General features: G+C 64.5%; 51 protein-coding genes and 1 tRNA gene (1 of these 52 cut by a window edge). 25 read left to right on the top strand and 27 right to left on the bottom strand.

All coding sequences use genetic code 11. The features are described from left to right. The first annotated feature begins 44 nt into the window (after positions 1–44). Positions 45–1,199 (top strand): acyltransferase family protein, encoded by a 1,155-nt coding sequence (locus RAM80_RS14570; protein WP_416427180.1) that lies wholly within the window; start codon positions 45–47, stop codon positions 1,197–1,199. Between the two features lie 28 nt (positions 1,200–1,227). Beyond that, positions 1,228–2,172 carry an NAD-dependent epimerase/dehydratase family protein gene (locus RAM80_RS14565; RefSeq protein ID WP_416427179.1) on the top strand — a complete coding sequence of 315 codons (945 nt, stop codon included), beginning with the start codon at positions 1,228–1,230 and terminating at the stop codon, positions 2,170–2,172. A 54-nt stretch (positions 2,173–2,226) separates the two neighbouring features. Here RAM80_RS14565 and RAM80_RS14560 read toward each other — a convergent pair. The 5 genes from RAM80_RS14560 to rpsU all read right to left on the bottom strand — a co-directional run bounded on the left by RAM80_RS14560 (position 2,227) and on the right by rpsU (position 10,716). Then, positions 2,227–2,303: transfer RNA gene (locus RAM80_RS14560), tRNA-Ile, on the bottom strand. A gap of 15 nt (positions 2,304–2,318) precedes the next feature. After that, the gene (locus tag RAM80_RS14555) at positions 2,319–6,053 is read right to left on the bottom strand and encodes a bifunctional diguanylate cyclase/phosphodiesterase (RefSeq protein WP_416427178.1); all 3,735 of its coding nucleotides are present in this window, start codon (positions 6,051–6,053) and stop codon (positions 2,319–2,321) included. 165 nt (positions 6,054–6,218) lie between these two features. Beyond that, positions 6,219–8,066, bottom strand: coding sequence for an RNA polymerase sigma factor RpoD (rpoD, locus tag RAM80_RS14550; protein WP_416427177.1), 1,848 nt, complete (start codon positions 8,064–8,066; stop codon positions 6,219–6,221). Between the two features lie 67 nt (positions 8,067–8,133). Then, positions 8,134–10,116: a DNA primase gene (dnaG, locus tag RAM80_RS14545; protein ID WP_416427176.1), complete on the bottom strand. Its 1,983-nt coding sequence runs from the start codon at positions 10,114–10,116 to the stop codon at positions 8,134–8,136. Between the two features lie 384 nt (positions 10,117–10,500). After that, the gene (gene rpsU, locus RAM80_RS14540) at positions 10,501–10,716 is read right to left on the bottom strand and encodes a 30S ribosomal protein S21 (RefSeq protein WP_002551877.1); all 216 of its coding nucleotides are present in this window, start codon (positions 10,714–10,716) and stop codon (positions 10,501–10,503) included. A 201-nt stretch (positions 10,717–10,917) separates the two neighbouring features. Between rpsU and tsaD the strand changes: the two genes are divergently transcribed. Beyond that, the gene (gene tsaD, locus RAM80_RS14535) at positions 10,918–11,943 is read left to right on the top strand and encodes a tRNA (adenosine(37)-N6)-threonylcarbamoyltransferase complex transferase subunit TsaD (RefSeq protein ID WP_416427175.1); all 1,026 of its coding nucleotides are present in this window, start codon (positions 10,918–10,920) and stop codon (positions 11,941–11,943) included. A gap of 12 nt (positions 11,944–11,955) precedes the next feature. Here the strand turns inward: tsaD and plsY are convergent, their stop codons facing one another. Further along, positions 11,956–12,525, bottom strand: coding sequence for a glycerol-3-phosphate 1-O-acyltransferase PlsY (gene plsY / locus RAM80_RS14530; protein ID WP_416427174.1), 570 nt, complete (start codon positions 12,523–12,525; stop codon positions 11,956–11,958). 75 nt (positions 12,526–12,600) lie between these two features. Between plsY and folB the strand changes: the two genes are divergently transcribed. Then, positions 12,601–12,954: a dihydroneopterin aldolase gene (folB, locus tag RAM80_RS14525; RefSeq protein ID WP_416427173.1), complete on the top strand. Its 354-nt coding sequence runs from the start codon at positions 12,601–12,603 to the stop codon at positions 12,952–12,954. Continuing rightward, positions 12,945–13,454 carry a 2-amino-4-hydroxy-6-hydroxymethyldihydropteridine diphosphokinase gene (folK, locus tag RAM80_RS14520; RefSeq protein WP_416427172.1) on the top strand — a complete coding sequence of 170 codons (510 nt, stop codon included), beginning with the start codon at positions 12,945–12,947 and terminating at the stop codon, positions 13,452–13,454. The genes folB and folK overlap by 10 nt, the downstream gene beginning before the upstream one ends. Positions 13,455–13,542: 88 nt before the next feature. Here the strand turns inward: folK and RAM80_RS14515 are convergent, their stop codons facing one another. The 11 genes from RAM80_RS14515 to RAM80_RS14465 all read right to left on the bottom strand — a co-directional run bounded on the left by RAM80_RS14515 (position 13,543) and on the right by RAM80_RS14465 (position 27,536). Further along, positions 13,543–14,634, bottom strand: coding sequence for a multifunctional CCA tRNA nucleotidyl transferase/2'3'-cyclic phosphodiesterase/2'nucleotidase/phosphatase (locus tag RAM80_RS14515; protein ID WP_416427171.1), 1,092 nt, complete (start codon positions 14,632–14,634; stop codon positions 13,543–13,545). Positions 14,635–14,700: 66 nt separating this feature from the next. After that, positions 14,701–16,263 (bottom strand): SpoVR family protein, encoded by a 1,563-nt coding sequence (locus tag RAM80_RS14510; RefSeq protein WP_416427170.1) that lies wholly within the window; start codon positions 16,261–16,263, stop codon positions 14,701–14,703. Continuing rightward, entirely contained in the window at positions 16,260–17,534 is a 1,275-nt protein-coding gene (locus RAM80_RS14505) for a YeaH/YhbH family protein (protein WP_416427169.1), read from the bottom strand. Before RAM80_RS14505 ends, RAM80_RS14510 begins: the two co-directional genes overlap by 4 nt. Positions 17,535–17,658: 124 nt before the next feature. Further along, the gene (locus tag RAM80_RS14500) at positions 17,659–19,581 is read right to left on the bottom strand and encodes a PrkA family serine protein kinase (RefSeq protein ID WP_158153224.1); all 1,923 of its coding nucleotides are present in this window, start codon (positions 19,579–19,581) and stop codon (positions 17,659–17,661) included. A 279-nt stretch (positions 19,582–19,860) separates the two neighbouring features. Continuing rightward, positions 19,861–20,190, bottom strand: coding sequence for a thiosulfate sulfurtransferase GlpE (glpE, locus tag RAM80_RS14495; protein WP_416427168.1), 330 nt, complete (start codon positions 20,188–20,190; stop codon positions 19,861–19,863). Positions 20,191–20,316: 126 nt separating this feature from the next. Beyond that, positions 20,317–21,165, bottom strand: a complete 849-nt coding sequence (locus RAM80_RS14490; protein WP_416427167.1) for a symmetrical bis(5'-nucleosyl)-tetraphosphatase — start codon at positions 21,163–21,165, stop codon at positions 20,317–20,319. Next, on the bottom strand, positions 21,165–21,545 hold the full coding sequence (apaG, locus tag RAM80_RS14485) for a Co2+/Mg2+ efflux protein ApaG (RefSeq protein WP_416427166.1): 381 nt from the start codon (positions 21,543–21,545) through the stop codon (positions 21,165–21,167). Before apaG ends, RAM80_RS14490 begins: the two co-directional genes overlap by 1 nt. A gap of 106 nt (positions 21,546–21,651) precedes the next feature. Further along, entirely contained in the window at positions 21,652–22,458 is an 807-nt protein-coding gene (rsmA, locus tag RAM80_RS14480) for a 16S rRNA (adenine(1518)-N(6)/adenine(1519)-N(6))-dimethyltransferase RsmA (protein ID WP_416427165.1), read from the bottom strand. Next, on the bottom strand, positions 22,455–23,444 hold the full coding sequence (pdxA, locus tag RAM80_RS14475; RefSeq protein ID WP_416427164.1) for a 4-hydroxythreonine-4-phosphate dehydrogenase PdxA: 990 nt from the start codon (positions 23,442–23,444) through the stop codon (positions 22,455–22,457). The genes rsmA and pdxA overlap by 4 nt, the downstream gene beginning before the upstream one ends. Further along, entirely contained in the window at positions 23,441–24,769 is a 1,329-nt protein-coding gene (locus RAM80_RS14470; protein ID WP_416427163.1) for a peptidylprolyl isomerase, read from the bottom strand. The genes pdxA and RAM80_RS14470 overlap by 4 nt, the downstream gene beginning before the upstream one ends. Then, the gene (locus RAM80_RS14465; RefSeq protein ID WP_416427162.1) at positions 24,750–27,536 is read right to left on the bottom strand and encodes an LPS-assembly protein LptD; all 2,787 of its coding nucleotides are present in this window, start codon (positions 27,534–27,536) and stop codon (positions 24,750–24,752) included. The genes RAM80_RS14470 and RAM80_RS14465 overlap by 20 nt, the downstream gene beginning before the upstream one ends. 129 nt (positions 27,537–27,665) lie before the next feature. Between RAM80_RS14465 and RAM80_RS14460 the strand changes: the two genes are divergently transcribed. From RAM80_RS14460 to RAM80_RS14450, 3 genes are read left to right on the top strand one after another with little or no spacing between them, the layout of a single operon-like run. Further along, on the top strand, positions 27,666–28,691 hold the full coding sequence (locus RAM80_RS14460) for an aminoglycoside phosphotransferase family protein (RefSeq protein WP_416427161.1): 1,026 nt from the start codon (positions 27,666–27,668) through the stop codon (positions 28,689–28,691). Further along, on the top strand, positions 28,688–29,356 hold the full coding sequence (gene murU, locus RAM80_RS14455; protein WP_416427160.1) for an N-acetylmuramate alpha-1-phosphate uridylyltransferase MurU: 669 nt from the start codon (positions 28,688–28,690) through the stop codon (positions 29,354–29,356). Before RAM80_RS14460 ends, murU begins: the two co-directional genes overlap by 4 nt. A 1-nt stretch (position 29,357) precedes the next feature. Beyond that, positions 29,358–30,125 (top strand): TerB family tellurite resistance protein, encoded by a 768-nt coding sequence (locus RAM80_RS14450; RefSeq protein ID WP_416427159.1) that lies wholly within the window; start codon positions 29,358–29,360, stop codon positions 30,123–30,125. 106 nt (positions 30,126–30,231) lie between these two features. Here the strand turns inward: RAM80_RS14450 and RAM80_RS14445 are convergent, their stop codons facing one another. Beyond that, entirely contained in the window at positions 30,232–31,212 is a 981-nt protein-coding gene (locus tag RAM80_RS14445; RefSeq protein WP_416427158.1) for an alpha/beta hydrolase family protein, read from the bottom strand. 92 nt (positions 31,213–31,304) lie between these two features. On the opposite strand from RAM80_RS14445, the gene RAM80_RS14440 reads away from it, so the two are divergent. The 14 genes from RAM80_RS14440 to RAM80_RS14375 all read left to right on the top strand — a co-directional run bounded on the left by RAM80_RS14440 (position 31,305) and on the right by RAM80_RS14375 (position 46,660). Then, complete coding sequence (locus tag RAM80_RS14440) at positions 31,305–33,698, top strand: PAS domain S-box protein (RefSeq protein WP_416427157.1); 2,394 nt, start codon at positions 31,305–31,307, stop codon at positions 33,696–33,698. Then, a complete protein-coding gene (locus RAM80_RS14435; RefSeq protein WP_416427156.1) occupies positions 33,695–34,324 on the top strand; it encodes a response regulator in 630 nt (209 codons plus the stop codon). The genes RAM80_RS14440 and RAM80_RS14435 overlap by 4 nt, the downstream gene beginning before the upstream one ends. 261 nt (positions 34,325–34,585) lie before the next feature. Then, on the top strand, positions 34,586–35,695 hold the full coding sequence (locus tag RAM80_RS14430; RefSeq protein WP_416427155.1) for an ABC transporter ATP-binding protein: 1,110 nt from the start codon (positions 34,586–34,588) through the stop codon (positions 35,693–35,695). A gap of 51 nt (positions 35,696–35,746) precedes the next feature. Next, positions 35,747–36,781: an ABC transporter substrate-binding protein gene (locus RAM80_RS14425; RefSeq protein ID WP_416427154.1), complete on the top strand. Its 1,035-nt coding sequence runs from the start codon at positions 35,747–35,749 to the stop codon at positions 36,779–36,781. Positions 36,782–36,847: 66 nt separating this feature from the next. Further along, on the top strand, positions 36,848–38,095 hold the full coding sequence (locus tag RAM80_RS14420; protein WP_416427153.1) for an ABC transporter permease: 1,248 nt from the start codon (positions 36,848–36,850) through the stop codon (positions 38,093–38,095). A gap of 13 nt (positions 38,096–38,108) precedes the next feature. After that, a complete protein-coding gene (locus RAM80_RS14415) occupies positions 38,109–38,933 on the top strand; it encodes an ABC transporter permease (protein WP_416427152.1) in 825 nt (274 codons plus the stop codon). A 92-nt stretch (positions 38,934–39,025) separates the two neighbouring features. Continuing rightward, positions 39,026–40,174 carry an iron-containing alcohol dehydrogenase gene (locus RAM80_RS14410; protein WP_416427151.1) on the top strand — a complete coding sequence of 383 codons (1,149 nt, stop codon included), beginning with the start codon at positions 39,026–39,028 and terminating at the stop codon, positions 40,172–40,174. Between the two features lie 152 nt (positions 40,175–40,326). Beyond that, positions 40,327–41,001, top strand: coding sequence for a ribulose-phosphate 3-epimerase (rpe, locus tag RAM80_RS14405; RefSeq protein ID WP_416427150.1), 675 nt, complete (start codon positions 40,327–40,329; stop codon positions 40,999–41,001). Beyond that, positions 40,998–41,813, top strand: coding sequence for a phosphoglycolate phosphatase (locus tag RAM80_RS14400; protein WP_416427149.1), 816 nt, complete (start codon positions 40,998–41,000; stop codon positions 41,811–41,813). The genes rpe and RAM80_RS14400 overlap by 4 nt, the downstream gene beginning before the upstream one ends. A gap of 72 nt (positions 41,814–41,885) precedes the next feature. Continuing rightward, a complete protein-coding gene (gene trpE / locus RAM80_RS14395; protein ID WP_416427148.1) occupies positions 41,886–43,376 on the top strand; it encodes an anthranilate synthase component I in 1,491 nt (496 codons plus the stop codon). Positions 43,377–43,387: 11 nt separating this feature from the next. After that, positions 43,388–43,987, top strand: a complete 600-nt coding sequence (locus RAM80_RS14390) for an aminodeoxychorismate/anthranilate synthase component II (RefSeq protein ID WP_416427147.1) — start codon at positions 43,388–43,390, stop codon at positions 43,985–43,987. Positions 43,988–43,996: 9 nt separating this feature from the next. Then, a complete protein-coding gene (trpD, locus tag RAM80_RS14385) occupies positions 43,997–45,046 on the top strand; it encodes an anthranilate phosphoribosyltransferase (protein ID WP_416427146.1) in 1,050 nt (349 codons plus the stop codon). After that, positions 45,043–45,846, top strand: a complete 804-nt coding sequence (trpC, locus tag RAM80_RS14380; protein WP_416427145.1) for an indole-3-glycerol phosphate synthase TrpC — start codon at positions 45,043–45,045, stop codon at positions 45,844–45,846. Before trpD ends, trpC begins: the two co-directional genes overlap by 4 nt. Positions 45,847–45,949: 103 nt before the next feature. After that, complete coding sequence (locus tag RAM80_RS14375) at positions 45,950–46,660, top strand: lipoate--protein ligase family protein (RefSeq protein WP_416427144.1); 711 nt, start codon at positions 45,950–45,952, stop codon at positions 46,658–46,660. Here RAM80_RS14375 and crp read toward each other — a convergent pair. Further along, positions 46,657–47,295 (bottom strand): cAMP-activated global transcriptional regulator CRP, encoded by a 639-nt coding sequence (crp, locus tag RAM80_RS14370; RefSeq protein WP_416427143.1) that lies wholly within the window; start codon positions 47,293–47,295, stop codon positions 46,657–46,659. The genes RAM80_RS14375 and crp overlap by 4 nt on opposite strands. A 209-nt stretch (positions 47,296–47,504) precedes the next feature. Here crp and RAM80_RS14365 point away from each other — a divergent pair, with 209 nt between their 5' ends. After that, positions 47,505–47,927, top strand: coding sequence for an OsmC family protein (locus tag RAM80_RS14365; RefSeq protein WP_416427142.1), 423 nt, complete (start codon positions 47,505–47,507; stop codon positions 47,925–47,927). A 40-nt stretch (positions 47,928–47,967) separates the two neighbouring features. On the opposite strand, the gene coq7 is transcribed toward RAM80_RS14365, so the two are convergent. The 6 genes from coq7 to hemJ form a co-directional block, all read right to left on the bottom strand. Continuing rightward, on the bottom strand, positions 47,968–48,615 hold the full coding sequence (gene coq7, locus RAM80_RS14360; RefSeq protein WP_416427141.1) for a 2-polyprenyl-3-methyl-6-methoxy-1,4-benzoquinone monooxygenase: 648 nt from the start codon (positions 48,613–48,615) through the stop codon (positions 47,968–47,970). A 115-nt stretch (positions 48,616–48,730) separates the two neighbouring features. Beyond that, complete coding sequence (locus tag RAM80_RS14355; protein ID WP_027980374.1) at positions 48,731–49,069, bottom strand: histidine triad nucleotide-binding protein; 339 nt, start codon at positions 49,067–49,069, stop codon at positions 48,731–48,733. A gap of 45 nt (positions 49,070–49,114) precedes the next feature. Next, positions 49,115–49,888 (bottom strand): SDR family NAD(P)-dependent oxidoreductase, encoded by a 774-nt coding sequence (locus RAM80_RS14350; protein ID WP_416427140.1) that lies wholly within the window; start codon positions 49,886–49,888, stop codon positions 49,115–49,117. 112 nt (positions 49,889–50,000) lie between these two features. Next, positions 50,001–50,792 carry a DUF805 domain-containing protein gene (locus RAM80_RS14345; RefSeq protein WP_416427139.1) on the bottom strand — a complete coding sequence of 264 codons (792 nt, stop codon included), beginning with the start codon at positions 50,790–50,792 and terminating at the stop codon, positions 50,001–50,003. 33 nt (positions 50,793–50,825) lie between these two features. After that, complete coding sequence (locus RAM80_RS14340; protein WP_416427138.1) at positions 50,826–51,785, bottom strand: NAD(P)H-dependent flavin oxidoreductase; 960 nt, start codon at positions 51,783–51,785, stop codon at positions 50,826–50,828. A gap of 29 nt (positions 51,786–51,814) precedes the next feature. Further along, positions 51,815–52,240 (bottom strand): protoporphyrinogen oxidase HemJ, encoded by a 426-nt coding sequence (hemJ, locus tag RAM80_RS14335; RefSeq protein WP_416427137.1) that lies wholly within the window; start codon positions 52,238–52,240, stop codon positions 51,815–51,817. Between the two features lie 139 nt (positions 52,241–52,379). Between hemJ and argC the strand changes: the two genes are divergently transcribed. Together argC and erpA are read left to right on the top strand one after the other, a co-directional pair. Beyond that, positions 52,380–53,414, top strand: a complete 1,035-nt coding sequence (gene argC / locus RAM80_RS14330; RefSeq protein ID WP_416427136.1) for an N-acetyl-gamma-glutamyl-phosphate reductase — start codon at positions 52,380–52,382, stop codon at positions 53,412–53,414. 102 nt (positions 53,415–53,516) lie between these two features. Then, positions 53,517–53,867, top strand: coding sequence for an iron-sulfur cluster insertion protein ErpA (gene erpA / locus RAM80_RS14325; protein ID WP_416427135.1), 351 nt, complete (start codon positions 53,517–53,519; stop codon positions 53,865–53,867). 58 nt (positions 53,868–53,925) lie between these two features. On the opposite strand, the gene RAM80_RS14320 is transcribed toward erpA, so the two are convergent. Both RAM80_RS14320 and RAM80_RS14315 read right to left on the bottom strand, forming a co-directional pair. Continuing rightward, complete coding sequence (locus tag RAM80_RS14320; protein WP_416427134.1) at positions 53,926–55,017, bottom strand: anhydro-N-acetylmuramic acid kinase; 1,092 nt, start codon at positions 55,015–55,017, stop codon at positions 53,926–53,928. Between the two features lie 3 nt (positions 55,018–55,020). Beyond that, on the bottom strand, positions 55,021–56,361 hold the 3' portion of the coding sequence (locus RAM80_RS14315) for an OapA family protein (RefSeq protein WP_416427133.1). Its footprint extends 102 nt past the window's final position; 1,341 of the gene's 1,443 nt are visible here — the last part of the coding sequence; its start codon lies beyond the right edge, outside the window; its stop codon occupies positions 55,021–55,023.

Raw genomic sequence — 56,361 nt, 5'->3', positions numbered from 1 at the left:
TGAGCGGCTACGCTTGGCTTGCAGGTTCCACATGGGGCGCAGCCATGCAAGGCGCAAACAGGTTCCAGGCGCTGGACAGCTTTCGCGGCCTGTTCGCGCTGGCGGTGGTGACGTACCACATCGGCTTGCCGGGCAGCTTCACCGAGCTGGCGTTTTTCCGCAACGCCGACCTGTTCGTGGAGTTTTTCTTCGTGCTTAGCGGCTTTGTGCTGGCCCACGCCTACGGCAGCAAGGAGCGCGTGGACTTCAGCCGTTTCTTCATCACGCGCTCGTTGCGCCTGTTCCCGCTGCACTGGGTGATGCTGCTAGTGTTCATTGCGCTGGAGGTGGGCAAGGCGATTGCCTGGCGCAAGGGGCTCGCGTTCAACTCGAAGCCGTTCAGCGGGGCCACCGCGCTCTCGGAAATACTGCCCAACGCCCTGCTGGTCCAGTCGTGGACCGGCTTTACCGAAGCGCTGTCGTTCAACTATCCGGCCTGGAGCATCAGCGTCGAGTACTACATGTACATGGTGTTCCTGGCGGCGTTGTTGCTGCGTGGCAGCGCGCGGCTGTGGGGCTGGGCAGCCATCGCCGCGCTGGCCGCACTGGCGCTGTACCTGGAACTGGGCGGGCTGACGCCAAAGGCCCTGCGTGGGCTGTTGTGCTTCTTCGGAGGGGCGTTGGCCTACATGGCCTACCGCCGGCTGAGCACGCGGATCCGCGCCGGTTTCGCCTGCTTCACCGGCCTTGAGCTGCTGTCCGTGGCCTTGGTGGTGGCGTTACTCATCTCCAGCCTGGACAACAAAATGCCGCTGGCCCGCGTGCTGTTCTGCGCGGTGGTGGTTGTCTATGCGTTTGACGGTGGTGCCGTTTCCCGACTGTTGCAGGGCCGGGTCTTTCATTTGATCGGCAAGGTTTCCTACTCCATCTACATGACCCACGCGGCAGTGTGGTTCTGCGTGGTGTCCTGCTTCATGGTGCTGCAGAAGCTCACCGGCACGCCGTTCGCACCGTCCATTGGCCCCAAGCGCTACGTGGACACCGGCAGCGTGTTGCTCAACAACCTGCTGGCAGTGGCGGTGCTGCTGATGGTGGTAGGGCTGGCCATGCTCACCTATCGCTACGTGGAGCTGAAGGGCCAGCAACTGGGCGCTCGGTTGGCGCAGCGGGCCCCCAGCAAGGGCGCTACCGAGGTGGGCGTGCAGGAACGAGGAGCATGATATTCAATCAACAGGTTTCAGGAGCGCCATGAACATACTCGTCACGGGGGCCACCGGCTTCCTCGGCCAGGCGGTCTGCGAGGCCTTGGCAGCGCAGCACGACAACCAGGTGCTGGGCACCAGCCGTTCGGCGGGCGCAGGGCCCGTGCCGCTGGTTGCCGTGGGTGATATCGCCGCTGCAACCGACTGGTCCGGCGCCTTGCAGGGCATCGAGGTGGTGGTGCACATCGCCGCGCGCCTCAACTTGCAGGGCGACACCAGTCCCGACCCGTTGGCCGAATACCGCCGCACCAACCTCGAAGGCACCCTGGCCCTGGCGCGCCAGGCGCTGGCAGCCGGCGTGCGAAGGCTGATCTTCATCAGTTCGGTAGGGGTCAATGGCTCCTTCACCACCGGCACGCCCTTTGACGAAACCTCGGTACCGGTGCCGGACGGCGACTACGCCATTTCCAAGTTCGAAGCCGAGGAGGGCCTGCGGGCGCTGGCGCAGGGCACGACCATGGACGTGGTCATCATCCGCCCGCCGCTGATCTACGCCGCCCACGCCCGGCGCAACTTCCCGCGGCTGTTGAAGCTGGTGGACTCCGGCCTGCCGCTGCCGTTCGCGGCGGTGGACAACCGCCGCAGCATGGTGGCCCTGGAGAACCTGGTGGACTTCATCGTGCTGTGCACCCGCCACCCGGCGGCGGGCAACCAGCTGTTCCTGATCTCCGATGGCGAGGACGCCTCCACGGCGCAGATCGTCCGCTACCTGGCGGCCAGCATGGGCCGCTCGCCCCGGCTGGTGCCGGTGCCCGATGGGCTGATGCGGTGGGGGGCCAGGCTGGCGGGCAAGCAGAACATGTACACCACCTTGTGCGCGTCGCTGCAGGTGGATTCGGGCAAGGCGCGGCGGTTGCTGGGGTGGGTGCCGCCGTTGACGCTGGAGCAGGCGCTGCACAAGACGGGCAGGGCGTATAAGCAGCTGGGCTGAAAAGCGTTGGCCTGAAACGCAAAAAGCCGCGCAGATGCGCGGCTTTTTCGTAGATGGTGGGCCCAGCAGGACTCGAACCTGCGACCAAGGGATTATGAGTCCCCTGCTCTAACCAACTGAGCTATAGGCCCCCAGTAGGTCGCGGATTATAACGACGGTTTCGCGCCAGTGCCATCCGAAAAGTCGCAAAGACGCATACGAAGAAACCGCCCGGCGAATTCGTCGGCGTTCAGGGGCAGGCTGTAGATGAAGCCCTGGATCTGCTCACAGCCCTCGCGGGCCAGGAATTGCTGCTGCGCGTCGTTCTCCACGCCCTCGGCGATCACGGTCAGTTGCATGCTGCGGCCCAGGGCAATGATTGCCCGCACGATAGCGGCGTCATGGGGGTCGGCGGGCAGGCCGCGGACGAAGGACTGGTCGATCTTGAGGATGTCCAGGGGCAAGCGCTTGAGGTAGCTGAGCGAGGAATACCCGGTGCCGAAGTCATCGATGGCCAGCTGCACGCCCAGGCGCTTGAGGTCGTGCAGCACCGCCAGGGCTTCCTCGGCCTGGCTCATGATGAAGTTCTCGGTGATCTCCAGTTGCAGGCAGCCGGGGGCCAGGTGGTGCTGGCGCAGCAGCTGGTCGATGCGCTTGAGCAGGTTGGGCTGGCGCAGCTGGCCGCCGGCGAGGTTGACCGACAGCGGCCCGAAGCCGTCGTACAGCTGCTGCCAGGCGTGCAGCTGGCGGCAGGCCTGGTCCAGCACCCAGTCGCCGAGCTGCAGGATCATGCCGTTCTCTTCGGCCAGGGGGATGAAGCGCTCGGGGGGGACGTCACCAAAGGTGGGGTGCGCCCAGCGAATCAGCGCCTCGGCGCCGACCAGGCTGTGGTCGTGCACGCTGAACTTGGGCTGGTAGGCCAGGCTCAGTTCGCCGCGCTCGATGGCCCGGCGCAGTTCATGCTCCAGCGCGACCCGCTCGCTGGCCTGGGCGGTGAGGTCGCGGGTGTAGGACTCGACGCGGTTGCGGCCCTTGGCCTTGGAGCGGTACATGGCGGCGTCGGCGTTCTTGATCAGCGTGGGCACGTCGGTGCCGTCCTGGGGGTAGAGGCTGGTGCCGATGCTGGCGCTGGTGAAGAACTCGTGCTCGCCCGCCTGGAACGGCGCGGCGAAGCAGGCCAGTAGTTTGTTGGCGATGTGCTCGGCATCTGCCGCCTGCTGCAGCCCAGGCAGCAGGATGATGAACTCGTCGCCGCCCAGGCGCGCCACGGTGTCGATGTCGCGCACCTGTTCCTTGAGGCGCTGGGCGATGCCTTTGAGCAGCAGGTCGCCCACCGGGTGGCCGAGGCTGTCGTTGATGTGCTTGAAACGGTCCAGGTCGAGGAACAGCACGGCGCCCTGGCCGCTGACGTCGTGCTCGCGGTTGAGCGAGGCCTGCAGGCGGCTCTCGAACAGGGTGCGGTTGGGCAGGCCGGTGAGCGGGTCGTGGTGGGCCTGGTAGTCGAGGCGGGCCTGGGCGTGCTTGAGGCTGGAAATATCGGCGAACACGGCGACGAAGTGGGTCAGCGCCGAGTCGGGGTTGCGCACGGCGCTGATGGTCAGCCAGCAGGGGTAGAGCTCGCCGTTCTTGCGCCGGTTGTGGATCTCGCCCTGCCAATGGCCCTCGGCGGTCAGGCGGTGCCACATGGCGACGTAGAAGGCGCTGTCGTGCTGGCCCGAGGCGAGCAGGGTAGGGGTGGCGCCCAGGGCTTCGCTTTCGCTGTAGCCGGTGATCTCGGTGAAGGCGCGGTTCACTGCGGTGATGCGCTGGCGGGTGTCGGTGATCAGCACGCCCTCGGCAGTGCTCTCGAACACGGTGGCGGCCAGTTGCAGCTTTTCCTGCATCAGGTGGCGGTCGGTGATGTCGCGGGCGATGGTCAGCATGCACGGCTCGCCGCCGATGGGCAGCGGGCTGGTGGACACCTCGCAGAGGCGAATGGCGCCATCACTGCGGCGCATCAGGCAGCCGAAGTCGCGCACGAAACCGTCGCGTTCAAGTATGTCGAGCAGGCGTTTGCGCTCGTTGAGGTCCACCCACAGGCCCAGGTCCAAGGTGGAGTGGTCGATGGACACATGGTTGGCGTAGCCACTGATGCGGGTGAAGCCTTCGTTCACCTCCAGCAGCACGCCGTCGCGCTGGCGGGTCAGCAGCATGCCATCGGGCGAGGCGTGGAAGGCCTTGGCGAACTTTTCCTCGCTGATCTGCAGCTGCTTCTGGGTTTCCTTCAGCTGGCTGATGTCGCGCACCACCACCACCAGTGCCGGGATGGTGTCCAACTCGAAGGGTTCGGCGGAGATCAAGCCGGTGAACATGTCGCCGTTGCTGCGCCGGAACGGCATTTCCAGGTTGCGGATGCTGCCGGCCTGCAGGCGCTGCAGCAGGCCCGGGCCAGCGCCGTCGATGCCCCAGATGTTCAGGTCGGTGGCGGTGCGCCCCACCACGTCGGTGGCGTACAGGCCGATCTGCTCCTCGAAGGCCTTGTTCACCTCCAGCAGGCAGCCATCGCTGAGGCGCGCGATCACCAGGATGTCGGGGCACTGGCGGAACACCGAGGCGAACTTCTGCTCCGACTGGCGCAGGGCTTCCTCGGTGCGCTTCATCTCGCTGATGTCGATCATCAGGCCGCGCATCACCGGCTGGTGGCCCTGGCGGATCATGCTGACGATATCGCGCACCCACAGGTGGCGGCCGTCCGCCGTGACCACGCGGTAGTCGACCACGTGATCATGGCCGGCCTCGGTCTCGCGGGTGCAGTAGGTCTCGGCCCCGGCGGCATCGGCGGGGTGCAGGATGCTGCGCCAGAAGCCCGGTTTCAGCCAGTCCGTCAGCGGGTAGCCCAGCAGCGCCTCGGCGTGGGGCGATACATAGCTGTAGGTGAAATCGCTGGTGCGCGCCTCCCAGGCAATGGCCGACAGGCTTTCCACCAGCCCGCGGTAATGATATTCGCTGGCGCGCAGCTCCTGTTCCAGGGCTACCCGCCGTGAGATCTCGGAGCTCAGGCGGCGGTTGATGCGGATGACGATGGCCAGCACGGCGAGGATAACCAGCAGCGCGGGCAGGCCGTAGGTGAGGTAGTCGCGCCACAGGGTGCGGTGGTCGATGACCTGGCCCACCCAACGCTCCTGGATCTGGTTGAGTTGCGCCGGGGTCAGGCTGGCCAGGGCCTTGTCGAGAATGCCCACGAGGATTTTCTCGTCCGCCGGCACGCCCATGGCCAACTGGTAGCGGTAGGGCGTCTCGCCGCTGACGTAGATACCCTGCAATTTCAACTGCCGCAGGCTCCAGACGCTGGACGCCAGGTCGCCCACCACGGCGTCCACCTGGCCCGTGGCCAAGGCTTCGAGGGCCGAGCTGACGTTGGGCTGCGGGTCGAGGTTGAGGTCCGGGTGGTGGGTGCGCAACAGTTCGTGGGGGGCGTAGTTCTCCACCACGGCTACCTTCAGCCCGTAGAGATCGGTCAGGTTGCGCGGTTGGGCGCCGTTCTTGCGCGCCAGGATGACGATGGGGAAATCCAGGTAGGGGCGGGTGAACGCCATGTAGGTCTGGCGGTCGGGCGTGGACATCACGCCCGGCAGCAGGTCCACCTGGCCTTTCTGCGCCAGGTGCAGCACTTCGGTCCAGCTGGTGGGTTCGATGGGGGTGAGCTTGACGTCCAGCGCCTGCTGCACCAGGTGGATGTAGTCGGCGGCCAGGCCCTGGTAAAGGCCGCTGGCATCACGAAACTCGAACGGTGGCCACGATGCATCCACGCCCAGGCGCAACTCGGGATGGTCCTTGAGCCAGGCCCGTTCCTGATCGGTCAGGGTCAGGGCATCGGCTGTTGCTGTCCAACACAGCAGGAGCAGCAATAGCAGCACGCGCATGTGGGCCTCGTTGCACCGGGAAAGGTTCTTCGAGTGTAGACGGCAGATGAGCGAGTGCGGAGTTGTGGGAGCTGGCTTGCCAGCGAGCCTTATGGGGGCCAAAAAGCTCGCTGGCAAGCCAGCTCCCACAATGCAAAACCCCCGGCAGGGCCGGGGGTTCTGGTGTTACTCGTCGAGGAAGGAGCGCAGGTGCTCGCTTCTCGTCGGGTGGCGCAGCTTGCGCAGCGCCTTGGCTTCGATCTGACGAATCCGCTCACGGGTTACATCGAACTGCTTGCCGACCTCTTCCAGCGTGTGGTCGGTATTCATGTCGATGCCGAAACGCATGCGCAGCACCTTGGCTTCGCGTGCGGTCAGGCCGCCGAGCACTTCGCGTGTGGCTTCCTTCAGACTTTCCACGGTCGCCACGTCGATCGGCGATTGCATGGTGGAGTCTTCGATGAAGTCGCCCAGATGCGAGTCTTCGTCGTCACCGATCGGGGTTTCCATGGAGATCGGCTCTTTGGCGATCTTCAGCACCTTGCGGATCTTGTCCTCAGGCATTTCCATGCGTTCGCCCAGCTCTTCCGGGGTCGGTTCGCGACCCATTTCCTGCAGCATCTGCCGGGAAATACGGTTGAGCTTGTTGATCGTCTCGATCATGTGCACCGGAATACGGATGGTGCGCGCCTGGTCGGCGATCGAACGGGTAATGGCCTGACGGATCCACCAGGTGGCGTACGTCGAGAACTTGTACCCGCGACGGTATTCGAACTTGTCCACCGCCTTCATCAGGCCGATGTTACCTTCCTGGATCAGGTCGAGGAACTGCAGGCCACGGTTGGTGTACTTCTTGGCGATCGAGATCACCAGACGCAGGTTGGCCTCAACCATCTCTTTCTTCGCGCGGCGGGCCTTGGCCTCACCGATCGACATGCGACGGTTGATGTCCTTGATTTCGACGATGGTCAGACCGGTTTCGGTCTCCAGGTCGACCAGCTTCTGCTGGCAGCGCACGATGTCGGCGTTCAGGCGGCCCAGTGCTTCGGCCCACTTGGTGCTGCGCTTGGCCAGGTCACCGGCCCAGGTCATGTCGACTTCGTTGCTGGGGAACAAGCGCAGGAAGTCGGCACGCGGCATGCGGGCGTCACGCACGCACAGCTGCATGATGGCGCGTTCTTGCTGACGCAGGCGGTCCAGGGCACCACGAACGCGCTCCACCAGCACTTCGAACTGCTTTGGCACCAGCTTGATCGGCATGAACAGCTCGGACAGGGCCAGCATCTCGGCGATGCCTTGCTTGCTGTCGCGACCGTGCTTCTTCAACGCCTTCAGGGTGATGTCCAATTGCTCGGACACGGCACCGAAGCGCTGGGCGGCCACGACTGGGTCCGGACCGCTTTCGGCCTCTTCCTCGTCGTCGCTGCCTTCGCTTTCTTCGTCTTCGTCGTCAGACTCGGCCTTGGCCGGCGCCTTGGTGTCGATCGGCGGCGGGACTTCGGCCGGCGGCGCGATGCCGTCATCCGGGTCGATGTAGCCGCTCAGAACGTCGGACAGGCGGCCACCTTCGCTGGTGACGCGATCGTATTCGCCGAGGATGTAGTCGACCGTGCCAGGGAAGTGCGCGATTGCGCCCATCACTTCACGGATACCTTCCTCGATGCGCTTGGCGATTTCGATTTCGCCTTCGCGGGTCAGAAGCTCTACCGTACCCATTTCGCGCATGTACATGCGCACCGGGTCGGTGGTGCGACCGATGTCGGTCTCCACGGCCGCCAGCGCCGCGGCAGCTTCTTCAGCTGCGGCTTCGTCGGTATCGGCTTCGGCCAACAAAAGGGCATCCGCATCCGGAGCACTCTCGAATACGTTGATCCCCATGTCGTTGATCATGCGGATGATGTCTTCCACCTGCTCCGGATCTGAAATATCCTCTGGCAGGTGGTCGTTGACCTCCGCGTAAGTCAGGTAGCCCTGCTCACGACCGCGGGTGATCAACTCTTTGATGCGAGACTGCTGTTGCGCTTTTCCGGACATAACACCCTATCCACTGAAGGTCTTGGCGGGCAAAAAACAAGCCGAGGATTATACCCGAGCTAGGACCTCACGCGCCAGTTGAGGTCGGGGTTTGTGCGTGAACATTGCGAGTTAACAGCTCGCGCAGCTGATTTTTCTCTTCTGCGCTCAATTCACTTTGACGAGCTTTCCTGAGCAGATGTTCCAGGCAGCGCTCGCGTTGGCGAGCGGACAAGCTAGTAATGGTGTCGAAAAACTGTTGTTCAAGGTTATCGGCATCAATCAGCCACTCTTTCTCGGCCAGTGCGCGCAGCAGCTTGCCCTGCTCGGTGCCGTGCCAACGCGCGATCAACTGTAGAGAGCGTAGCTTAGGATTCTTTTGCAGGGCTTCGAGCAGGGCCACCAACAGTTGGGCGTAGACGTGCTCTTCGTCGGCAAAGTGGCTGGCGTTCTCCACCTTCTCGGCCAGCTGCGGGTGGTGCAGCAGGGTGCGCAGGGCGCTGAGGGTGGGCGGTTCCACCGAAGTCGGTACGCGTGGCGGCACCCGGGGCTCGAAATTGCGCCCGCCCTTGCCCTTCCAGTCCTTGTTGCCTTTCCAGTCTTTCTTGCCGCCGCCCTTGTTGGGTGTCCAGGCCTGCTGCTGTTGCGGCTGGAATTCCTGGGGCGCGTGCTGGGCGTGGAAATCGCTGTAGTCGGGGCTGTAGTCGGGCACCGAGTCGTAGTCGAAGCCCGGGTCGTAGCTGGGTGGCGGTGCCTCGGCCGGGGCGCTCTGGGCCATCTGCTTGACGGCCTCACCACTCAGGCCGGTGATTTCACTGAGGCGGTTGCGCATCAGCTGGCGCAGGTTGGCGCCAGCCACCTTGTCGATCAGCGGCGCTGCCAGGGTGACCATGTGCGCCTTGCCTTCCAGCGAGCGTGGGTCGGCTTCCTCGGTCAGTTGCTGGAAAAAATAGTCGGCCAGCGGCTGGGCGTGCTGGTTGATGCGCGCCTTGAAGGCGTCGGTGCCTTCGGCGCGCACCAGGGTATCCGGGTCCTCGCCCTCGGGCAGGAACAGGAAGCGCGCCTTGCGGCCGTCCTGCAGGCTCGGCAGGGCGGCTTCCAGGGCGCGCCAGGCGGCGTTGCGGCCGGCCTGGTCGCCGTCGAAGCAGAACAGCACGCTGGGCACCACGCGGAACAGGCGCTTGAGGTGTTCCTCGCTGGTGGCCGTGCCCAGGGTCGCCACGGCGTTGCGCAGGCCCTGCTGGGCCAGGGCAATGACGTCCATGTAGCCCTCGACCACGATGATCTCGTCGAGGTTGCGGTTGTGCTTGCGCGCCTCGTACAGGCCGTACAGCTCCTGGCCCTTGTGGAACACCGGGGTTTCCGGGGAGTTCAGGTACTTGGGCTTGTCGTCGCCCAGCACCCGGCCGCCGAAGGCGATCACCCGGCCGCGGCTGTCGCGGATGGGGAACATCACCCGGTCGCGGAAGCGGTCGTAGCGCTTGCCGGAGTCGGCGTTCTCGATCAGTAGGCCGGCGTCGATCATCACCTTCTGCTGCAGGGTGTCGCTGGCCAGGTGCTTGAACAGGTTGTCCCAGCCCGGCGGGGCGAAGCCCAGGCCGAAGTCGCGGGCAATTTCACCCGACAGCCCGCGGCCCTTGAGGTAGTCCACGGCGGCGCGGCGCGCCGGGTGGCCCTTGAGCGCCTGGCGATAGAACTCGGCGGCGGCGGTCAGCAGCGGGTACAGCGGCGAGTCGGTAGGCTGCCGGGGCTTGTGGCCGCGCCCGCCTTCTTCGCGGGGCACCTCCATGCCGGCGGCCTTGGCCAGTTCCTCCACGGCCTGGGGGAAGTCCAGATTGTCGTGGTCCATGATGAAGCCGAGGGCGTTGCCGCCGGCGCCGCAGCCGAAGCAGTAGTAGAACTGCTTGTCGGGGCTGACGGTGAAGGAGGGGGTCTTTTCCTTGTGGAACGGGCAGCAGGCAGAATAATTCTTGCCGGCCTTTTTCATCTGGATGCGCGAAGTCACCACGTCGACGATGTCGGTGCGGTTCAGAAGGTCGTCAATGAAGCCCTGGGGAATCAGCCCGGCCATGGTTCTCTCATCATCAGGCTAGGAAGCATTGCTGGAGTGTAACTGTGCGCCGGTCGTGGTGCCGGTGTCGCCTTCCTGTTTGTTTGTCGGAAACGGCGTCGCATCCGATCAGCCGTGGCTGGTGTCGAAGCGGGACGTTGAAAACAGGAAAAAGGGGGTGTGCTCGTCTGCAGCCCGTGAAGGCTCGTCAGTTCTGACGTGCACGCTGGCGATGAGGCCAGGTCTGACGTTTCAGGCAGGTTTGCTTCGGCGCACAAGGCGACCTCGGCATCCGCTCGGGCCAGGCCAGAACGGGGTGTTGCAACAACGGCTCTTGCAACAGCAACAACTGCCGGCAGCCCGGCTTTGGGCCGGGCGAGGCAGAAGCTTGCGACGCAGTCTGTATTAGTACAGACGAACGGCGCGGCGCTGTTCGCGCTGAACTTTCTTGGCGTGACGCTTAACAGCAGCAGCTGCTTTGCGCTTACGCTCGGAAGTCGGCTTCTCGTAAAATTCGCGGCTACGAACTTCAGCCAGTACACCGGCTTTTTCGCAGGAGCGCTTGAAACGACGCAGAGCTACGTCGAAGGGTTCGTTCTCTTTAACTTTGACGGCTGGCATCTAGAGCTACCTTCATTCATTACCGGGATCGACGTGCCAATGGCAAAAACATGCGCTGAAGTACGTCGGTTTTTAAGGGTTGCGGATGTTAACCCTTACCCGCCCGGAATGCAAAGCCTCTGATCGAAAACCGCTGGCCGGGGCCCTGAGTGGCGACTATCATGCGCGCCTTCGAATTCAGCCTCAACAAGGCCATGACCCATGTTAGTACTGGGATTGGAAACATCCTGCGACGAAACCGGCGTCGCCCTCTATGACAGCGAACGCGGGCTTTTGGCCGACGCGCTGTTCAGCCAGATCGACCTGCACCGTGCCTATGGCGGCGTGGTGCCCGAGCTTGCCTCCCGTGACCACGTGAAGCGCATGCTGCCCTTGATCCGCCAGGTGTTGGCCGAAGCCGACTGCGTGGCCACCGAGATCGACGCCATTGCCTACACCGCCGGCCCGGGCCTGGTGGGCGCGCTGCTGGTGGGGGCGTCCTGCGCCCAGGCGCTGGCGTTCGCCTGGGGTATCCCGGCCCTTGGCGTGCACCACATGGAGGGCCATCTGCTGGCGCCCATGCTGGAGGCGCAACCGCCGGAATTCCCGTTCGTCGCTTTGTTGGTTTCCGGTGGCCACACCCAGCTGGTGCGCGTCGACGGCATTGGCCAGTACGAGCTGCTGGGCGAGACCCTGGACGATGCCGCTGGCGAGGCGTTCGACAAGACCGCGAAGATGATCGGCCTCAATTACCCGGGCGGTCCCGAGATCGCGCGCATGGCCGCCCAGGGCGTGCCCGGCCGGTTCACGTTCCCGCGGCCGATGACCGATCGCCCGGGCCTGACGTTCAGCTTCAGCGGCCTGAAAACCTCGGCCCTGAACACCTGGCAGCACTGTCAGGCAGCTGGGGACGACAGCGATCAGACCCGTAGCGACATCTCGCTGGCGTTCCAGCAGGCGGTGGTGGACACTCTGACCATCAAGTGCCGCCGTGCCCTGAAACAGACCGGCCTCAGCCGCCTGGTGATCGCCGGTGGCGTGAGCGCCAACAAGGCCCTGCGCGAGTCGCTGGACAGCATGCTGGGCGAGTTCAACGGCAAGGTGTTCTACGCGCGTCCGCAGTTCTGCACCGACAACGGCGCGATGATCGCCTACGCCGGTTGCCAGCGCCTGCAGGCCGGCCAGCACGAAAGCCTGGCCATCAGCGTGCAGGCGCGCTGGCCCATGGAACAATTGCCGGCGCTGTAACCCTCGCCGGGCTCAGAAATGCCGTTCGCGGCCGGCCAGCAGGTCGCGCAGGTTGCCGCGGTGGCGCCACACGATCAGCAGGGTCAGCACGCTCATGGGCAGCAGCGCCTGGGGCTCCTGCCAGGCCAGCAATGGCAGGGTCAGGGGCGTGGCGATCAGCGAGGCCAGCGAGCTGGTGCGGGTGAGGTAGAACGTCAGCGCCCAGGCGGCCACCGCCAGCAACGCGGCGGGCGGGTAGAGCGCCAGGATCATGCCGGCGGCAGTGGCGACGCCCTTGCCGCCCTGGAAATGGAAATACAGCGGGAACATGTGGCCGAGCACCGCACACAGGCCGATCCAGGCTTGGGCTTGCAGGTCGAGCCCGGCAAGGCGGGCCACCAGCACGGGCAGCAGGCCCTTGCACAGGTCGCCCAGCAGGGTGAGGATGGCGAGTTTCCTGCCGGCCAGGCGCAGCATGTTGGTGGCCCCGGCGTTGCCGGAGCCGCTCATGCGCGGGTCAGGGTTACCGGTCACGCGGCTAAGCACAATGGCGAAGGACAGCGAGCCGAGCAGGTAGGCGAGAATCGCCAGTAACCAAAACATGCTAACTATTCCGGGCGAGGACGCCCCTGATTCTAACGGCGCATTGCGCCCTTGTCGTGCTGCGGAGAGAAGTGCTTGGACAGAGTGTTTATCGAAGGTCTGGAAGTCGACACCGTGATCGGTGCCTATGACTGGGAGCGTGGCATCCGTCAGTGCCTGCGCCTGGACCTGAGTTTTGCCTGGGACAACCGCCCGGCCGCCGCAGGCGACGACCTGACCCTGGCGCTGGACTATGCCAGTGTTTCCACGCGCATCCAGGCCTTTGCCGAGGCCAGCCAGTTCCAGTTGGTGGAAACCTTCGCCGAACGCCTGGCGCAGGTGCTGATGAGCGAATTCAATATTCCCTGGCTGCACCTGAAACTGACCAAGCCTGGCGCCGTTGCGGCCGCCAAGGGCGTTGGCGTGGAGATCGAGCGCGGATGTCGCTGACGCGGATTTACCTGGGCCTGGGCAGCAACATCGACCGCGAGGCGCACCTGTGCGCCGGCCTCGATGCGCTGGCCGGCTTCCTCCAGGACATGCACTGCTCGGCGGTGTTCGAAAGCCAGCCGGTGGGCATCAAGAGCGGGCCGTTCTTCAACCTGGTGGTCAGCGCGCTGACCGACCTGCCGTTGATCGAGCTGGACCGCCGGCTGAAGTTCATCGAGGCCGACAACGGCCGCTATGCGCCGGAGCGCAAGGGCTTGCCGCTGGACATCGACGTGCTGCTGTACGGCGACCTGGCAGGCAATTTCGACGGCCTGGTGCTGCCACGGGCGGAGATTCTCAAGAACGCTTTCGTGCTGTGGCCGCTGGCGTTGATTGCGCCGGATGTGCTGCACCCGGGCGTGGGCAAGCCCATGGCCCAGGTGTGGGCCGAGGCGCAGATTGACCAGGTGCTGGCACCGGCGCCGTTCGAGTGGCGCGGCCGGCAGTTGACCTGCCTCTGAATTGGCGTCGCCTGTATCGCGACCAAGGTCGGCTCCTACGCCGATTTAGGTAGGAGCCGACCTTGGTCGCGATGCAGGCGATACGGTTTCAAGCCGTGTAGGCCTGCAAGGCCTTCAGGCGTTCGGCTTTCAGCGCCTCGCCCAGCTGTTGCCCGGTATATCCGGCTTCCACCAGCGGTTTCACCGCTACCCCGCGGGCTGCATCCGCTGCGCCGCGTAGGTAATCGGCCTGTGGATAACTTTCGCCGCGGGCGAGCGTCTCCATCTCGCCCACCCTGATGAACTCCTCGAAGCGCTGCGGCCGACGGTACACGTCGAAGCCCTGCAGCAGTTCCAGCAGCTGTGCGGCTTCCAGTTGCAGCGCGCGGCGGCCATCCTCGCCGTACTGGCCTGCTAGCATCGCCAGCTCCTGGCAGTCGCGGGGCACCTTGAAGCGTTCGTTGATGGCCTTGCCCAGGCCACCTGCCAGGCATGCCCAGCGCACGGTCAGTGGTTGTTCGTGGCGGGCAGCCTGTTCCAGGGCGCCCAGGCGTTCAGTTGGCAGGGCGTCCAGTTCCGGCATCAGTTGCTTCAGGGCGCCGCAGTCGTGCAGCACCTGGATAAACACCTGTGGCTGGTTTTCCATTAGCGCCCGGGCGATTTCCTTCCAGCTGCGTTCGGCGGTCAGTGCTTGCAGTTCACCCGATTCGCTCAGCTTGCGCATCAATTCCAGTGTGTCGGCGGCGACGGTGAACCCTGTCTCGGCGTAGCGCGCGGCGAAGCGGGCAACGCGTAGCACGCGCAGGGGATCTTCGGCGAACGCCGGGGAAACGTGGCGTAGAATTCGTCGTTCGAGGTCGGCCTGGCCGTGGTAGGGGTCGACCACATTGCCGTCATCATCCTCGGCCATGGCGTTGATGGTCAGGTCACGGCGGATCAGGTCCTGCTCCAGGGTAACGTCGGGGCTTGCGTGAAACACAAAGCCGCCGTAGCCATGGCCGCTCTTGCGTTCGGTGCGCGCCAGGGCGTATTCCTCGCCCGTTTTCGGGTGCAGGAACACCGGGAAATCCGCGCCCACCGGCCGGTAGCCCAGGGCGTGCATCTGCTCGGCGGTGGCGCCCACCACCACCCAATCGATGTCGGTGACCGGGCGGCCCAGGAGACGGTCGCGCACCGCGCCGCCGACTTTGAAAATCTGCATGAAAAAACCTCCGTAGACCCGACAGGATAACCTGTCTGCCGGGCCCGGGGAGGTCAGATGCCTTGGTTAGAGGTGAACGACAGCGAGGTCAAGGCGTCCGTAGTCACCTTCGCTGTGTTCCGTCTTTGGGGGAACATGGTGGGTCTTCATGACTTGGTCGCCCTGCAGGGTTTCCAGGTGGATGTCGAAGCCCCACAACCGGTGCAGGTGCTTGAGCACCTCGTCGGTGGACTCGCCCAGGGGTTTGCGGTCATGTTGTTGGTGGCGCAGGGTCAGCGAGCGGTCGCCACGGCGGTCGATGCTCCAGATCTGCACGTTGGGTTCGCGGTTGCCCAGGTTGTACTGCGCGGCCAGGGTCTCGCGAATGATGCGGTAGCCGCCCTCGTCGTGGATGGCAGGCACCAACAGGTCATCGCGCTGGTCGTCATCCATGATGCTGAACAGCTTCAGGTCGCGGATGACCTTGGGCGACAGGTACTGCAGGATGAAGCTCTCGTCCTTGAAGCTGGTCATGGCAAACTTGATGGTAGAAAGCCAATCCGTGCCTGCAATTTCCGGGAACCAGCGGCGATCTTCATCCGTTGGTTCTTCGCACATGCGGCGGATGTCGCGGTACATGGCGAAGCCCAGCGCGTAGGGGTTGATGCCGTTGTAGTAGGGGCTGTCGAAGCCGGGCTGGAACACCACGCTGGTGTGCGACTGCAGGAATTCCATCATGAAGCCGTCGGTGACCAGGCCTTCGTCGTACAGGTCGTTCATCAAGGTGTAGTGCCAGAACGTCGCCCAGCCTTCGTTCATCACCTGGGTCTGGCGCTGCGGGTAGAAGTACTGCGCGATCTTGCGCACGATGCGCACCACCTCGCGCTGCCAGGGCTCCAGCAGCGGCGCGTGTTTCTCGATGAAGTAGAGGATGTTCTCCTGGGGTTCGGCCGGGAAGCGGGCGTTGTCACGCTCGCTGTTCTTGTCCGCGCTTTTGGGGATGGTGCGCCACAGATCGTTGATCTGCTTCTGCATGTGCTCCTCGCGGTCCTTCTGCCGCCGCCGCTCTTCCTCGGCGGAGATCGGGTAGGGGCGCTTGTAGCGGTCCACGCCGTAGTTCATCAGGGCGTGGCAGGAGTCCAGCAGGTCTTCCACCGCGTCGATGCCGTGGCGTTCCTCGCACTGCATGATGTACTGCTTGGCGAACACCAGGTAGTCGATGATCGAGCTGGCGTCGGTCCACGTGCGGAACAGGTAGTTGCCCTTGAAGAAGCTGTTGTGGCCATAGCAGGCATGGGCCACCACCAGCGCCTGCATGCAGATGGTGTTTTCCTCCATCAGGTAGGCGATGCACGGGTCGGAGTTGATGACGATCTCGTAGGCCAGGCCCATCTGCCCACGGGTGTAGGATTTTTCCGTGCTGAGGAAGTGCTTGCCGTAGGACCAGTGATGGTAGCCCAGGGGCATGCCTACCGAGGCGTAGGCATCCATCATCTGTTCAGCCGTGATCACCTCGATCTGGTTGGGGTAGGTATCCAGCGCATAACGCTCGGCAATCCGGCTGATTTCCCGGTCGTAGGCCTGGATCAGTTCGAAGGTCCACTCGGAGCCCGTGGACAGGGGTTGGCGTTTCTGCTCTCTGGCGGTCATGTCACTAACCTGCGCTGGAAGAGTTCACGGAAGACCGGGTAGATATCCCCGGCCGATACCAGTTGCTGCTGGGCGAACGTGTCGGCAAAGGCTTCGCCGATGCGTTCGTACTCGAACCACAATGCCTGGTGTTCGCGCGGGGTGATCTCCACGTAAGTGTAGTACTGCACGAACGGCATGATCTGCTTGGTCAGGATCTCGCGGCAGATGGGCGAGTCGTCGTTCCAGTTGTCGCCGTCCGAAGCCTGCGCCGCGTAGATGTTCCATTCATTGGTGGGGTAGCGCTCGGCCATGATCTCCTGCATCAGCTTCAGGGCGCTGGAGACGATGGTGCCGCCGGTTTCCCGGGAATAGAAGAACTCTTCCTCGTCCACCTCGCGGGCGCTGGTGTGATGGCGGATGAACACCACTTCGATCTTGTCGTAGTTCCGCTTGAGGAACAGGTACAGCAGGATGAAGAAGCGCTTGGCGATGTCCTTGGTGGCCTGGGTCATGGACCCCGACACGTCCATCAGGCAGAACATCACCGCCTTGGAGCTGGGGTTGGGGTGCTTGACCAGCAGGTTGTACTTGAGGTCGAAGGTATCAAGGAACGGCACGCGATGGATGCGCGCGCTGAGACGTTCGATTTCCGTCTCCATTTCCTGAATATCGCCGAAGTTGTCCGGCTCTTCCCGTCGCAGCCGCTCCAGTTCTGCCTTGGCCTCGCGCAGCTTGGCACGGCTGCTGCCCGACAGGGCGATGCGCCGGGCATGGGCCGAACGCAGGGTACGGATGATGTTGATGCGCGATGGGTTGCCTTCGTTGCTGATGCCCGCGCGCACGGTCTTGTAGGTGTCCGTGCCGCTGAGGTTGCGTTTCACCAGGTTGGGCAGTTCGAGGTCTTCGAACATGAACTCCAGGAACTCTTCCTGGGTGATCTGGAACACGAACTCATCCATGCCTTCGCCGGAATTGCCCGCCTTGCCGGGGCCCTTGCCACCGCCGCCGCCCCCCTGGGGCCGGGCGATGTGCTCGCCGGCGGTGAATTCCTTGTTGCCGGGGTGCACGACGGTCTGCTTGCCGCCGCGGCCATGGTGCAGCACCGGCTCGTCGATGTCGCGGCCGGGGATGCTGATCTGTTCGCCGTGTTCCATGTCGGTGATGGAGCGACGGCTGACCGCCTCTTCCACCGCCTTCTTGATGTGGTCACGGTAGCGCCGCAGGAAACGCTGGCGGTTCACCGTGCTCTTGTTCTTGCCATTCAGGCGTCGGTCGATCACGTAGCTCATAGGCCCTCCGGGCAGCTGCAAGCCTTAAGCTGCAAGCCGCAAGTCAAAAGCTACAGGCCGCGACCTCGGGGCACCGGCGCGGTGGCGGTGCCCCAAGGCGTGCAGCTTGAAGCTTACCGCTGCTTCACTGCGACTTTCTGACCCGCAGGTACCACTCGGAGAGCAGCCGTACCTGTTTGTCGGTGTACCCGCGTTCGACCATTCGCGTAACGAAGTCGTTGTGTTTTTGCTGGTCCTCCTTGCTGGCCTTGGCGTTGAAGCTGATGACGGGCAGCAGGTCCTCGGTGTTGGAGAACATTTTCTTCTCGATGACCACCCGCAGCTTCTCGTAGCTGAGCCAGGTGGGGTTCTTGCCGTTGTTGTTGGCCCGGGCGCGCAGCACGAAGTTGACGATCTCGTTGCGGAAATCCTTCGGGTTGCTGATGCCGGCCGGCTTCTCGATTTTCTCCAGTTCTTCGTTGAGGGCCACGCGGTTGAGGATTTCGCCGGTTTCCGGGTCGCGGTATTCCTGGTCTTGAATCCAGAAGTCGGCGTACAGCACGTAGCGGTCGAAGATGTTCTGGCCGTATTCGCTGTAGGACTCCAGGTAAGCGGTCTGGATTTCCTTGCCGATGAACTCGATGTAGCGCGGCGCCAGGTATTCCTTCAGGTAGCGCAGGTAGCGTTCGCGCACCTCCGCCGGGAATTGCTCCTGCTCGATCTGCTGTTCCAGCACGTACAGCAGGTGCACCGGGTTGGCGGCGATTTCATGCGGGTCGAAGTTGAACACCTTGGACAGGATCTTGAACGCGAAGCGGGTCGACAGGCCGTTCATGCCCTCGTCCACGCCGGCGCTGTCGCGGTATTCCTGGATCGACTTGGCCTTGGGATCGGTATCCTTGAGGTTCTCGCCGTCGTAGACGCGCATCTTCGAGTAGATGTTGGAGTTTTCCGGCTCCTTGAGGCGCGACAGCACGGTGAACTGGGCCAGCATCTTGAGGGTGTCGGGGGCGCAATGGGCCTTGGACAGGGAGCTGTTGAACAGCAGCTTGTCGTAGATCTTGATCTCGTCGCTGACGCGCAGGCAGTACGGCACCTTGACGATGTAGATCCGGTCGATGAACGCCTCGTTGTTCTTGTTGTTGCGGAAGCTGTGCCATTCCGATTCGTTGGAGTGGGCCAGCAGGATGCCGGAGTAGGGGATGGCCCCCAGGCCTTCGGTGCTGTTGTAGTTGCCTTCCTGGGTGGCGGTGAGCAAGGGGTGCAGGACCTTGATCGGCGCCTTGAACATCTCGACGAATTCCATCAGGCCCTGGTTGGCCCGGCACAGCGCGCCCGAGTAGCTGTAGGCGTCGGCGTCGTTCTGTGGGTATTCCTCCAGCTTGCGGATGTCGACTTTACCCACCAGCGCGGAGATGTCCTGGTTGTTCTCGTCGCCCGGCTCGGTCTTCGCCACGGCGATCTGGTTGAGGATGGACGGGTAGAGCTTCACCACGCGGAACTGGCTGATGTCGCCGCCGAACTCGGCCAGGCGCTTGGTGGCCCACGGCGACATGATGGTGTTGAGGTAGCGGCGCGGGATGCCGAAGTCCTCTTCCAGGATGGCACCGTCCTCGGTGGCGTTGAACAGCCCCAGGGGCGATTCGAACACCGGCGAGCCCTTGATGGCGTAGAAGGGCACTTTTTCGATCAGTTGCTTGAGTTTTTCGGCGAGGGACGATTTGCCGCCGCCCACCGGACCCAGCAGGTAGAGGATCTGTTTCTTCTCTTCCAGGCCCTGCGCGGCGTGGCGGAAGTACGAGACGATCTGGTCGATGCACTCCTCCATGCCGTGGAAGTCTTCGAAGGCTGGATAGCGCCGGATCACCTTGTTGGAGAAGATGCGCGACAGCCGTGAATTGGTCGACGTGTCGAGCAACTCCGGTTCCCCGATTGCCATCAGAATGCGTTCGGCGGCAGAAGCGTAGGCACTGCGATCCTTTTTGCAGAGCTCGAGATACTCCTGCAGCGAGAGTTCTTCCTGACGAGTGGACTCGAAACGCTGTTGGAAGTGGCTAAAAATACTCATGACGTCACCTCGCTCGATACGTGGAGCCGACGTCGGATCAATCAGTTGATGCTGGCAGCAGTCGAAACGATCGGCCGCTGTATACCCCCCAGAACACCTCTAAGTCGCTACCGATGACCCGCGCGTCGGTGTACCGGCTCTCCCCTGTTTTGGATGGCCTGAACCTAAGGATAGTTGGGAATCTCAGACTTCAAGGTGCAATGAGCGATATGTTATGGGCCGACCGTTCGTCAGCCCGCGCGAAGCCCCGTGGGGCGGGGGCTTGGCGTCAGAAAAAATTTATTCCGCGATGCCCTGCGCGGTTTGCTCGGGGTAGGTGACTTTCCACAGCTCGAAGCCGCCATCCAGGCTGTACACCTCGGCAAAGCCCTGGCTGACCAGGTAGGCGGCGGCGCCCTGGCTGGAGTTGCCGTGGTAGCAGACCACGACCAGTGGCTTGTCGAGGTCGGCGCCGCGGATGAAGTCCTGCACCGAGTGGTTGTCCAGGTGCTGCGCGTTGGGGATGTGGCTGGCGGCGAAGGTCTGGGCGTCGCGCACGTCGACGATGGCCGCGCCATTGGCGAGCAGCTCATGGGCCGTTTGCGGCGGGATGCGTTTGAATTCGGTCATGACAGGCTCCTGGGTATGATCGGCTTGTAGCCCGTGGGAGCTGGCTTGCCAGCGAGCTTTTTGTGCCGCCGAAAAGCTCGCTGGCAAGCCAGCTCCCACAGGTCGTTTGTTACCGATTCTACCGCGTCAGGGTTGCCCTATCGAGCCGCGTATGTTGCCGTGCTCGTCACAGGCGCAGCCGTGGCGCTCGCCGGTGTCGACGTTCATCAGGGTCATGGCGCCGCCCCACACGCAGCCGGTGTCCAGGGCGAAGATGCCAGGTTCGGCGCACTTGCCTTCCAGCGCCGCCCAGTGGCCGAAGATGATCTTCAGGCCGCGGGTCTTGCGCTCGCGAATCTTGAACCAGGGCGCGTAGCCCGGTGGCGCGGTGTCGGCGCCTTCCTTGCCCTTGAGGTCGAGCTTGCCTTCGGGGGTGCAGAAGCGCATGCGGGTGAAGTAGTTGGTGATCACCCGCAGCCGCTCGACGCCAGTCAGGTCGTTGTGCCACTTGGCCGGCTCGTTGCCGTACATGCCGTCCAGGAACGGCGGGAACAGGTTGTCGTCGCGCAGCGCCTGTTCCACCTCTTCGGCGCAGCGCAGGGCTTTCTTCAGCGACCACTGGGGTGGAATGCCGGCGTGCACCAGGGCCATGTCGCGCTGTTCGTCGTAGTGCATCAGCTTTTGCCGGCGCAGCCAGTCGAGCAGTACTGGCGCGTCCGGCGCCTCGATGATCTCGCGCAGAGTGTCGCTTTTCTTCAGGCGCTCAATGTTGCGGCCGGCGGCCAGCAGGTGCAGGTCGTGATTGCCCAGCACGCACACCAGTGACTCGCGCATGCCATACAGGAAGCGCAGGGTTTCCAGGGACTCGGGGCCACGGTTGACCAGGTCGCCCACCAGCCACAGGCGGTCGTGGGCCGGGTCGAAGCGCACTTTTTCCAGCAGGCATTTGAGCGGTTGCAGGCAGCCTTGCAGGTCGCCGGCCGCGTACACCGCCATCAGTGCAGGGCCCCGGGCACGGCCAGGCGGAAGGGCGCGATGATGGCGTCGAAGTGTTTGCCGTCCTCGGCCACCATCTGGTAGCTGCCCTGCATGGTGCCGACCTGGGAGGCCATGACCGTGCCGCTGCTGTAGGTGTGGCTCTGGCCAGCTTCAATCAGCGGTTGCTGGCCAACCACGCCGGCACCGCGCACTTCCTCGACCTTGCCGTCGCCGTCGGTGATGACCCAGTGCCGCGAGACCAACTTGGCCGGCAATTGGCCATTATTGCGCACGGTAACGGTGTAGGCGAACGCGAACCGCTGGTGTTCAGGCTGCGATTGTTCGGCGAGGAAGCGGGTGACGACGCTGACGTCGATCTGATAGCGGGGATCGGACATGCAAGGGGGCCTTATTGCAAAAAACGAAGGGCATTCGGGGTGCCGGTGTCTTGAGTCTAGGCCATCGTGCGCCCGGGCAGTAGTCCGGGACGCACGATGAGGGCGATCAGCTGGCGCTGGTCTGCTCGAACAGCTTGTCGGCCAGGCGCACGAAGGCTGCCAGGTCGAGCTGTTCCGGGCGCTTGCTGCCGTCGACGCCGGCGGCTTCGATGGCTTCGCTGCTGAGCAGGGCCTTGAGGGTGTTGCGCAGGGTCTTGCGGCGCTGGTTGAAGGCTTCGCGGACGATGCGCTCCAGCAGGCGGTGGTCCTTGGCCGGGTGCGGCAGGGTGGTGTGCGGCACCAGGCGGACGATGGCCGAGTCGACCTTGGGCGGCGGGTTGAACGCGCCGGGGCCAACGTTGAACAGGTGCTCAACGCGGCAGTGGTACTGGACCATGATCGACAGCCGGCCCCAGTCGCCGCCGCCAGGGCCTGCGGCCATGCGCTCGACCACTTCCTTCTGCAGCATGAAGTGCATGTCGCGGATCAGCTCGGCGTTCGCCAGCAGGTGGAAGATCAGCGGCGTGGAGATGTTGTACGGCAGGTTGCCGACCACGCGCAGAGTACCGGGAGCGGCGCCCAGGGTGGTGAAGTCGAACTTAAGGGCGTCGCCCTGGTGCAGGTTGAAGTTGCCACGGCCGGCGAACTGGCGGTTGAGGATAGGCACCAGGTCCTTGTCCAGTTCCACCACGTCCAGCTGTGCGCCGCTGCCCAGCAGGCCCTCGGTGAGGGCGCCCTGGCCCGGGCCGATTTCCAGCATGCGCTCGCCTTCGCGGGCATGGATGGAACGCAGGATGCGGTCGATGACGCCGGCATCGTGCAGGAAGTTCTGGCCGAAGCGCTTGCGCGCCCGGTGTTGGTATTGCTCGGTCATATACGGGTCTCGGCCATCTGGTAGGCGGTGTCCAGCGCGACCTTGAGGCTGCCGGTGTCGATCCGGCCGCTGCCGGCCAGGTCCAGGGCAGTGCCGTGGTCCACCGACGTGCGGATGATCGGCAGGCCCAGGGTGATATTCACCGCGGCGCCAAAGCCTTTGTACTTGAGTACGGGCAGCCCCTGGTCATGGTACATCGCCAGCACTGCGTCGCAGTGCTCCAGATATTTGGGGGTAAACAGAGTGTCGGCTGGCAGCGGGCCGCGAAGGTCCATGCCCTCGCTGCGCAGGCGTTCCAGTGTCGGTTCGATGATCTCGATCTCTTCACGGCCCAGGTGGCCGCCTTCGCCGGCATGCGGGTTGAGCCCACAGACCAGGATGCGGGGCTGGGCGATGCCGAACTTGTCCTTGAGATCCGCGTGCAGGATGCGGGTCACCCGCTCCAGGCGTTCTTCGGTGATTGCATCGGCTACCGCGCGCAGGGGCAGGTGAGTGGTCACCAGGGCCACGCGCAGGCCGTGTGTGGCAAGCATCATCACCACCTGTTCGGTGTGAGTCAGCTCGGCCAGGAATTCGGTGTGGCCGGAAAAGGCGATGCCGGCCTCGTTGATCACGCCCTTGTGCACCGGGGCGGTGATCATGCCGGCGAAACGGCCGTCCAGGCAGCCCTGGCCCGCGCGGGTCAGGGTTTCGAGGACGAAGGCTGCGTTGGCACGGTCCAGCTGGCCGGTGACGACGGGCGCCGCCAGTGGCGTGTCCCACACGTAGAGGCTACCGGCGTCGGCGGGCTGGGCGGGCAGGGCATCGGGGTCGACCGCCAGCACGCTGACGGCCACGCCCAGTTGCGCGGCCCGCTCAAGGAGCAGGTCGCGGCTGGTAATGGCAATCAGGGGGTGTGGCTGGCGTTGCGCGGCCAGCAGCAGGCACAGGTCAGGACCTATGCCCGCCGGCTCGCCGGGCGTCAGCGCGAAGCGCGTGGGCTTCACTGGTCGGCCTGGGCAGCCTGTTCGGCGCCAGGCAGCTTGATCTCGACGTAGGCTTCGTCGCGGATCTGGCGCAGCCAGCTCTGCAGCTCTTCGTCGTACTTGCGGTTACGCAGGATCATCATGGCTTGCTGCTCGCGCGCCTGTTCGGTGCTGTCGGTGGCACGACGGCCCAGCACTTCCAGGATGTGCCAGCCAAACTGGGTCTTGAACGGCTTGGACACGACGCCTTGCGGGCTGTCAGCCATGACCTGGCGGAACTCGGGCACCAGCGACTGCGGGTCGACCCAGTTCAGGTCACCACCGTTGAGGGCCGAACCCGGGTCTTCGGAGTAGCTCTTCGCCAGTTCGGCGAAGTCTTCACCGCCCTTGATGCGGTCGTACAGACGGTCCGCCAGCACCTTGGTTTCCGCTTCGCTGCGTACTTCGTTGGGCTTGAGCAGGATGTGGCGCACGTGCACTTCATCACGGGTAACGGTACCGCCACCGCGTTTTTCCAGCAGCTTCAGGATGATGAAGCCGCCTGGGGTGCGGGTTGGCTCGGTGACGTCACCCTGGCTCAGGGCACTGACCTGGGCGTCGAACGGCGGTGGCAGTTGGGCAGCTTTACGCCAGCCCATGTCGCCGCCTTCCAGGGCGTTGTCGCTGCCCGAGTTGGCCACGGCCAGTTGGCCGAAGTCGGCACCCTGTTTCAGGCGGGTGTAGATGTCGCCTGCCTTGTGGGCCGCCGCCTGGATCGCTTCCGAGCTTGCGCTTTCCGGGGTGGCGATCAGGATGTTGGCCAGGTGGAACTCTTCAGACAGCTGGGCCTTGCCCAGGTCCGAGGCGAGGAAGTTCTTCACTTCCTGCTCCGACACCTGGATGCGCTCGGCCACGCGGCGCTGGCGCACGCGGCTGATGATCATCTCGCGCTTCACCTGGTCACGGGCGTCCTGGTACGACAGGCCGTCGTGGGCCAGGGCCGCCTGGAACTGCGCCACGCTCATGTTGTTGCGCTGGGCGATGGTGCCGATGGCCTGGTTCAGCTCTTCGTCGGTGATGCGAACGCCGGAGCGCTCGCCGATCTGCAGCTGCAGGTTCTCGACGATCAGGCGCTCCAGCACCTGCTTCTCCAGCACGTCGGTAGGCGGCATGTTGGCGCCGCCACGCTTGGCGATGGTCTGCTGGACCTCGTGGACGCGCTGGTCCAGTTGGCTCTTCATGATCACGTCGTTATCGACGATGGCCACCACGCTATCAAGCGGTTGAACCTCGGCATGAGCCGCGCCACTCAACAACAGTGCGCCCAGAAGCAGCGGGCGCAAACAATTAGTAAGCTTGCTCTTCACGTTCTTTATAACCCTGAATGCCCTTGTCGAGGAAAGACTCGACTTTATTGCCCACTACGCCGCCGAGCCCTTTGAGCACGACTTGCAGGAAGACACCGTGGTCGCCTTTTTCGTTCTGCGGCAGCGACTGGCTGAAGTCGTCGTAGTCGACCCAGTAGCGGCTGATGAAGCGCAGTTTCCAGCAGCAGTTGTCGTACTCGAAACCGGCGAAGGATTCCAGTGTACGGCTGCGGTTGTAGTCGTACTGCCAGCGAGCGATGGCGTTCCACTGCGGAACGATCGGCCACATGATCGAGAAGTCATGCTGCTGGATCTTGTAGTAGTCCTTGATGTAGTCCGCGGTACCCGGAGTGCCGTAGTCGCCGCCGAAGCCCCATTTACCGGTGGCCGAATCGTAGTGAACGATATCGTCGCGGTAGCGGTAGCCGACGTTGATGACCTTGTTCGGGTTGTCCTCAGGCTGGTAGTGGAACATCGCGCTGCCCGAACGGGTGCTGTGGGTGTCCGGGTCCCAGTTGAAGTCCGAATTGAAGCGCCAGTCGCGGTTGAAGTGGTACTCGTACTCCAGGGCATACGGGGAACGGCTGGCGGTAGCCTCGGCGCGGTCCTTGTAATAGATGCCTGGCAGCTGGACCTTGCGGTCCTGCATGTAGAAGGCTTCACCGAAGCTGAACTTCTGGCGCTCGAAACCGTTGTCTTCCAGCCAGCGGGTGGTGGCACCCAGCGAGATCTTGTTCTCGTCGCCGATGCGGTCATAGCCGGAGAAGCGGTTGTCACGCCACAGCGAAGAGTAGCTGAACTGGTTTTCCGCGGTGTCGAAGACCGGAATGTTGTTCTGGTTTTCGTACGGCACGTACAGATAGTACGCACGCGGCTCGAGTGTCTGGCGGTAGTTGGTGCCGAACATTGAGGTATTGCGGTCGAAGTACAGGCCACTGTCGACGCTGTAGATCGGGATCGAGCGGTCGAGGTTGCTGTGATACACCTCGGTCTGCACGCCGTTGTTCACCAGCGTCTGCTTGCCCTGGCTGTCCAGGTCAAGTTGGTAGTCGGTGTAGATGAAACGCACGGAAGGCTTGATGTAGCCCCACGAGGCGGTCATCGGCAGCGCCATTGCCGGTGCCAGGGTCAGGCGGTCGCCGTTGGCGCGAGCCAGGCCCTGGACGTTATTGTCGATCCGCGACGAGATGTTGCCGTCTTCGTCGCTGTAGTTGCCGGTCTCAAGGCTGCGCTCGAAGCGCACCGCCTCGGTCTGATAGGTGAAATCCAGACCGCCAGGGTGATACGGCAGCGAACCATTGAAGGTGATCTGCGGCAGGCGGTTGTACGGGGTGATGTCCGACACGGTGGTCAGCTGGTAGCCCTGTACGTTCAGGCCCGCGGTCCAGTTGTCGCCGCGGTAGTATGCCGCTGCCTGCTGGTTCAGGTAGTCGGTGTTCTTCACGCCGATCTGGTTGGTTTCCAGATCCTGGAAGTAGTAGGGGTCACTGATCTTGGTGTAGTCGACCTTGTAGGTCAGGCGCTTGTCCAGGTCACCCTTGTGCTGCCAGTTGATCATGTAGCGATCTTGCGAGTAGTCCGACTGCAGCCGGCGCTCGTTGTCGGAATCGCTCAGGTACGCGCCACCGAACTGCCCTTCGCTGGTCGGCGTCAGGTAGCGGAATTCGCCCTCGGTCAACATGCCGCGCTTGCTCATGTAGTGCGGGTACAACGTGGCGTCGTAGTTGGGCGCCAGGTTGAAGTAGTACGGCGTGACCAGCGAGAAGCCGGACTTGCTGCTGCTGCCGATGCTCGGCGGCAGGAAGCCGGACTGGCGACGATCGTCGATCGGGAAGTAGATGTACGGCGTGTACAGGACAGGAATGTCGTGCACGCGCAGGGTGGCGTTGGTCGCCGTGCCGAAGCCGGTGGCCGGGTTCAGGGTAATGTTGTTGCCCTTGATTTCCCAGGCGTTGCTCGCTGGCTCACAGGTGGTATAGGTACCGTCCTTGAGGCGGATGATGGCGTTCTCGCCACGCTTGGCGTACAGGGCGCTGCCGCGGATGCGCTGTTTGTGCATCACGTACTCGGCGTTGTCGACCTGGGCGGCACCGGTGTCCAGCTGGATTTCGGCGTGGTCGCCCACCAGCAGGGCGCCCTGGTCGCGCAGCTTGACGTTGCCGGTGATCTCGCCGCGGTTCTCGGCCTGGTGCAGGCTGGCCTCGTCGCCTTCGGCCTGCATGCTGCCCTGGCGCATCACCACGTCACCGGCCAGGGTAGCGGTCTGCTGCTCCTGGTCGTAGCGCGATACCTTGGCACCAATGAAGGTCGGCGCGTCTTTCTTCGCCGTCTTGTCGTCCATGCCGGGCCGGATCGGCTCCACATAGGCGCCTTCGCAGTAAGGGCCGGTCTCGGCCAGCTGGGCGGCCGTGAGCTTGTCCCGGGGGACCCAATCGAGATGGCTGTAGTCGGCGCTGCGCGATTTCAGGCCACGGCCCTTGCTCTCGGTAACGAGCATGGGGCCCTTGGCCTTGTCCTCGGCGCCAGGCTTGGTCTCGCCGGCGCTTTCAGGCGCCGACGATTCCGCGCTGCCGTCATGGACAGGGCGAGGCGGCAGGACGCCAACGGGGGCCTTGGGTTTGCAATCCCAGGCTCCCGCCGCGGAGACAGTACAGTCATACTGCTCGGCGGCCACCGCGAACGGCACGGCCAGGGGTTGCATCGCCAGCAAACCGCCGGTGACCAGCAACGGGAATTTTTTACGAAACGCGGGGGATTTCAATGCCATCTTATTAGTCCGGGCTTCCTGCGTGCCATCTGCCCGCGGTGGGGCCGCACGCCTCTCGATGGTCTGAAAAAGATGCTGGATAATAAAGCATGACCCGCTTGACGGCTAGCGCCGTCGGAGACCTCTGTAATGCCCGATCAAGATGTACGCCTGCAACAGCTCCAGCCATGGCTCGCCGAGCAACTGTCGAAACTCTTTGTGGCCGGGGGCTGGGGCCCTGTACCCCCGTCTTCGCTGACCGCTGCTAGCAGCGATGCGAGCTTCCGCCGATATTTTCGCTGGGAAGGTGGTGGCCGCAGTTTTATCGTCATGGATGCACCGCCCCCGCAGGAAAACTGCAAACCGTTCGTGGATATCGCTGCCCTGCTGGCGACTTCCGGCATCAATGTGCCGCATATTTACGCCCAGGACCTGGAGCGCGGCTTCCTGCTGCTCAACGACCTGGGCAACCAGACCTACCTGGACGTGATCGATAGCGACAATGCCGACGCACTGTTCGAGGACGCCATCGATGCCTTGCTGGCCTACCAGCAGCTGCCCATGGACGCGCCGCTGCCCAGCTATGACGTGGCGCTGCTGCGCCGTGAAGTGGAGCTGTTCCCCGAATGGTACGTGGGGCGCGAACTGGGGCTGCAGTTCACCGAGGCCCAGCAGGCATTATGGCAACGCGCCAGCACCCTGCTGATCGACAGCGCCCTGGCCCAGCCCAAGGTGCTGGTGCACCGTGACTTCATGCCCCGCAACCTGATGCGCAGCGAGCCCAACCCCGGCGTGCTGGACTTCCAGGATGCTGTGTATGGCCCGGTCACCTATGACATCACCTGCCTGTTCAAGGACGCCTTCCTCAGCTGGCCACTGGAGCGGGTCGACGCCTGGCTGCTGGGCTACTGGCAGCAGGCCCGCGCCGCAGGCATCCCGGTGCAGGAGCAGTTCGAAGACTTCCTGCGCGCCAGCGACCTGATGGGCGTGCAGCGCCACCTGAAAGTCATCGGTATCTTCGCGCGCATCTGCCACCGGGATGGCAAGCCCCGCTATGTGGCCGACGTGCCGCGCTTCTTTGCTTATATAGAAGCAGTGCTGGCCCGCCGGCCGGAGCTGGCCGAGCTGGGCGAACTGCTCGCTAGCCTGCGCGCGGCCGTGGAGGCGCGGGCATGAAGGCGATGATCCTGGCGGCGGGCAAGGGCGAGCGCCTGCGCCCGCTGACGCTGCATACCCCCAAGCCGCTGGTGTGCGCCGGTGGCGTGCCTTTGATCGAATACCACCTGCGCGCCCTGGCGGCGGCAGGGTTCACCGAGATCGTCATCAACCATGCCTGGCTGGGCCAGCAGATCGAGGATCACCTGGGCGATGGGTCGCAGTTCGGGCTCAGCATTGTCTACTCCTCCGAGGGCGAGCCGCTGGAGACCGGCGGCGGCATCTTCCAGGCCCTGCCGCTGCTGGGTGTGGAGCCGTTCCTGGTGGTCAACGGCGATATCTGGACCGACTACGACTTCAGCCGCCTGCGCCAGCCGCTGGCAGGCCTGGCGCACCTGGTGCTGGTGGATAACCCGGCGCACCACCCGGGCGGCGACTTCGCGCTGCAGGCCGGGGCGGTCAGCGACACGGCCGACGGCGCGCGCTTTACCTACAGCGGTATCGCCGTGCTGCACCCGGCGCTGTTCGCCGGCTGCTCGGCGGGGGCCTTCAAGCTGGCGCCGTTGCTGCGCCAGGCCATGGCGGGCGGCAAGGTCAGTGGCGAACGCTTCACCGGCCACTGGGTGGACGTCGGCACCCACGAGCGCCTGGCGGAAGTCGAAGCGCTAGTGCAAGGGCAGCGCTGAGATGCTCTGGCCAGGGACCGTGGTGGGCGCCGGCGCCGGCTTTGCCATTGCCAGCATCCCCGGGGCGCTGCTGGGCGCCTTGCTGGGGCAGGCGCTCGACCGGCGCTTGCAGTTGCACAGTTGGGGCGAGCTGTTCGACCGGCTGCGCGGCAAGCCGAAGCTGCGCGATGACCAGGTGCTGTTCGTGCTGCTGGGCCGCCTGGCCAAGTGCGATGGACGGGTGGTGCAGCAGCATATCCAGCAGGCGCGCCACGAAATGCGTCTGCTGGGGCTGAACGAGGCGCAGCAGCGGGTGGCCATTGCCGCGTTCAACCGTGGCAAGGGCGGGCGCGACCGGTTGCAGCATCACCTGCAGCGCCTGGGGCAGCAGCCCAATTCGGCGGAGGGCGTGCTGCGCGCCTGTTGGCGCATGGTGTGGGCAGATGGCAAGGCCAGCCGCAGCGAGCGCGAGCTGATCCTGCAATGGGGCAAGTGGCTGGGCTGGAGTTCAGTGCAGGTGCAGGGCCTGTCCGCCGATTACGAGCCGGCGCGCAAGCCGCTGGCCACCAGTGGCGGCAGCTATCAAGAGGCCATGCGCCTGCTGGGGGTAGGGGCGACCACTGAGCCGGCGCAGATCAAGCGGGCCTACCGCCGGCTGCTTAGCCGCCACCACCCGGACAAGCTGGCGGGCAGCGGGGCGACCCCGGCTCAGGTGCGTGAAGCGACCGAGCGTACCCGGGAATTGCAGAGCGCCTATGCCTTGATCCGCGAACGTCGGGATTTTCGCTGAGCGCCCTGTGGGAGCGGGTTCTACCCGCGAAGGTTACACCGCGATATGTCTGACGGAACGCGGGGTTCTTTTCGCGGGCAGAGCCCGCTCCCACAACAGGCCCGCATCAATCCACAGGCTTGGGGCTGAGCCAGCCGCGCACGCGGCGGAACAGCTGTTCCTGCTCGGCGGCCTTGTCTGCTGGCAGGGCGTTCAGGGAAATCTGCGTGTAGCCGGTGTCCTTCAACCGCTTGCTGGTCTGCAGGCGCACGCGGGCGGCGTCCTGGGCGGTAGGGCTGTCGCCGTAGTAAATGTCCGCGGTCGGCACTTTCAGGCTGGGCGCCAGTTCCTGCAGGGTCTTGCTGGCATTGTTCGGCGTCATTGGCGCCACCATGACCAGGCGCTGGGCATGGGGCTGCGGGCGTTCCTTGAGGTAGCGGGCTGCCCAGTAGGCGCCGGTACCATGGCCGAGCAGCACCACGGTGCGCGACTTCTGCTGCTGGGCGAAGGTCACGGCGGCATCGATGCGCGCGAAGATGCGCTCGGCGTCGGCCTTGGCCAGCTCGTCAGGCGACTGCGGCGCAGCCTTGTCCGGTTCGGTGGCAGTGGCTTGTTCCACGGACGGGTTGGCCGGCGGCGTTGATTTACTGTCGGCTTCCTTGGGCGCGGGCGGCTTTTCCTCGACCCGTGGCTGCGGAGCGTCGGTGCTCAGGTCCGGCAGGCTGATGCTCAGGCTGCTCCAGTTGGCGTCCGGCAGTTTATTGCGGATGGGGGCCACGGCGTTGGGCCAGTCGGCGGTCTCGCCAGTGCCTGGCACTATCACCACGGCGCCGGCCGGGTTGCTGCTGTTGGCCGGCTTCCACAGGGCCAGGAAGCTGTCGCTGCCGGCTTGCAGTTGCTGCTGTTCGTCCTGGGGCAACTGGCGCTCCAGGGCCAGGGCGTCTTCCTGGCTGCGTTCCAGCAGCGGTTGACGCTCGACTTTCGGTTGCTCGGCGGCCTTCTCGGTGGCCGGTTTCTGCGCCGCATCGTCGGCCATCGCCGGCAGTGCCAGGGGCAACATCAGCGATAGGCAAAACGCTGGCAGCGTTGTGCGGTAGATTGAAGACATCGGATTTTCCACGCCAGGGTAGTGCTGGCAGCCTAATGGTATTTGTCCCGAACCGCCAAATGTAGCGTCGTTCATGGGTGATGAGAGTTGCGATGATTCGACTGTGCTGCGTGCTTATCGGCTGTTTGCTCATTCCCTTGATCGCCCGGGGTGCCCCCGTGACGCTGACGACCGAGCAGCAGGCGTGGCTGGACCAGCACCGCGAACTGCGCGTGGGCGTGGTGCTGCAGGCACCGTTCGCCCAGTACGACCGGCGCCTGCAGCAACTGTCCGGGGTGAACGTGGAGGTGATCAACTGGCTGGCCAAGAGCCTGCAGTTGGAGCTGCACTGGCGCAATTTTCCCGACCAGGCGGCGCTGGAGCAGGCCCTGCGTGACGACGAGATCGACCTGGCTCCCGGCCTGACCCAGACCCCCGCGGGGCTGCGCCTCTGGCTGTTCTCCGACCCCTACATGCGCATCCCGCAACTGGTGGTGGGCGAGCGCACTGGCGCCGTGGCCGTGGACCTGGAAAAACTCGACAGCAAGGACCGCGTGGCGGTGCGCATGCCCAGCGCAGTGGCCGACTACCTGCGCAGCACCTACGCCAACCTCAACCTGCAGGGCGTGCCCATGGAGCGCCAGGCCTTGCAGCTGTTGGTCGGCCAGCAGGCGCGCTACGCGGTCATCGATGAGGCGCAGCTGGGACGGTTGTCGGGCGAAAGCGATTTTGCCGACCTGGTCGTGGTCGGCGACATCGGCCTGCCGCAGTTGCTACGCATCGCCTCGCGGCGCGACTGGCCGCAGCTGGCCGCAGTGCTGCAGGCTGCGTTGCAGGCCATCCCCGGCAAGGACCTGGAACAACTGCATGGCCGCTGGTTGCAGCCGCGCTACCCAAAGCTCACCGAATCCCCAGGCTTCTGGCAGAACCTGAGCCTGCTGTTCGCAGTGCTGGGCCTTTCGGCGATAGCCATCGTGTTCTGGCAGCGGCGCCAGCAGCACTGGCTGGAGGGGCGCTTGATGGAGGCTCGGGACGAGCTGACCCGGCGCCAGGCGGGGGAGGAAGCGTTGCGCCTGACCCAGTTCTCCATCGACCAGAGCACCGTGGGCATCCTCTGGGTCAACTGGGACAGCCACGTGCGCTACGCCAACCGCGCCGCCGAGAGCATGCTGGGGTATGCGGCGGGCGGCGTGTTGAACCGCCCGCTGATCGATTTCGAGCCCAACCTGCACATGGACCGCTGGCTGAACCTGTGGAAGCGCGCCCGCGCCAGCGATGGCGAGCCGCTGAGTTTCGAGAGCCAGTGCCTGCGGGGCGACGGTAGTTGGCTGCCGGCGGACGTGTCCCTGAGCTTCCTGCGCTTTCATGATGCCGAGTACCTGGTGGTCTACCTCACCGATGTCACCGAGCGCCGCCGGGCCATGGCCGCCCTGCAGGAAAGCGAGGCGCGCCTGCAGGGCATTGCCGCCAACGTGCCGGGCCTGGTGTTCCGCCTGGAGCGCCTGCAGGCTGGCGGCCTGCTGGAGTTTGCCTACATCAGTGAGGGCAGCGAGAGCCTGGTGGGCTACTCGCCGGCGGCCCTGCGCCACCCGGACATGGGCCTGCGCAACCTGGTCCACCCCCAGGACCGCGCCAGCTACCACCGCACCCAGGACCAGGCGCTGGACACCGACAGCGACTGGTCGTGGCAGGGCCGTATCCTCACCCGCGAGGGGCTGGAGCGCTGGGCCGAGATCAAGGCCATCTCCCGGGGCCAGGGCGAGGGCCGGGTGTGGGACGGTATTGTCTGGGACATCAGCGAAAGCAAACGGGCCGAGCTGGCGCTGGCGCGTTCCCAGGACCAGCTGCGCGAATTGTCGGCGCACCTGGAGAGCGTGCGCGAGGAAGAGAAGGCGCGCATCGCCCGCGAGGTGCATGACGAACTGGGGCAGATGCTCACGGTGCTCAAGCTGGAGACCTCCATGTGCGAACTGGCCTACGCCAGCCTCGACCCGGGCCTGCAGGAGCGCCTCAACAGCATGAAGCGCCTGATCGCCCAATTGTTCCAGCTGGTGCGCGACGTGGCCACCGCCTTGCGCCCGCCGATCCTGGATGCCGGCATCGGTTCGGCCATCGAATGGCAGGCCCGGCGCTTCGAGGCGCGCACGCAGATCCCTTGCCTCGTGCAGGTGCCCGAACAGGTGCCGGCCTTGTCCGACGGCAAGGCCGTGGGCCTGTTCCGCATCCTGCAGGAGGCGCTGACCAACGTCATGCGCCACGCCCAGGCACATACAGTCGACATTGCCCTGGAAGTCGAAGAGGATTGGCTGGCGCTGAGCATCAGCGATGATGGCCGCGGCTTCGTGGTGGGCAACGGGCCCTCCACCTCGTTTGGCCTGGTGGGCATGCGCGAGCGTGTGTTGATGCTGGGTGGGGAATTGCAGTTGCACAGCGAACCAGGGCAGGGCACGACCTTGCGGGTTCGCGTACCGGTTCATGAGCGAGTGGCAGCGGGGGTAGGGCAGTGATTCGGGTACTGGTGGCGGAAGATCACACGATTGTGCGCGAGGGCATCAAGCAGTTGATCGGGCTGGCCCGGGATCTGGCAGTGGTGGGCGAGGCCAGCAACGGTGAGCAGTTGCTCGACACGCTGCGGCACACCCCTTGCGACGTGGTGTTGCTGGATATCTCCATGCCCGGGGTCAACGGCCTGGAAGCGATACCGCGTATCCGCGCGCTGAACAACCCGCCGGCGATCCTGGTGCTGTCCATGCACGACGAAGCGCAGATGGCCGCGCGGGCGCTGAAGGTGGGCGCCGCCGGCTATGCCACCAAGGACAGCGACCCGGCGTTGCTGCTGACCGCCATTCGTCGGGTGGCCAATGGCGGGCGTTACATCGACCCGGACCTGGCCGACCGCATGGTCTTCGAAGTGGGCCTCACCGACTCGCGGCCGCTGCACTCGCTGCTGTCGGAACGCGAATTCTCGGTGTTCGAGCGCCTGGCCCAGGGCGCCAACGTCAACGACATTGCCCAGCAGCTGGCGCTGAGCAGCAAGACCATCAGCACCCACAAGGCCCGGTTGATGCAAAAGCTCAACGTCAGCTCCCTGGCGGAGCTGGTGAAATACGCCATGGAGCACAAGTTGGTGTGATGCCACCCGGCCCCGCACCGCGGTGTTTGCTGACGCCGCCTGCGGCAGCTGCTACGGGGGATTTGTCTGTTCGCGACAAGGGCGAATGCCGGTTTCAGGGCATTGCTGGAAAAACATATCTATCCCCGCCAGCTGTGTAGGGCAATCCCTACAACAAGCCTTCCATCGCCCTGAGGCGATTCTCTCCCAGCCCCCGATTTGCGCGGCCTGCAGCCTTCACTAGGCTTAATGCACGGCAGTCAAACACATAGGGCGTGGGGTATGAGCGAGGTGAATTCGAGCGATGTGCTGGTCAGCTTCCGTGGCGTGCAGAAAAGCTACGACGGTGAAGTGCTGATCGTCAAAGACCTCAACCTGGACATTCGCAAGGGCGAATTCCTGACCTTGCTCGGGCCCTCCGGGTCGGGCAAGACCACCAGCCTGATGATGCTGGCCGGCTTCGAGACACCCACCGCCGGCGAGATCCTGCTGGGCGGGCGCTCCATCAACAACGTGCCGCCGCACAAGCGCGACATCGGCATGGTGTTCCAGAACTACGCGCTGTTCCCGCACATGACCGTGGCCGAGAACCTGGCGTTCCCGCTGTCGGTGCGCGGCCTGAGCAAGACCGACATCGCCGAGCGGGTGAAGCGCGTGCTGGACATGGTGCAGCTGGGCAAGTTCGCCCAGCGCTACCCGGCGCAGCTGTCCGGCGGCCAGCAACAGCGCGTGGCCCTGGCGCGGGCGCTGGTGTTCGAGCCGCAGTTGGTGCTGATGGACGAACCGCTGGGCGCGCTGGACAAGCAGCTGCGCGAACACATGCAGATGGAAATCAAGCACCTGCACCAGCGCCTGGGCGTCACCGTGGTGTACGTCACCCACGACCAGGGCGAGGCGCTGACCATGTCCGACCGCGTGGCGGTGTTCCACCAGGGCGAGATCCAGCAGATCGCCCCGCCGCGCACCCTCTATGAAGAACCCCGCAACACCTTCGTGGCCAACTTCATCGGCGAGAACAACCGCCTCAACGGCCGCCTGATCACCCAGGACGGCGACCGTTGCATCGTCGGCCTGGAGCGTGGCGAGAAGGTCCACGCCCTGGCGGTGAACGTCGGCGAACCGGGCGACCCGGTGACCCTGTCGATTCGCCCGGAACGCGTGTCCCTCAACGGCCACAGCGAGCAATGCAGCAACCGATTCTCTGGCCGGGTTGCCGAGTTCATCTACCTGGGCGACCACGTACGCGTGCGCCTGGAGGTGTGCGGCAAGTCGGATTTCTTCGTGAAGCAGCCAATCGCCGAGCTGGACCCGGCATTGGCCGTGGGCGATGTGGTACCGCTCGGCTGGCAGGTCGAGCACGCGCGTGCGCTGGATCCGTTGTCAGTCGACTAGAGGCGAGCCCAATCGCCCGAAGCAACACTAACCCTGTGGAGAGAACAACACATGCTCAAGCACTTGCAGTTCACCGCCCTGGCCCTGGGCCTGATGGGCGCGGGCCAGGCCATGGCGGCGGCCGACCTGACCGTGATTTCGTTCGGTGGCGCCAACAAGGCCGCCCAGGAGAAAGCCTTCTACCAGCCGTGGGAAAAATCCGGGCAGGGCAAGATCGTCGCCGGTGAGTACAACGGCGAGATGGCCAAGGTCAAAGCCATGGTCGACACCAAGAGCGTGTCCTGGGACCTGGTGGAAGTGGAGTCGCCGGAGCTGGCCCGTGGCTGTGACGAAGGCATGTTCGAACAGCTCGACCCGGCGCTGTTCGGCAAGGAATCGGACTACGTGAAGGGCGCCATCCAGCCTTGCGGCGTGGGCTTCTTCGTGTGGTCCACGGTGCTGGCCTACAACGCCGACAAGCTCAAGACCGCGCCTACCAGCTGGGCCGATTTCTGGGACGTGAAGAAATTCCCGGGCAAGCGCGGCCTGCGCAAGGGCGCCAAGTACACCCTGGAATTCGCCCTGATGGCCGACGGCGTGGCGCCCAAGGATGTGTACAAGGTGCTGGGCACCAAGGAAGGCCAGGACCGCGCCTTCAAGAAGCTCGACGAACTCAAGCCCAGCATCCAGTGGTGGGAAGCCGGCGCCCAGCCGCCGCAGTACCTGGCCTCCGGTGACGTGGTCATGAGCTCGGCCTACAACGGCCGCATCGCCGCGGTGCAGAAAGAGAGCAACCTGAAGGTGGTGTGGAACGGCGGCGTCTACGACTTCGACGCCTGGGCCATTCCCAAGGGCGCGAAAAACGCCGACGAGGCACGCAAGTTCATCGCCTACACGGTCAAGCCCGAGCAGCAGAAGATCTACTCCGAGAACATCGCCTACGGGCCGGCCAACAGCCAGGCAGTGCCGCTGCTGGACAAAGGCATCCTGAAGGACATGCCCACCACCCCGGAGAACATCGCCAACCAGGTGCAGATCGACGTGGGCTTCTGGGCTGACAACGGTGAGCAACTGGAACAGCGCTTCAACGCCTGGGCTGCCAAGTAAACCCAAGCAGGCGGCGCGCCACCGGCTGGTGGCGCGCCTTCAGTTCAAAGATTCGCGGAGTTGACCATGGCCCTTGCAGTGCCCCTCAAAGAGGTCGCCAGCCCTAACCTGAAACAGCGCCTGGCCCGGGCCGAACGCTTCAACCGTCTCAAGGCCCAGGCGCTGATAGCACCGTTGGTGCTGTTCCTGCTGCTGGTGTTCCTGGTGCCGATTGCGGTGCTGTTGTACAAGAGCGTCGGCAACCCGGAAGTGGTCGAGGGCCTGCCGCGTACCGTCGTAGCGGTGAAGGCCTGGGATGGCAAGAGCCTGCCCGACGAGGCGGTGTTCAAGGCCTTGAGCGATGACCTGGTGGACGCGCGCAAGAATCAGACCCTGGGCGACCTGTCCAAGCGCCTGAACATGGAACTGGCCGGCTACCGCAGCCTGCTGTCGAAAACCGCCCGGGCGTTGCCGTTGACCCCCGCGCCGGCTTCTTACAAGGATGCGCTGGAAAGCCTCGACGAGCGCTGGGGCGACCCTGCGTACTGGCAGGCCATCCGCCGCAACACCAGCAACGTCACCCCCTATTACCTGCTGGCGGCCGTCGACCACCGTATCGACGACCTCGGCGAAGTGGCCCCGGCCACCCCGGACCAGGCCATCTACCTGGATATTTTCGCCCGCACCTTCTGGATGGGCCTGGTGATCACCGTCATCTGCCTGCTGCTGGCGTACCCGCTGGCCTACCTGCTGGCCAACTTGCCGGCACGCCAGAGCAACCTGTTGATGATCATGGTGCTGCTGCCGTTCTGGACCTCGATCCTGGTGCGCGTGGCGGCCTGGATCGTGCTGCTGCAGTCCGGCGGCCTGATCAACAGCGCGCTGATGGCCATGGGCGTCATCGACAAGCCGCTGGAACTGGTGTTCAACCGCACCGGCGTGTACATCTCCATGGTGCACATTTTGCTGCCGTTCATGATCCTGCCGATCTACAGCGTGATGAAGGGCATCTCGCCCACTTATATGCGTGCCGCCATTTCCCTGGGCTGCCACCCGTTCGCCAGCTTCTGGCGCGTGTATTTCCCGCAGACCTATGCAGGCGTGGGCGCTGGCTGCCTGCTGGTGTTCATCCTGGCCATCGGCTACTACATCACCCCGGCGCTGCTGGGCAGCCCCAACGACCAGATGGTCAGCTATTTCGTGGCCTTCTACACCAACACCAGCATCAACTGGGGCATGGCCACCGCGCTGGGCGGCCTACTGTTGCTGGCCACCGTGTTGCTGTACCTGGTGTACAGCAAGCTGGTGGGCGCCAGCCGCCTGCGCCTGAGCTGAGGAGAATTGGAAAATGCTGAGCCCTTACATGTCCCCCGTGGAGCGGGTGTGGTTCTACAGCCTGCGTATTCTCTGCGGCTTGATCCTGCTGTTCCTGATTCTGCCGGTGCTGGTGATCATCCCGCTGTCGTTCAACGCCGGCAGCTTCCTGGTGTACCCGTTGCAGGGCTTTTCCCTGCACTGGTACCAGGACTTCTTCGCCTCGCCCGAATGGATGCGCGCCCTGCAGAACAGCATCATCGTCGCCCCGGCGGCGACGGTGCTGGCCATGGTCTTCGGCACCCTGGCGGCCATCGGCCTGACCCGTGGGGATTTCCCCGGCAAGTCGCTGGTGATGGCCCTGGTGATCTCGCCCATGGTGGTGCCGGTGGTGATCATCGGCGTCGCCAGCTACCTGTTCTTCGCGCCGCTGGGGCTGGGCAACAGCTTCACTTCGCTGATTCTGGTGCACGCGGTGCTGGGCGTGCCGTTTGTGATTATCACGGTGTCGGCGACCCTGCAGGGCTTCAACCACAACCTGGTGCGCGCCGCAGCCAGCCTGGGCGCCTCGCCGTTGACCGCGTTTCGCCGGGTGACCCTGCCGTTGATCGCTCCCGGGGTGATCAGTGGTGCGTTGTTTGCCTTCGCTACCTCGTTCGACGAGGTGGTGGTGACGCTGTTCCTGGCCGGCCCGGAACAGGCCACCTTGCCCCGGCAGATGTTCAGCGGCATCCGTGAGAACCTCAGCCCTACCATTGCCGCAGCCGCTACCTTGCTGATCGCCTTCTCCGTGGTGCTGTTGCTGACCCTGGAATGGCTGCGCGGCCGCAGCGAGAAACTGCGTACTGCCCAGGCCTGATCGATTGTCATCACGCCGGCCAATGATCCTTCGTTGGCCGGCTACCCCGGCTAGTCTGAATACAGCCCTTGTCTGGAAAAAAGGCCGTATTCATGACCCTCTCCGCTTTCAAGATCGCCAACAAACTGCTCACCGGCGCTGCCGCCATCGAGCAACTGGATGGCGAACTGACCCGCCTGAACGTGCATAACCCGCTGATTGTCACCGATGCCATCCTGGTGGAGTCCGGCACTGTCGCCCTGGCGCTGGCGCAACTGGGCGGCCGCCGCCATGGCGTGTTCGACCGCGTGCGTCCGGAGCCGGAAATCGCCATCGTCGAGGACTGCATGCAGGCCTACCGCGAGGGCGGCCATGACGGCCTGATTGGCGTGGGCGGCGGCAGTGCCATCGACATCGCCAAGAGCGTGGCCGCCTATGCCGGCCACGACGGCCCGCTGGAGGCCTTGTTCGGCGTGGGCCTGGTGCCGCGCAAGGGGCCGCCGCTGATCGCCATTCCGACCACGGCCGGCACGGGCTCGGAAGTGACCAACGTGGCGATCCTGTCCGACAAGGCCGCGCACCTGAAGAAAGGCATCGTCAGCGATTACCTGCTGCCCGACGTGGCGCTGGTCAGCCCGCAGATGACCCTGACCTGCCCGCGCGGGGTTACCGCCGCCAGTGGCGTCGATGCGCTGGTGCATGCCATCGAGTCGTATATCTCGGTGAATGCCTCGCCCATCACCGATTCGCTGGCGCTGGGCGCCATCCGCCTGATCGTGCGCGCCCTGCCCAAGGCCTACGCCAACCCGGCCAACCTGCAAGCCCGGGAAGACATGGCCACCGCCAGCCTGATGGCCGGCATGGCGTTCGGCAACGCCGGGGTAGGGGCAGTACATGCCCTGGCGTACCCCCTGGGCGGGCAGTTCAACATCGCCCATGGGGTAAGCAACGCGTTGTTGCTGCCCTATGTCATGGCCTGGAACAAACTCGCCTGCCTGGAACGGTTTCGCGATATTGCCGTGGCCATGGGGCTGCAGGTGGCGCGGTTGTCCGACCAGGAAGCCGCCGACGCGGCGGTGCGGGCCATGGCCGAGCTGTGCGCGGCGGTGGAAATACCCAAGGGCCTGCGCAGCTTCGGCGTGCCCGAGGCAGCCATCCCCGACATGGCGCGGGAGGCCAGTGGCATTGACCGGCTGATGCGCAACAACCCGCGCAAGCTCAGCGCCAGGGATATCGAGCAGATCTACCGCAGCGCCTACTGACAACCCCCGTAGCAGCGGCCGCAGGCCGCGTCCAGGGCCTGGACGCAGCCTTCGGCAGCAGCTACGGGGTTGGTGGTCGACCTTGGCGCCCCCATCCCTACAAGCTGATGTACAATGCGCGCCACCGTGATTCCAGCCCAGAAAGGTGCGTCATGCAGCCCTTTGCAATTGCTCCGTCCATTCTCTCCGCAGATTTCGCCCGTCTGGGCGAGGAAGTCGACAATGTCCTGGCCGCTGGCGCCGACATCGTTCACTTCGATGTCATGGACAACCACTACGTGCCCAACCTGACCATCGGCCCGATGGTCTGCGCCGCGCTGCGCAAGTACGGCATCACCGCGCCGATCGACGCGCACCTGATGGTCAGCCCGGTCGACCGCATCATCGGCGACTTCGCCGAGGCCGGCGCCAGCTTCATCACCTTCCACCCCGAAGCCACCCTGCACGTCGATCGCTCCCTGCAGCTGATCCACGACAGCGGCTGCAAGGCCGGCCTGGTGTTCAACCCGGCCACCCCGCTGGACGTGCTCAAGTACGTGATGGACAAGGTCGACATGGTCCTGCTGATGAGCGTGAACCCAGGCTTCGGCGGGCAGAAGTTCATTCCTGGCACCCTCGACAAGCTGCGCGAGGCGCGCGCCCTGATCGACGCCAGTGGCCGTGACATCCGCCTGGAGATCGACGGCGGCGTGAACGTCAACAACATCCGCGAGATCGCCGCCGCTGGCGCCGACACCTTCGTGGCCGGTTCGGCGATCTTCAACGCGCCGAACTACAAGGAAGTCATCGACAAGATGCGCGCCGAACTGGCCCTGGCACGCCCATGAGCGGCTTCGAGCAGCTGTTCCCGGGCAAGCTGCCACGCCTGGTGATGTTCGATCTGGACGGTACCCTGATCGATTCGGTCCCCGACCTGGCGGCTGCCCTGGACACCACGCTGCTCAAGCTCGGCCGCGCGCCGGCCGGCCTCGACGCCGCCCGCACCTACGTCGGCAACGGCGCCCGGGTGCTGGTGCGCCGTGGCCTGGCTGGCGGCATGGACCACGCCGCCATCGGCGAGGCCGACACCGACCAGGCGCTGGCGCTGTTCATGGACGCCTATGCCGGCAGCCACGCGCTGACCAAGGTCTACCCCGGCGTGCGCGAGAGCCTGAAATGGCTGCAGAAGCGCGGCGTGAAGATGGCGCTGATCACCAACAAGCCGGAACAGTTCGTCGCGCCGCTGCTCGACGAGCTGAAACTGGGGCGCTTCTTCAAGTGGATCATCGGCGGCGACACCTTGCCCCAGCAGAAGCCCGACCCAGCGGCGCTGCTGTTCGTGATGAAGATGGCCGGGGTGAAACCTGCCGATGCCCTGTTCGTCGGTGATTCGCGCAGCGACGTGCTGGCGGCCAAGGCCGCGGGCGTGGCCTGCGTGGCCCTGAGCTATGGCTACAACCACGGCAGGCCCATTGCCGAAGAGTCCCCGGCAATGGTTGTTGACAACCTGCGGGGCCTGATCAGTTGCTTAGATCCCACAGCTGAGATAACGTTGGGGGATATCACACCTACCCCTCGCAGAGATTCCATCGTGGTGGTCACTCGCAAACTCTGGATGAAAGTCATCAAGGCCCTGGCCCGTTGGCGTTGGCGCGCCTGACTTTTACCTGGCCGGCCCTGCCGGCGCGTTTGCATACCTGACCGTTTTGTCCCTCATGCCACGAGGCTGATCATGATCCGCGAAGAATTCCTGCGCTTGGCCGCTGCCGGCTACAACCGCATTCCGCTTGCCCGCGAAACCCTGGCTGACTTCGACACCCCGCTGTCGATCTACCTGAAACTGGCCGATGCGCCCAACTCCTACCTGCTGGAGTCGGTGCAGGGCGGCGAGAAATGGGGCCGCTATTCCATCATCGGCCTGCCGTGCCGCACCGTGCTGCGGGTGCATGACCATCAGGTGATCATTACCCGCGACGGCATCGAAGTGGAGCGCCACGACCATGTCGAGGACCCGCTGGATTTCGTCGAGGTCTTCAAGGCCCGCTACAACGTGCCAACCATCCCCGGCCTGCCGCGCTTCAACGGCGGCCTGGTGGGTTACTTCGGCTACGACTGCGTGCGCTACGTCGAGAAGCGCCTGGGCAAGTGCCCCAACCCCGATCCGATCGGCGTGCCTGACATCCTGCTGATGGTCTCCGACGCCGTGGTGGTGTTCGACAACCTGGCCGGCAAGATGCACGCCATCGTGCTGGCCGACCCGGCCCAGGCCGAGGCCTACGAGCAAGGCCAGGCGCAGTTGGATGAGCTGATGGAAAAACTGCGCCAGCCGATCACCCCGCGTCGCGGGCTGGAGCTGGATCGTCCGCCTGCCGCGGATCCGGTGTTCCGCTCAAGCTTCACCCAAGGTGACTACGAGCGCGCCGTCGACACCATCAAGGAATACATCCTCGCCGGCGACTGCATGCAGGTAGTGCCGTCCCAGCGCATGTCCATCGACTTCAAGGCCGCGCCCATCGACCTGTACCGGGCACTGCGTTGCTTCAACCCCACGCCCTACATGTACTTCTTCAACTTTGGCGACTTCCACGTGGTGGGCAGTTCGCCGGAAGTGCTGGTGCGGGTGGAAGACAACGAGATCACCGTGCGCCCGATCGCGGGTACCCGTCCGCGCGGCGCCACTGCCGAGGCTGACCTGGCACTGGAGAAGGACCTGCTCAGCGACGACAAGGAACTGGCCGAGCACTTGATGCTGATCGACCTGGGCCGCAACGACACGGGCAGGGTCTCGGAAATCGGCTCGGTGAAACTGACCGAGAAGATGGTCATCGAGCGCTATTCCAACGTCATGCACATTGTCTCCAACGTCACCGGGCAGCTGAAGAGCGGCCTCACTGCGATGGACGCGCTGCGCGCGATTCTTCCAGCGGGCACCCTGTCCGGTGCGCCTAAAATCCGTGCCATGGAAATCATCGACGAGTTGGAACCGGTCAAGCGCGGCGTCTACGGCGGCGCGGTTGGCTACTTTGCCTGGAACGGCAACATGGACACCGCCATTGCGATCCGTACCGCAGTGATCAAGAACGGTGAACTGCATGTGCAGGCCGGGGGCGGTATCGTTGCCGACTCGGTGCCGGCCCTGGAGTGGGAGGAAACCCTGAACAAGCGCCGCGCGATGTTCCGCGCTGTAGCGCTGGCCGAACAAACCTCCCCGAAAGACGCCTGAGGAAGCAGACCATGTTGCTGATGATCGACAATTACGACTCTTTTACCTACAACGTCGTGCAGTACCTGGGCGAGCTGGGCGCGGACGTGAAGGTGGTGCGCAACGATGAGGTGACCATCGCCGACATCGAGGCCATGAACCCCGAGCGCATCGTCGTCTCCCCGGGGCCGTGCACGCCGAGCGAGGCGGGCATCTCCATCGAGGCCATCCTGCACTTTGCTGGCAAGCTGCCGATCCTGGGCGTGTGCCTGGGCCACCAGTCCATCGGCCAGGCCTTTGGCGGTGACGTGGTGCGCGCCCGCGTTGCCATGCACGGCAAGACCAGCCCGCTGGTGCACGAAGACAAGGGCGTGTTCGAAGGCCTGAACCACCCGCTGACCGTGACCCGCTACCACTCGCTGGTAGTGAAGCGCGAAACCCTGCCCGACTGCCTGGAACTGACCGCCTGGACCGCCAACGCCGATGGCTCCGTGGACGAGATCATGGGCCTGCGCCACAAGACGCTGAACGTCGAGGGCGTGCAGTTCCACCCCGAGTCGATTCTTTCCGAGCAGGGCCACGAGCTGTTCGCCAACTTTCTCAAGCAGACCGGCGGCAGCCGTCAGGGCTAAGGAACCATCATGGATATCAAGAGCGCGCTGACCCGCATTGTCGGGCAGCTGGACCTGAGCACGGATGAGATGCGCGATGTGATGCGCCAGATCATGACCGGCCAATGCACCGACGCACAGATCGGTGCCTTCCTGATGGGCATGCGCATGAAGAGCGAGAGCATCGACGAGATCGTCGGTGCCGTCTCGGTGATGCGCGAGCTGGCAGGCCAGGTTGAACTCAAGACCCTCGACGGCGTGGTCGACATCGTCGGCACCGGCGGCGACGGCGCCAACATCTTCAACGTGTCCACGGCGTCGGCCTTCGTCATCTCGGCGGCCGGCTGCACCGTGGCCAAGCATGGCAACCGCGCGGTGTCCGGCAAGAGCGGCAGCGCCGACCTGCTGGAAGCCGCCGGCGTGTACCTGAACCTCACGCCGGTGCAGGTAGCGCGTTGCATCGACAGCGTGGGCATCGGCTTCATGTTCGCCCAGGCGCACCACGGCGCCATGAAGCACGCCGCCGGGCCGCGCCGCGACCTGGGTCTGCGCACCCTGTTCAACATGGTCGGGCCGCTGACCAACCCGGCGGGCGTCAAGCACCAGGTGGTCGGCGTGTTCAGCCAGGCGCTGTGCCGGCCGCTGGCCGAGGTGCTGCAGCGCCTGGGCAGCAAGCATGTGCTGGTGGTGCATTCCAAGGACGGGCTGGACGAGTTCAGCCTGGCCGCGCCAACCTTCGTGGCCGAACTGAAAAATGGCGAAATAACCGAGTATTGGGTAGAACCCGAAGACCTCGGTATAAAGAGCCAGACCCTGCACGGCCTGGCCGTGGAAAGCCCGCAGGCTTCGCTGGAACTGATTCGCGACGCCTTGGGCCGGCGCAAGACCGAAAACGGCCAGAAAGCCGCTGAAATGATCGTACTCAACGCTGGCGCTGCCCTGTATGCCGCCGACCACGCGTCTTCCTTGAAGGAAGGCGTGGCCCTGGCCCACGATGCGCTGCACACCGGGCTGGCCCGCGAGAAGCTCGACGAGCTGGGCGCCTTTACCGCGGTATTCAAGCAGGAGAATGAAGGATGAGTGTGCCGACAGTTCTGGAGAAGATTCTGGCGCGCAAGGCCCAGGAAGTTGCCGAACGCCTGCAGCGTGTCAGCTATGCCGAACTGGAGCGCCTGGCCGCTGCCGCCGATGCACCGCGTGGCTTTGCCAAGGCGTTGATCGACCAGGCGGCGACCAAGAAGCCGGCGGTCATCGCCGAAATCAAGAAGGCCTCGCCGAGCAAGGGCGTCATCCGTGAGCACTTCGTGCCTGCCGAAATCGCCCAGAGCTACGAGAAGGGCGGCGCCACCTGCCTGTCCGTGCTCACCGACATCGATTACTTCCAGGGCGCCGACGCCTACCTGCAGCAGGCCCGTGCGGCCTGCAGCCTGCCGGTGATCCGCAAGGATTTCATGGTCGACCCATACCAGATCGTCGAATCCCGCGCGCTGGGCGCCGACTGCATCCTGCTGATCGTCGCGGCGCTGGACGACGCGAAGATGGCCGAGCTGGAGTCCGTCGCCTTTGGTGTTGGCCTGGATGTGCTGGTGGAAGTGCACAACGCCGAGGAGCTGGAGCGTGCGCTCAAGCACCTGAAGTCGCCGTTGCTGGGGGTGAACAACCGCAACCTGCACAACTTCGAAGTCAGCCTGGAAAACACCCTCGACCTGCTGCCGCTGATCCCGCGTGAGCGCCTGGTGGTGACCGAAAGCGGCATCCTCAACCGCGCCGACGTGGAGCTGATGGAAATCAACGAGGTGTATTCGTTCCTGGTGGGCGAGGCGTTCATGCGCGCCGAGCATCCTGGCGAAGAGCTGCAACGGCTGTTCTTCCAGTCTTGACCCGCCCGTAGCAGCGGCCGCCAGGCCGCGTCGGGGTGCCAGGACGATGTCATGTATCGCGCGGCCCATGACGCGGCCTCGCGGCCGCTGCTACGGAGGTCTCATGCAACACCCTCTGCGAATCGACACCCAGGCGGGGCTGCAGGCCGAACAGGAGCTGCTTGCCGCCGTTTGCCGCGGCGAGCAGCCTGATGGCCTGCTGTTCTGGCAATCCACCGATCAAACCCTGGTCATGCCCCGGCGCATGAACCGCCTGCCGGCGTTCGATGCCGCCTGCGCGGCATCGGCCGCAGCCGGTTGGCCGGTGCTGCTGCGTGAAACCGGCGGCGAGCCGGTGCCGCAATCGCCGGCCACCATCAATGCCGCGCTGGTGTACGTGGCACCGCGCAGCGAAGGCGACCAAAACCGCATCGAAACCGCTTATCAGCGCCTGTGCCAGCCGCTGTGCGACGCCGTCACGGCGTTGGGCGGGCAGGCGTCGGTGGGCGAGGTGGCGGGGGCGTTCTGCGATGGTCGCTACAACGTCAATATTGCCGGACGCAAATGGGTGGGCACGGCGCAGCGTTGGCGCCAGGGCCTGAGCGGCACGCGGCCGGTGGTACTGGTGCACGGCGCGATGCTGATGGACAACCAGCGCGAGTCGATGGTGGCGGCAGTGAATGGCTTCAACCAGGCGTGCGAACTGCCCCAGCGCTGTGACCCGCAAAGCCATGTGGCCTTGCACGAACACTATCCGGCGCCGCAGTTGCTGGCCGATCTGGCCCAGGCCTATGGGCGGTTGTTGGCCGAGATTCGCGCGAAGGCCAAGCCCTAGCGTGTGCCGAAGACCACCATGGTCTTGCCCTTCACGTTCACCAGGTTGCGCTCTTCGAGGTCCTTGAGTACCCGCCCGACCATTTCCCGCGAGCAACCGACGATACGGCCGATTTCCTGGCGGGTGATCTTGATCTGCATGCCGTCCGGGTGGGTCATGGCGTCGGGTTGCTTGCACAGTTCCAGCAGGCAGCGCGCCACCCGGCCCGTGACGTCGAAGAACGCAAGGTCGCCGACCTTGCGCGTGGTATCGCGCAGGCGCTGGGCCATCTGGCAACCCAGGGCGAACATGATATCGGGATGCTGCACCGCCACTTCGCGGAACCTGCCGTAGCTGATTTCCGCTACTTCGCATTCGGTCTTGGCCCGTACCCAGGCGCTGCGCAGCGGCCCGTGGTTGGGCGACTCGAACAGCCCCAGCTCGCCGAAGAAGTCGCCGGCGTTGAGGTAGGCAATGATCATTTCGCGGCCGTCGTCGTCCTCGATCAGAATCGTCACCGAGCCCTTGATGATGTAGGACAAGGTTTCGGACTGGTCGCCGGCGCAGATGATATTGCTCTTGGCGCCATAGCGGCGGCGCTGGCAATGAGCCAAGAGTTTATCGATGTTCTGGATCGGACGCGTGAGCGCAACCATGGCTGAATCCCGGGGCAAGACTGTCTACGGCAAGTGAACGGTAAGGAGTGCTGGCGTAAGCGCCATTGATTTGGCGCCAGCTTATCAGACACGCAAGTTTGTATCAGGCAATTTACTAACCACCTTATCGGCAGGCAACGGCTGGGCTACAGGGCTTATGCAAACTGCTGTGCTAAGCTGGCGGCCTTTTTTACAGTGGAGTCCTGGTGATGAAGGCACGTATCCAGTGGGCAGGCGAAGCCATGTTTCTTGGCGAGTCGGGCAGCGGTCATGTGGTAGTGATGGACGGCCCGCCCGAGAGCGGCGGTCGCAACCTGGGCGTGCGCCCCATGGAGATGCTGTTGCTGGGCCTGGGTGGCTGCAGCAATTTCGACGTGGTCAGCATTCTGAAGAAGTCGCGTCAGCCGGTGGAAAGCTGCGAAGCCTTCCTGGAAGCCGAGCGTGCCACCGAGGACCCCAAGGTATTCACCAAGATCCACCTGCATTTCGTGGTCAAGGGCCGCGGCCTGAAGGAAGCCCAGGTGAAGCGGGCAGTGGAACTGTCGGCTGAGAAGTACTGCTCGGCCTCGATCATGCTGGGCCGTGCCGGGGTGGAGATCACCCACGACTACGAGATCGTCGAGCTGGGTTGAAGCGTGTGGGAGCGGGCAGGGCCCGCCCCCACAGGGCTGGTCAGATGCGATAGGTGCTCTTGGTCATGACCTTGGCCACCAGGCTCATGCCGAACCTGACCGGCGCCGGGAAGCGGAACCCGCCGGCGTCCAGCGCCGAATCGGCGTGCTGCTCTTCATCCACGCGCATCTGTTCGAGGATGGCGCGTGACTTCTCGTCTTCCACGGGCAGTTGTTCCAGGTGTTCATCCAGGTGCTTGCACACCTGGTGTTCAGTGGCGGCAACGAAGCCCAGGCTGACACGGTCGCTGATCAGTCCGGCCACGGCACCTATGCCGAACGACATACCGTAGAACAACGGGTTCAGCACGCTGGGGTGGCTGCCCAACTGGCGGATGCGTTGCTCGCACCAGGCCAGGTGATCCACTTCTTCCTCGGCGGCATGTTCCATGGCCTTGCGCACCTGCGGCAGCTTGGCGGTCAGCGCCTGCCCCTGGTACAACGCCTGCGCGCACACTTCACCGGTGTGGTTGATGCGCATCAGGCCGGCCACATGGCGGGTTTCGTCATCACTGAGCTTGGGGTCCGGCTGGACAATGGCCGGGGACGGCCGCGACGGCTGGCCGCTGAAAGGCAGCAGCGTGCGCATGGCCGTGTCGGCCTGCAGCAGCAGTCGGTCGAGGGGGGAGTAGTGACGTTCGGTAGCCATTGGGCACCTCCGGATAGAATCACGGGGTGCAGTTTAACTCAAAATACCGTGCCAGAGCCTGCGGCACGTCAACACAATCCTGTGGCCGCTGCCCGAGGCAGCGGCCACAAGGCGATCAGCCCGGCGGCCAGTGCATCTGGCGCTGCCCCAGCACATGCATGTGAATGTGGTAGACCGTCTGGCCGCCCAATTCATTGCAGTTCATGACCACGCGGAAACCTTCCTCGCAGCCCAGTTCCTTGGCCAGGCGCTGGGCGGTGAACAGAATGTGACCGGCCAGGCCCTTGTCTTCCTCGGTGAGGTCGTTGAGGGTGCGGATCGGCTTCTTCGGGATCACCAGGAAATGAACCGGTGCCTGGGGTGCGATATCGTGGAAGGCCAGTACCTGGTCATCCTCGTAGATGATTTTCGCGGGTATTTCTCTGTTGATGATCTTGGTGAACAGAGTATCCACAACGGTTGCTCCATGTTTGACGTCGGGCTCGAGTGTACTCAATGCTCAACGTGGGCGGTAGGCGAGGTTGATGGCGCCGGCGATCTTGCGCACCAGCCAGCGCGAGCCCAGGCGGGCGCCGTAGGTGAGCAGGCGGTTGCGCCGACCGGGGATGATCACCGCGCGGTTGCGGGCCAGGGCGCGCACGGTGAACAGCGCCACTTCCTCCGGGCTGAGCACGCGTTGGCTGTTGTTCAGGCGTTCTATCACCCGCTGCGATGAACGCACCGGGCCAGGGCACAGTACCGACACTTTGACCCCCGACTGGCGCAATTCTTCGCGCAGCCCTTCGGAGAAACTCAGCACGTAGGCCTTGCTGGCCGCGTAGCTGCTCATCCACGGGCCAGGCTGAAAAGCTGCAAGCGAGGCGACGTTGAGGATCTGCCCGCCGCCGTGCACCGCCATGGCGTTGCCGACCACATGGCACAGTCGCGCCAGGGCGAGGATGTTGACCTCGATCAGGTCCTGCTCCTGCATCCAGTCCTGGGCCAGGAAATGCCCGTAGGAGCGCAGCCCGGCGCAGTTCACCAGCAGATCGATATGGCGGCCGCTTTCCTCAAGCTCCATCAGCAGGCCGGACAGGCGCAGGGGTTCGCTCAAGTCGCAGGCACGGAACAGCACCTCCACGCCGAAGCGTTGGGTCAGCTCGATGGCCACCGCTTCCAGGGGGTCGCGCTGGCGGGCTACCAGGATCAGGTTGCGGCCGCGCCGGGCCAGGGCCTCGGCCAGCGCCAGGCCCAGCCCTCGGGAGGCGCCAGTGATCAAGGCGTAACGGGTCATGCAAATCTCCATACGAACGCCCCCGGCCCCGGCTCGTCGATGAGGCGGGGCGCACGGGGGCGTCTACTCAGGGGCGCTAGTCTACCGTGCGCCGCGCAGTTGTGCCGAGTCCTTACACGGCCTGCGCATGATGGGCGAGCGAATTGAAGCCGCCCTTCAGGCCAATGATAAACATCAGGACCAGGAAGGCCACCCACAGCCAGGCCAGCACTTTCACCGCCTTGGTGTTGGGCGGCGCCGGCGGGCCATATTGGTTGGTGCCCGGGTTGCCGGGAACCGCCATGATCACGATGGGGAAGAAATTGCCTACCAGCGGTACCAGGTTCAACAGCCACAGCCAGCCGCTCCAGCCGGCGTCGTGCAGGCGCTGCACGGTGATCTGCACGTTGATGGTCATGAAGGCGGCCAGGGCGATGGCACCGAAGCCTATGCCCAGGTAGCGGGAAATCGACATGAGCAGAATGAACACCAGCGCGGCGGCGCAAGCAGCCAGTACCAAGGCCATGGTCCAGCCCAGGTAGCGCACCCGGCCGATGCGCCCCTGTACGGTCATGACTTTCAGCGGCCCGTAGACGGCAATTGGTGGCCCGACCTCCGACTGCGGCGGCGCATAGGGTGAAAACGGTGGCGGGGCAGGGCTGGGCTCTATTTCTTCCAGGCTCAGCTCCAACGGCGCTTCCTCCTCCAGACGTGCCTCCACGCCGGCACGGTGCAACGCATCCAGGTACTTCTCGGCCGTCTCCTGGGACAGGTTGCGCTTGAGCGCCACTTTGCGCCCGGTGAACAGTTTTTCCACGGCCAACAGATCGCTACGGAACAGCTGGGCCAGGTTGGCCTTGGCAGTTTCCAGGGCGACCCCCGGCAGCGTGCTGCCTTCGAAGACGATCTTGAACAGTGTTGTCATGCTGGCATCCTTGTCGTGAAAGTGGCGGCCGGTTCAGCGCGGCCAGTGGTCGGGCAAGCGGCAGGCCCGTACCAGCGCCTTGCGGTATTCGTTGTCGAGGCGCTCGATCAGCTCATCGGCGCTGGGTATATCGTCGATCTCGCCGACACCCTGGCCGGCGGACCAGATGGTCTTCCACGCCTTGGCCTCGTCATCGATGGGCTTGAGCTTGGCCTGGGCACCGGCAGCCGCGAGGGTGGCCAGGTCGAAACCGGCATCTTCCAGGCTCTTGCGCATGAAACTGGCCGGCACCCCGGACACCGCCGGGGTATGGATGATATCGGCGGCATGGGCTGCCAGCAGCATGTCTTTATAGGCTGCGGGTGCGTGGCTTTCCTGACAGGCGATAAAGCGCGTGCCCAGGTACGCCAGGTCGGCGCCCAGCAGCTGTGCGGCAAGGATCTCGCGGCCATGGTTGATGCAGCCGGCCAGCAGCAGGGTCTTGTCGAAGAACTGGCGAATCTCGGCCACCAGCGCGAACGGGCTCCAGGTCCCGGCGTGGCCACCGGCGCCGGCGGCCACGGCAATCAGGCCATCGACGCCGGCCTGGGCGGCTTTCTCGGCGTGGCGCCGGGTAGTGACGTCGTGAAAGACCAGGCCGCCATAACTGTGCACGGCATCCACCACTTCCTTCACCGCGCCCAGGCTGGTGATGACAATCGGCACCTTGTGTTCGATGCAAATCGCCAGGTCGGCTTCCAGGCGGGGGTTGCTGTTGTGCACGATGAGGTTGACGGCATAGGGCGCCGGCTTGTCCAGCGCCGCCAGGCCGGCCTCGACTTCCACCAGCCAGGCCTTGAAGCCGGCGCTGTCACGCTGGTTCAGCGCGGGAAAGCTGCCGACCACGCCGTTGCGGCAGCAGGCCAGCACCAGTTGCGGGTTGGAGATGAGAAACATCGGTGCCGCCACCACGGGCAGGCGCAGGCGTTGGTCCAGCGAGGGGGGCAGCGACATGATGGGTTCTCTTGTGGGTTGGATTGATCCTAGAACGGTTTCACCACCACCAGAATTACGATAGCCAGCAAAAACAGCACGGGAACTTCGTTGAACCAGCGATAAAAGACATGGCTGCGGGTGTTTTCGCCACGGGCAAAGCGTTTCACCTGGGCGCCGCACATATGATGGTAGCCAATCAGCAGGAACACGAAGGTCAGTTTGGCGTGCAACCAGCCCTGGCTCAAATAGCCGGGGAGCAGGTACAGCAGCCAGGCGCCGAACACCAGGGTGGCGATCATCGAGGGGCCCATGATGCCGCGGTACAGCTTGCGCTCCATGACCATGAAGCGTTGCTTGCTGGGCTCATCCTCGCTGCTGGCGTGGTAGACGAACAGGCGCGGCAGGTAGAACAGGCCGGCAAACCAGCAGACCATGCTGATGATGTGCAGGGCTTTGATCCATAGATAGAGCATTTTTTGAAGTTTCCAGGTTCACGGTAGCGCCGATAGTAGTGCCCCAGGCTGCCGCACGTCACCTCAACGGTTGTTAGCAGATGCTCTGGCCCCGTATTATCAGCGGTTTCCTAGTCGGTTCGTTGAAAGGGGCAGGTATATGGTCAAGGTCGGTATTGTCGGCGGCACGGGTTACACCGGAGTCGAGCTGCTGCGTCTGTTGGCGTCGCATCCGCAGGCGGAAGTCGCCGTCATCACCTCGCGCTCCGAGGCGGGCGTGCCCGTGGCGGACATGTACCCCAACCTGCGCGGCCACTACGATGGCCTGGCCTTCAGCGTGCCGGACACCAAGACCCTGGGCGCCTGCGACGTGGTGTTCTTCGCCACCCCACACGGCGTCGCGCACTCCCTGGCGGGCGAGCTGCTGGCCGCGGGCACCAAGGTCATCGACCTGTCGGCAGACTTCCGCCTGCAGGACGCCGAAGAGTGGGCCAAGTGGTACGGCCAGCCCCACGGCGCGCCTGAGCTGCTGAAGGACGCCGTGTACGGCCTGCCGGAAGTGAACCGCGAGCAGATCCGCAACGCCCGCCTGATCGCCGTGCCTGGCTGCTACCCAACCGCCACCCAACTGGGCTTCCTGCCGCTGCTGGAAGCTGGCCTGGCCGATGCCTCGCGCCTGATCGCCGACTGCAAGTCCGGTGTCAGCGGCGCTGGCCGTGGCGCTGCCGTGGGCTCGCTGTTCTGCGAGGCCGGCGAAAGCATGAAGGCCTACTCGGTGAAGGGCCACCGTCACCTGCCGGAAATCACCCAGGGGCTGCGCCGCGCTGCCGGTGGCGACGTGGGCCTGACCTTCGTGCCGCACCTGACGCCGATGATCCGCGGTATCCATTCCACCCTCTACGCAACCGTGGTGGACAAGGCCGTGGACCTGCAGGCGCTGTTCGAGAAGCGTTATGCCGATGAACCGTTCGTCGACGTGATGCCGGCCGGCAGCCACCCGGAGACCCGCAGCGTGCGTGGCGCCAACGTCTGCCGCATCGCCGTGCATCGCCCACAAGGCGGTGACCTGGTGGTGGTGCTGTCGGTCATCGACAACCTGGTCAAGGGCGCGTCGGGCCAGGCCGTGCAGAACCTGAACATCCTCTTCGGCCTCGACGAGCGCCTGGGCCTGTCCCACGCCGGCATGCTGCCGTAAGCCCCAAAGCCGGTCAGCGCACAATTGTTGACCCTTTTTCTAGGAGAAGCGGATAATGCCGCCATTACGTTTTATGGCGGCTTACGCCGGGAGAGAGTCAGCATGAGCGTCGAATCCTTCACACCCACGGCTTTGCAATTCACCCACGGTGCTGCGCACAAGGTGAAGAGCCTGGTCGACGAAGAAGGCAATGAGCGTCTGAAACTGCGGGTTTTCGTGACCGGTGGCGGTTGCTCGGGCTTCCAGTACGGCTTCACCTTCGATGAAGATGTGGCCGAGGATGACACCATTGTCGAGCGCGAAGGCGTGAGCCTGGTGGTCGACCCAATGAGCTTCCAGTACCTGGCAGGTGCTGAAGTGGATTACCAGGAAGGCCTGGAGGGTTCGCGTTTCGTTATCAACAACCCTAATGCCTCTACCACTTGCGGTTGCGGTCAGTCGTTCTCGATCTGATCACCTGCAGGGCAAGGCCAGACGCCGCGTTCATACGCGGCGTTTTGCTGTCTGGCGTTCAGGCGGGGTAGATGGCCCCAAGCACACGCAACCCACGGGCGCCGGTAACGCTGGGGCGGTTGGTGGGGATGCCTTCCAGGCAGCAATGGGCCAGCCAGGCGAATGCCATGGCTTCCACCCAGTCCGGGTCCACGCCGTGGCCAGCGGTGCTGTCGACGCGGGTGTTGGGCAACAGCTGCGCCAGGCGTTGCATCAGCGCGCGGTTGTGGGCGCCGCCGCCGCACACCAGCAGCTCGTCGGTGTGAGGCTGGGCGTGGCGTAGGGAGTCGACGATGGTGCGGGCGGTCAACTCCAGCAGGGTTGCCTGCACGTCGGCATCGGCCACGTCGTTTACCTTCGCCAGGTGTGCCTGCAGCCAGGGCAGGTTGAACACCTCGCGGCCGGTGCTCTTGGGGCCGGTGCCGGCGAAGAACGGGTCGCTGAGCAGCTCGGCCAGCAGCGCCGGGTGTACGCTGCCGCTGGCAGCCCAGGCGCCGTCGCGGTCGTAGTCCAGGCCCTGGCGGGCATTGATCCAGGCGTCGAGCAACACGTTGCCGGGGCCGCAGTCGAAACCGCTGACCGGCTTGTCGGCCTCGATCAGGCTCAGGTTGCTGAAACCACCTACGTTGAGCACGGCCAGGTGCCGGCCCTGGCTGGCGAAGATGGCATCGTGGAAGGCGGGCACCAACGGCGCGCCCTGGCCACCGGCGGCCACGTCACGGCGGCGGAAGTCGCCGACGGTGGTGATGCCGGTCAACTCGGCCAGCAGCGCCGGGTTGCCGATCTGCACGGTGAAGCCGCGTGCCGGTTCGTGACGCACGGTCTGGCCGTGGCTGCCGATGGCACGGATATCCGCAGGGGTGAGGTGCTGTTGTTGCAAGAGGGTATGGATGCCCTCGGCGGCCAGGGTGGCCCACTGGTTCTCCGCCAGGGCGGCGCGGGCTATCTCGTCCGGGCCGCTGGCGCATAGGGCCAGCAGGTCGCCGCGCAGCCCGCTGGGCATCGGCAGGTACCGGCTGGCCAGCAGGCGCACGCTGGCGCCTTGCTCAACCAGCGCAATATCCAGCCCATCGAGGCTGGTGCCGGACATCACGCCGATATAAAGGGCCATGACTTACTTCTTGCTCGCGACCATGGTGGATTTCTCCTGGTCCATGTGGGCGATCAGCGGCTGCGAGATTTGCATGAAGCGGCTCTTCTCGTTGCGCGCAATCGGGTCGGCCATGGGCAGCTTCTGCCCCAGCGGGTCGACGTGCACGCCGTTCACCTGGAACTCGTAATGCACGTGCGGGCCGGTGGACAGGCCGGTGGTGCCGATGTAGCCGATGACCTGGCCCTGTTTCACTACCGAGCCTGCGTGGATGCCCTTGGCGAAGCCCTGCATGTGCGCGTACAGCGTCTTGTAGGTCTTGCCGTGCTCGATGATCACGGTGTTGCCGTAGCCGCCACGGCGCCCGGCCAGTTCGACCTTGCCGTCGCCCGTGGCCTTGATGGGCGTGCCGCGCGGGGCGGCGTAGTCCACGCCCTGGTGCGCGCGGATCTTGTTCAGGATGGGGTGGAAGCGGCCCACCGAGAAGCGCGAGCTGATACGGGCGAAGTCCACCGGCGAGCGCACGAAGGCCTTGCGCAGGCTGTTGCCCTCGGCGCTGTAGTAGTTGGTGGTGCCTTGTTTGTTGGTGTAGCGCACCGCGGTGTAGGTCTTGCCACGGTTGCTGAAGCGCGCGGCGAGGATGTTGCCGGTGCCGATCACCTTGCCGTTCAGCACCTTCTGTTCGTACATCACGTCGAACACGTCGCCCTGGCGGATATCCTGGGCGAAGTCCACGTCGTAGTTGAAGATGCGCACCAGGTCCATGACCTGGTTGTGCGACAGGCCGGCGCGCTGGCCGGACAGCGACAGCGAGTTCTTGATCACGCCATGAGCGTAGGCCTCGCGCATGACGGGCTTGATCACGTCGCGGTTGAAGGCGAAGCCCTTGGCGCCGCGCACCAGGCGGATGGTCTCGGTGTTGCTGAGCTTGGTGTGCAGGCTGGCGAGCTGGCCGTCCGGGCCGATCTCGAACTCCAGCACCTGGCCGTTCTTGAGCTGGGCGAACTGCTTGGCCTGTTTGTCGCTGGCCATGACTTCCTGGGCGGCGGAGGCGGGCAGGCCGGCTTCGTCGAACAGCTTGGACAGGGTGTCGCCCTTGCGCACGGTGACTTCGCGGTGGTTCGGGCCCTTCTTGGGGGCGTCGGCGGCGGCGCTGGCGACCGGTTCCGGCTTGTCCGGGGTGTCTTGTGCGGTGTTCTGGTCCTGGTCGTCTTCGTTGTCTATATGCGCGAAGGGCGCTGGCGCGGCCTGTTCTTCGCCAAGGTCGGTGGCTGGCGCGTCTTTCTGCGCCTGCTTGAGCTGGTCGGCTGGGGTCTCCAGCTCCAGCGGCGTGGAGTTGCGCTTGGCTTCCACTTCGCTGGAGGG

The sequence above is a fragment of the Pseudomonas sp. App30 genome (assembly GCF_047947025.1).
In the GTDB taxonomy this organism is placed as follows: domain Bacteria; phylum Pseudomonadota; class Gammaproteobacteria; order Pseudomonadales; family Pseudomonadaceae; genus Aquipseudomonas.
This window is presented reverse-complemented; position numbering and strand designations above follow the sequence as displayed.

Excerpts from the sequence above, each read along its gene's own strand:
- RAM80_RS14570 (WP_416427180.1), top strand. The coding sequence starts at position 45 with ATGCAAGGCGCAAACAGGTTCCAGGCGCTGGACAGCTTTCGCGGCCTG.
- RAM80_RS14565 (WP_416427179.1), top strand. The coding sequence starts at position 1,228 with ATGAACATACTCGTCACGGGGGCCACCGGCTTCCTCGGCCAGGCGGTC.
- RAM80_RS14555 (WP_416427178.1), bottom strand. The coding sequence starts at position 6,053 with ATGCGCGTGCTGCTATTGCTGCTCCTGCTGTGTTGGACAGCAACAGCC.
- rpoD (WP_416427177.1), bottom strand. The coding sequence starts at position 8,066 with ATGTCCGGAAAAGCGCAACAGCAGTCTCGCATCAAAGAGTTGATCACC.
- dnaG (WP_416427176.1), bottom strand. The coding sequence starts at position 10,116 with ATGGCCGGGCTGATTCCCCAGGGCTTCATTGACGACCTTCTGAACCGC.
- rpsU (WP_002551877.1), bottom strand. The coding sequence starts at position 10,716 with ATGCCAGCCGTCAAAGTTAAAGAGAACGAACCCTTCGACGTAGCTCTG.
- tsaD (WP_416427175.1), top strand. The coding sequence starts at position 10,918 with ATGTTAGTACTGGGATTGGAAACATCCTGCGACGAAACCGGCGTCGCC.
- plsY (WP_416427174.1), bottom strand. The coding sequence starts at position 12,525 with ATGTTTTGGTTACTGGCGATTCTCGCCTACCTGCTCGGCTCGCTGTCC.
- folK (WP_416427172.1), top strand. The coding sequence starts at position 12,945 with ATGTCGCTGACGCGGATTTACCTGGGCCTGGGCAGCAACATCGACCGC.
- RAM80_RS14515 (WP_416427171.1), bottom strand. The coding sequence starts at position 14,634 with ATGCAGATTTTCAAAGTCGGCGGCGCGGTGCGCGACCGTCTCCTGGGC.
- RAM80_RS14510 (WP_416427170.1), bottom strand. The coding sequence starts at position 16,263 with ATGACCGCCAGAGAGCAGAAACGCCAACCCCTGTCCACGGGCTCCGAG.
- RAM80_RS14505 (WP_416427169.1), bottom strand. The coding sequence starts at position 17,534 with ATGAGCTACGTGATCGACCGACGCCTGAATGGCAAGAACAAGAGCACG.
- RAM80_RS14500 (WP_158153224.1), bottom strand. The coding sequence starts at position 19,581 with ATGAGTATTTTTAGCCACTTCCAACAGCGTTTCGAGTCCACTCGTCAG.
- glpE (WP_416427168.1), bottom strand. The coding sequence starts at position 20,190 with ATGACCGAATTCAAACGCATCCCGCCGCAAACGGCCCATGAGCTGCTC.
- RAM80_RS14490 (WP_416427167.1), bottom strand. The coding sequence starts at position 21,165 with ATGGCGGTGTACGCGGCCGGCGACCTGCAAGGCTGCCTGCAACCGCTC.
- apaG (WP_416427166.1), bottom strand. The coding sequence starts at position 21,545 with ATGTCCGATCCCCGCTATCAGATCGACGTCAGCGTCGTCACCCGCTTC.
- rsmA (WP_416427165.1), bottom strand. The coding sequence starts at position 22,458 with ATGACCGAGCAATACCAACACCGGGCGCGCAAGCGCTTCGGCCAGAAC.
- RAM80_RS14465 (WP_416427162.1), bottom strand. The coding sequence starts at position 27,536 with ATGGCATTGAAATCCCCCGCGTTTCGTAAAAAATTCCCGTTGCTGGTC.
- RAM80_RS14460 (WP_416427161.1), top strand. The coding sequence starts at position 27,666 with ATGCCCGATCAAGATGTACGCCTGCAACAGCTCCAGCCATGGCTCGCC.
- murU (WP_416427160.1), top strand. The coding sequence starts at position 28,688 with ATGAAGGCGATGATCCTGGCGGCGGGCAAGGGCGAGCGCCTGCGCCCG.
- RAM80_RS14450 (WP_416427159.1), top strand. The coding sequence starts at position 29,358 with ATGCTCTGGCCAGGGACCGTGGTGGGCGCCGGCGCCGGCTTTGCCATT.
- RAM80_RS14445 (WP_416427158.1), bottom strand. The coding sequence starts at position 31,212 with ATGTCTTCAATCTACCGCACAACGCTGCCAGCGTTTTGCCTATCGCTG.
- RAM80_RS14440 (WP_416427157.1), top strand. The coding sequence starts at position 31,305 with ATGATTCGACTGTGCTGCGTGCTTATCGGCTGTTTGCTCATTCCCTTG.
- RAM80_RS14430 (WP_416427155.1), top strand. The coding sequence starts at position 34,586 with ATGAGCGAGGTGAATTCGAGCGATGTGCTGGTCAGCTTCCGTGGCGTG.
- RAM80_RS14425 (WP_416427154.1), top strand. The coding sequence starts at position 35,747 with ATGCTCAAGCACTTGCAGTTCACCGCCCTGGCCCTGGGCCTGATGGGC.
- RAM80_RS14420 (WP_416427153.1), top strand. The coding sequence starts at position 36,848 with ATGGCCCTTGCAGTGCCCCTCAAAGAGGTCGCCAGCCCTAACCTGAAA.
- RAM80_RS14415 (WP_416427152.1), top strand. The coding sequence starts at position 38,109 with ATGCTGAGCCCTTACATGTCCCCCGTGGAGCGGGTGTGGTTCTACAGC.
- RAM80_RS14410 (WP_416427151.1), top strand. The coding sequence starts at position 39,026 with ATGACCCTCTCCGCTTTCAAGATCGCCAACAAACTGCTCACCGGCGCT.
- rpe (WP_416427150.1), top strand. The coding sequence starts at position 40,327 with ATGCAGCCCTTTGCAATTGCTCCGTCCATTCTCTCCGCAGATTTCGCC.
- RAM80_RS14400 (WP_416427149.1), top strand. The coding sequence starts at position 40,998 with ATGAGCGGCTTCGAGCAGCTGTTCCCGGGCAAGCTGCCACGCCTGGTG.
- trpE (WP_416427148.1), top strand. The coding sequence starts at position 41,886 with ATGATCCGCGAAGAATTCCTGCGCTTGGCCGCTGCCGGCTACAACCGC.
- RAM80_RS14390 (WP_416427147.1), top strand. The coding sequence starts at position 43,388 with ATGTTGCTGATGATCGACAATTACGACTCTTTTACCTACAACGTCGTG.
- trpD (WP_416427146.1), top strand. The coding sequence starts at position 43,997 with ATGGATATCAAGAGCGCGCTGACCCGCATTGTCGGGCAGCTGGACCTG.
- trpC (WP_416427145.1), top strand. The coding sequence starts at position 45,043 with ATGAGTGTGCCGACAGTTCTGGAGAAGATTCTGGCGCGCAAGGCCCAG.
- RAM80_RS14375 (WP_416427144.1), top strand. The coding sequence starts at position 45,950 with ATGCAACACCCTCTGCGAATCGACACCCAGGCGGGGCTGCAGGCCGAA.
- crp (WP_416427143.1), bottom strand. The coding sequence starts at position 47,295 with ATGGTTGCGCTCACGCGTCCGATCCAGAACATCGATAAACTCTTGGCT.
- RAM80_RS14365 (WP_416427142.1), top strand. The coding sequence starts at position 47,505 with ATGAAGGCACGTATCCAGTGGGCAGGCGAAGCCATGTTTCTTGGCGAG.
- coq7 (WP_416427141.1), bottom strand. The coding sequence starts at position 48,615 with ATGGCTACCGAACGTCACTACTCCCCCCTCGACCGACTGCTGCTGCAG.
- RAM80_RS14350 (WP_416427140.1), bottom strand. The coding sequence starts at position 49,888 with ATGACCCGTTACGCCTTGATCACTGGCGCCTCCCGAGGGCTGGGCCTG.
- RAM80_RS14345 (WP_416427139.1), bottom strand. The coding sequence starts at position 50,792 with ATGACAACACTGTTCAAGATCGTCTTCGAAGGCAGCACGCTGCCGGGG.
- RAM80_RS14340 (WP_416427138.1), bottom strand. The coding sequence starts at position 51,785 with ATGTCGCTGCCCCCCTCGCTGGACCAACGCCTGCGCCTGCCCGTGGTG.
- hemJ (WP_416427137.1), bottom strand. The coding sequence starts at position 52,240 with ATGCTCTATCTATGGATCAAAGCCCTGCACATCATCAGCATGGTCTGC.
- argC (WP_416427136.1), top strand. The coding sequence starts at position 52,380 with ATGGTCAAGGTCGGTATTGTCGGCGGCACGGGTTACACCGGAGTCGAG.
- erpA (WP_416427135.1), top strand. The coding sequence starts at position 53,517 with ATGAGCGTCGAATCCTTCACACCCACGGCTTTGCAATTCACCCACGGT.
- RAM80_RS14320 (WP_416427134.1), bottom strand. The coding sequence starts at position 55,017 with ATGGCCCTTTATATCGGCGTGATGTCCGGCACCAGCCTCGATGGGCTG.